Origin of the sequence: Streptomyces sp. NPDC052023 (assembly GCF_044548465.1) — a bacterium.
In the GTDB taxonomy this organism is placed as follows: domain Bacteria; phylum Actinomycetota; class Actinomycetes; order Streptomycetales; family Streptomycetaceae; genus Streptomyces.
Genome location: NZ_JBIUBW010000006.1, coordinates 1 through 55,782 on the forward strand (window position 1 = coordinate 1; position 55,782 = coordinate 55,782).

The 55,782-nt window shown below is 71.3% G+C and carries 54 protein-coding genes and 1 pseudogene (1 of these 55 only partly in view); 21 read left to right on the plus strand and 34 right to left on the minus strand.

Annotated elements, in window-relative coordinates:
- Positions 1-482 (plus strand): acetyl-CoA carboxylase biotin carboxyl carrier protein subunit (locus ACIHCM_RS14820; protein ID WP_399894669.1); only part of this gene is annotated, 482 nt, incomplete at its 5' end.
- A gap of 226 nt (positions 483-708) precedes the next feature.
- On the opposite strand, the gene ACIHCM_RS14825 is transcribed toward ACIHCM_RS14820, so the two are convergent.
- Together ACIHCM_RS14825 and ACIHCM_RS14830 are read right to left on the minus strand one after the other, a co-directional pair.
- The gene (locus tag ACIHCM_RS14825; RefSeq protein ID WP_399894671.1) at positions 709-1,677 is read right to left on the minus strand and encodes a DeoR/GlpR family DNA-binding transcription regulator; all 969 of its coding nucleotides are present in this window, start codon (positions 1,675-1,677) and stop codon (positions 709-711) included.
- Between the two features lie 176 nt (positions 1,678-1,853).
- Positions 1,854-3,302 carry an NAD(P)H-quinone dehydrogenase gene (locus tag ACIHCM_RS14830; protein ID WP_399894674.1) on the minus strand — a complete coding sequence of 483 codons (1,449 nt, stop codon included), beginning with the start codon at positions 3,300-3,302 and terminating at the stop codon, positions 1,854-1,856.
- A 106-nt stretch (positions 3,303-3,408) separates the two neighbouring features.
- On the opposite strand from ACIHCM_RS14830, the gene ACIHCM_RS14835 reads away from it, so the two are divergent.
- From ACIHCM_RS14835 to ACIHCM_RS14850, 4 genes are all read left to right on the plus strand, one after another.
- A complete protein-coding gene (locus tag ACIHCM_RS14835; RefSeq protein ID WP_399894677.1) occupies positions 3,409-3,846 on the plus strand; it encodes a gamma-glutamylcyclotransferase in 438 nt (145 codons plus the stop codon).
- 49 nt (positions 3,847-3,895) lie between these two features.
- Entirely contained in the window at positions 3,896-4,174 is a 279-nt protein-coding gene (locus tag ACIHCM_RS14840) for a type II toxin-antitoxin system RelE/ParE family toxin (RefSeq protein WP_399894680.1), read from the plus strand.
- 100 nt (positions 4,175-4,274) lie between these two features.
- A complete protein-coding gene (locus ACIHCM_RS14845) occupies positions 4,275-5,099 on the plus strand; it encodes a purine-nucleoside phosphorylase (RefSeq protein ID WP_399894683.1) in 825 nt (274 codons plus the stop codon).
- Positions 5,100-5,585: 486 nt separating this feature from the next.
- Positions 5,586-7,217, plus strand: a complete 1,632-nt coding sequence (locus ACIHCM_RS14850; RefSeq protein WP_399894687.1) for a phospho-sugar mutase — start codon at positions 5,586-5,588, stop codon at positions 7,215-7,217.
- 330 nt (positions 7,218-7,547) lie between these two features.
- Here ACIHCM_RS14850 and ACIHCM_RS14855 read toward each other — a convergent pair whose 3' ends face one another.
- From ACIHCM_RS14855 to ACIHCM_RS14905, 11 genes are all read right to left on the minus strand, one after another.
- Positions 7,548-8,873: a lytic murein transglycosylase gene (locus ACIHCM_RS14855; protein WP_399894690.1), complete on the minus strand. Its 1,326-nt coding sequence runs from the start codon at positions 8,871-8,873 to the stop codon at positions 7,548-7,550.
- A gap of 159 nt (positions 8,874-9,032) precedes the next feature.
- Entirely contained in the window at positions 9,033-9,869 is an 837-nt protein-coding gene (locus ACIHCM_RS14860; protein WP_399894694.1) for a hypothetical protein, read from the minus strand.
- Between the two features lie 20 nt (positions 9,870-9,889).
- On the minus strand, positions 9,890-10,777 hold the full coding sequence (locus ACIHCM_RS14865; protein ID WP_399894697.1) for a phosphate ABC transporter ATP-binding protein: 888 nt from the start codon (positions 10,775-10,777) through the stop codon (positions 9,890-9,892).
- Positions 10,778-10,797: 20 nt separating this feature from the next.
- Positions 10,798-11,745, minus strand: a complete 948-nt coding sequence (locus ACIHCM_RS14870; RefSeq protein ID WP_399894700.1) for a sortase — start codon at positions 11,743-11,745, stop codon at positions 10,798-10,800.
- Between the two features lie 88 nt (positions 11,746-11,833).
- Entirely contained in the window at positions 11,834-13,288 is a 1,455-nt protein-coding gene (locus ACIHCM_RS14875) for an Ig-like domain-containing protein (RefSeq protein ID WP_399894703.1), read from the minus strand.
- A gap of 112 nt (positions 13,289-13,400) precedes the next feature.
- Positions 13,401-14,441 carry a hypothetical protein gene (locus tag ACIHCM_RS14880; RefSeq protein WP_399894706.1) on the minus strand — a complete coding sequence of 347 codons (1,041 nt, stop codon included), beginning with the start codon at positions 14,439-14,441 and terminating at the stop codon, positions 13,401-13,403.
- A 167-nt stretch (positions 14,442-14,608) separates the two neighbouring features.
- Complete coding sequence (locus ACIHCM_RS14885) at positions 14,609-17,035, minus strand: hypothetical protein (RefSeq protein ID WP_399894709.1); 2,427 nt, start codon at positions 17,033-17,035, stop codon at positions 14,609-14,611.
- Positions 17,032-18,768 carry a phosphate ABC transporter substrate-binding protein PstS gene (locus tag ACIHCM_RS14890; RefSeq protein ID WP_399894712.1) on the minus strand — a complete coding sequence of 579 codons (1,737 nt, stop codon included), beginning with the start codon at positions 18,766-18,768 and terminating at the stop codon, positions 17,032-17,034. The genes ACIHCM_RS14885 and ACIHCM_RS14890 overlap by 4 nt, the downstream gene beginning before the upstream one ends.
- On the minus strand, positions 18,765-20,066 hold the full coding sequence (gene pstA, locus ACIHCM_RS14895; RefSeq protein ID WP_399894715.1) for a phosphate ABC transporter permease PstA: 1,302 nt from the start codon (positions 20,064-20,066) through the stop codon (positions 18,765-18,767). Before pstA ends, ACIHCM_RS14890 begins: the two co-directional genes overlap by 4 nt.
- 14 nt (positions 20,067-20,080) lie before the next feature.
- Positions 20,081-21,070, minus strand: a complete 990-nt coding sequence (gene pstC, locus ACIHCM_RS14900) for a phosphate ABC transporter permease subunit PstC (protein WP_399894718.1) — start codon at positions 21,068-21,070, stop codon at positions 20,081-20,083.
- 260 nt (positions 21,071-21,330) lie between these two features.
- On the minus strand, positions 21,331-21,717 hold the full coding sequence (locus ACIHCM_RS14905; protein WP_399894721.1) for a hypothetical protein: 387 nt from the start codon (positions 21,715-21,717) through the stop codon (positions 21,331-21,333).
- Between the two features lie 500 nt (positions 21,718-22,217).
- Here ACIHCM_RS14905 and ACIHCM_RS14910 point away from each other — a divergent pair, with 500 nt between their 5' ends.
- Positions 22,218-22,976, plus strand: a complete 759-nt coding sequence (locus tag ACIHCM_RS14910; RefSeq protein WP_399894724.1) for a DUF5707 domain-containing protein — start codon at positions 22,218-22,220, stop codon at positions 22,974-22,976.
- A gap of 85 nt (positions 22,977-23,061) precedes the next feature.
- Here the strand turns inward: ACIHCM_RS14910 and ACIHCM_RS14915 are convergent, their stop codons facing one another.
- From ACIHCM_RS14915 to deoC, 3 genes are read right to left on the minus strand one after another with little or no spacing between them, the layout of a single operon-like run.
- Positions 23,062-23,949: an aldehyde dehydrogenase family protein gene (locus ACIHCM_RS14915; protein ID WP_399894727.1), complete on the minus strand. Its 888-nt coding sequence runs from the start codon at positions 23,947-23,949 to the stop codon at positions 23,062-23,064.
- Entirely contained in the window at positions 23,942-25,378 is a 1,437-nt protein-coding gene (locus ACIHCM_RS14920) for an aldehyde dehydrogenase family protein (RefSeq protein ID WP_399894730.1), read from the minus strand. The genes ACIHCM_RS14915 and ACIHCM_RS14920 overlap by 8 nt, the downstream gene beginning before the upstream one ends.
- A 5-nt stretch (positions 25,379-25,383) precedes the next feature.
- Complete coding sequence (gene deoC, locus ACIHCM_RS14925) at positions 25,384-26,331, minus strand: deoxyribose-phosphate aldolase (RefSeq protein WP_399894733.1); 948 nt, start codon at positions 26,329-26,331, stop codon at positions 25,384-25,386.
- Between the two features lie 156 nt (positions 26,332-26,487).
- On the opposite strand from deoC, the gene ACIHCM_RS14930 reads away from it, so the two are divergent.
- Together ACIHCM_RS14930 and ACIHCM_RS14935 are read left to right on the plus strand one after the other, a co-directional pair.
- Entirely contained in the window at positions 26,488-27,159 is a 672-nt protein-coding gene (locus ACIHCM_RS14930; RefSeq protein ID WP_399894735.1) for a PH domain-containing protein, read from the plus strand.
- Positions 27,160-27,505: 346 nt separating this feature from the next.
- Positions 27,506-27,931 carry a hypothetical protein gene (locus tag ACIHCM_RS14935; protein ID WP_399894738.1) on the plus strand — a complete coding sequence of 142 codons (426 nt, stop codon included), beginning with the start codon at positions 27,506-27,508 and terminating at the stop codon, positions 27,929-27,931.
- A 78-nt stretch (positions 27,932-28,009) separates the two neighbouring features.
- Here ACIHCM_RS14935 and ACIHCM_RS14940 read toward each other — a convergent pair whose 3' ends face one another.
- Positions 28,010-28,633, minus strand: coding sequence for a class I SAM-dependent methyltransferase (locus tag ACIHCM_RS14940; protein WP_399894741.1), 624 nt, complete (start codon positions 28,631-28,633; stop codon positions 28,010-28,012).
- 132 nt (positions 28,634-28,765) lie between these two features.
- On the opposite strand from ACIHCM_RS14940, the gene ACIHCM_RS14945 reads away from it, so the two are divergent.
- Both ACIHCM_RS14945 and ACIHCM_RS14950 read left to right on the plus strand, forming a co-directional pair.
- Complete coding sequence (locus ACIHCM_RS14945; RefSeq protein ID WP_399894744.1) at positions 28,766-29,263, plus strand: DUF2975 domain-containing protein; 498 nt, start codon at positions 28,766-28,768, stop codon at positions 29,261-29,263.
- Positions 29,263-29,544, plus strand: a complete 282-nt coding sequence (locus ACIHCM_RS14950) for a helix-turn-helix domain-containing protein (protein WP_399894747.1) — start codon at positions 29,263-29,265, stop codon at positions 29,542-29,544. The genes ACIHCM_RS14945 and ACIHCM_RS14950 overlap by 1 nt, the downstream gene beginning before the upstream one ends.
- 185 nt (positions 29,545-29,729) lie before the next feature.
- Here ACIHCM_RS14950 and ACIHCM_RS14955 read toward each other — a convergent pair whose 3' ends face one another.
- On the minus strand, positions 29,730-30,128 hold the full coding sequence (locus ACIHCM_RS14955; protein ID WP_399894750.1) for a hypothetical protein: 399 nt from the start codon (positions 30,126-30,128) through the stop codon (positions 29,730-29,732).
- Between the two features lie 76 nt (positions 30,129-30,204).
- Positions 30,205-31,608, minus strand: a complete 1,404-nt coding sequence (locus ACIHCM_RS14960) for an FAD-binding oxidoreductase (protein ID WP_399894753.1) — start codon at positions 31,606-31,608, stop codon at positions 30,205-30,207.
- A 208-nt stretch (positions 31,609-31,816) separates the two neighbouring features.
- Here ACIHCM_RS14960 and ACIHCM_RS14965 point away from each other — a divergent pair, with 208 nt between their 5' ends.
- Positions 31,817-32,509: a uridine kinase gene (locus ACIHCM_RS14965; protein WP_399894756.1), complete on the plus strand. Its 693-nt coding sequence runs from the start codon at positions 31,817-31,819 to the stop codon at positions 32,507-32,509.
- A gap of 126 nt (positions 32,510-32,635) precedes the next feature.
- On the opposite strand, the gene ACIHCM_RS14970 is transcribed toward ACIHCM_RS14965, so the two are convergent.
- Positions 32,636-33,379, minus strand: coding sequence for a SigE family RNA polymerase sigma factor (locus ACIHCM_RS14970; RefSeq protein WP_399894759.1), 744 nt, complete (start codon positions 33,377-33,379; stop codon positions 32,636-32,638).
- A gap of 243 nt (positions 33,380-33,622) precedes the next feature.
- Here ACIHCM_RS14970 and afsQ1 point away from each other — a divergent pair, with 243 nt between their 5' ends.
- From afsQ1 to ACIHCM_RS14995, 5 genes are all read left to right on the plus strand, one after another.
- Positions 33,623-34,300 (plus strand): two-component system response regulator AfsQ1, encoded by a 678-nt coding sequence (afsQ1, locus tag ACIHCM_RS14975; RefSeq protein ID WP_393106665.1) that lies wholly within the window; start codon positions 33,623-33,625, stop codon positions 34,298-34,300.
- On the plus strand, positions 34,297-35,862 hold the full coding sequence (locus ACIHCM_RS14980; RefSeq protein ID WP_399894763.1) for an ATP-binding protein: 1,566 nt from the start codon (positions 34,297-34,299) through the stop codon (positions 35,860-35,862). Before afsQ1 ends, ACIHCM_RS14980 begins: the two co-directional genes overlap by 4 nt.
- A 14-nt stretch (positions 35,863-35,876) precedes the next feature.
- A complete protein-coding gene (locus tag ACIHCM_RS14985) occupies positions 35,877-36,479 on the plus strand; it encodes a hypothetical protein (protein WP_399894765.1) in 603 nt (200 codons plus the stop codon).
- A 127-nt stretch (positions 36,480-36,606) separates the two neighbouring features.
- The gene (locus tag ACIHCM_RS14990) at positions 36,607-37,197 is read left to right on the plus strand and encodes a VanZ family protein (RefSeq protein WP_399894767.1); all 591 of its coding nucleotides are present in this window, start codon (positions 36,607-36,609) and stop codon (positions 37,195-37,197) included.
- A gap of 76 nt (positions 37,198-37,273) precedes the next feature.
- On the plus strand, positions 37,274-37,477 hold the full coding sequence (locus tag ACIHCM_RS14995) for a PspC domain-containing protein (RefSeq protein WP_399894770.1): 204 nt from the start codon (positions 37,274-37,276) through the stop codon (positions 37,475-37,477).
- 93 nt (positions 37,478-37,570) lie between these two features.
- On the opposite strand, the gene ACIHCM_RS15000 is transcribed toward ACIHCM_RS14995, so the two are convergent.
- The gene (locus tag ACIHCM_RS15000; protein WP_399894773.1) at positions 37,571-37,927 is read right to left on the minus strand and encodes an ATP-binding protein; all 357 of its coding nucleotides are present in this window, start codon (positions 37,925-37,927) and stop codon (positions 37,571-37,573) included.
- A 154-nt stretch (positions 37,928-38,081) separates the two neighbouring features.
- On the minus strand, positions 38,082-39,245 hold the full coding sequence (locus ACIHCM_RS15005; RefSeq protein WP_399894776.1) for an adenosine deaminase: 1,164 nt from the start codon (positions 39,243-39,245) through the stop codon (positions 38,082-38,084).
- A gap of 113 nt (positions 39,246-39,358) precedes the next feature.
- Between ACIHCM_RS15005 and ACIHCM_RS15010 the strand changes: the two genes are divergently transcribed.
- A complete protein-coding gene (locus ACIHCM_RS15010) occupies positions 39,359-40,120 on the plus strand; it encodes an alpha/beta hydrolase (RefSeq protein WP_399894779.1) in 762 nt (253 codons plus the stop codon).
- A 61-nt stretch (positions 40,121-40,181) separates the two neighbouring features.
- On the opposite strand, the gene ACIHCM_RS15015 is transcribed toward ACIHCM_RS15010, so the two are convergent.
- Positions 40,182-41,135, minus strand: coding sequence for a LysR substrate-binding domain-containing protein (locus ACIHCM_RS15015; protein WP_399894782.1), 954 nt, complete (start codon positions 41,133-41,135; stop codon positions 40,182-40,184).
- A gap of 63 nt (positions 41,136-41,198) precedes the next feature.
- Between ACIHCM_RS15015 and ACIHCM_RS15020 the strand changes: the two genes are divergently transcribed.
- Together ACIHCM_RS15020 and ACIHCM_RS15025 are read left to right on the plus strand one after the other, a co-directional pair.
- Positions 41,199-42,476, plus strand: coding sequence for an MFS transporter (locus tag ACIHCM_RS15020; RefSeq protein WP_399894784.1), 1,278 nt, complete (start codon positions 41,199-41,201; stop codon positions 42,474-42,476).
- Positions 42,477-42,716: 240 nt separating this feature from the next.
- A complete protein-coding gene (locus tag ACIHCM_RS15025; RefSeq protein WP_399894786.1) occupies positions 42,717-43,733 on the plus strand; it encodes a sigma-70 family RNA polymerase sigma factor in 1,017 nt (338 codons plus the stop codon).
- Here the strand turns inward: ACIHCM_RS15025 and ACIHCM_RS15030 are convergent.
- Positions 43,617-43,961 (minus strand): STAS domain-containing protein, encoded by a 345-nt coding sequence (locus ACIHCM_RS15030; protein WP_399894788.1) that lies wholly within the window; start codon positions 43,959-43,961, stop codon positions 43,617-43,619. The two genes, ACIHCM_RS15025 and ACIHCM_RS15030, sit on opposite strands and share 117 nt — an antisense overlap.
- 203 nt (positions 43,962-44,164) lie before the next feature.
- Here ACIHCM_RS15030 and ACIHCM_RS15035 point away from each other — a divergent pair, with 203 nt between their 5' ends.
- The gene (locus tag ACIHCM_RS15035; protein WP_399894791.1) at positions 44,165-44,290 is read left to right on the plus strand and encodes a hypothetical protein; all 126 of its coding nucleotides are present in this window, start codon (positions 44,165-44,167) and stop codon (positions 44,288-44,290) included.
- A 93-nt stretch (positions 44,291-44,383) separates the two neighbouring features.
- Here the strand turns inward: ACIHCM_RS15035 and ACIHCM_RS15040 are convergent, their stop codons facing one another.
- From ACIHCM_RS15040 to ACIHCM_RS15085, 10 genes and pseudogenes are all read right to left on the minus strand, one after another.
- Positions 44,384-44,977, minus strand: coding sequence for a hypothetical protein (locus ACIHCM_RS15040; RefSeq protein ID WP_399894794.1), 594 nt, complete (start codon positions 44,975-44,977; stop codon positions 44,384-44,386).
- A 17-nt stretch (positions 44,978-44,994) separates the two neighbouring features.
- Positions 44,995-45,078 (minus strand): annotated as a pseudogene (locus ACIHCM_RS15045) (Uma2 family endonuclease); the annotation flags it as partial.
- Between the two features lie 144 nt (positions 45,079-45,222).
- Complete coding sequence (locus tag ACIHCM_RS15050) at positions 45,223-46,506, minus strand: thymidine phosphorylase (protein ID WP_399894797.1); 1,284 nt, start codon at positions 46,504-46,506, stop codon at positions 45,223-45,225.
- Between the two features lie 70 nt (positions 46,507-46,576).
- Complete coding sequence (locus ACIHCM_RS15055) at positions 46,577-46,978, minus strand: cytidine deaminase (protein WP_399894799.1); 402 nt, start codon at positions 46,976-46,978, stop codon at positions 46,577-46,579.
- Positions 46,975-48,240 (minus strand): ABC transporter permease, encoded by a 1,266-nt coding sequence (locus tag ACIHCM_RS15060; RefSeq protein WP_399894802.1) that lies wholly within the window; start codon positions 48,238-48,240, stop codon positions 46,975-46,977. The genes ACIHCM_RS15055 and ACIHCM_RS15060 overlap by 4 nt, the downstream gene beginning before the upstream one ends.
- Positions 48,237-49,355, minus strand: coding sequence for an ABC transporter permease (locus ACIHCM_RS15065; protein WP_399894805.1), 1,119 nt, complete (start codon positions 49,353-49,355; stop codon positions 48,237-48,239). Before ACIHCM_RS15065 ends, ACIHCM_RS15060 begins: the two co-directional genes overlap by 4 nt.
- Positions 49,355-50,998 carry an ABC transporter ATP-binding protein gene (locus ACIHCM_RS15070; RefSeq protein ID WP_399895551.1) on the minus strand — a complete coding sequence of 548 codons (1,644 nt, stop codon included), beginning with the start codon at positions 50,996-50,998 and terminating at the stop codon, positions 49,355-49,357. The genes ACIHCM_RS15065 and ACIHCM_RS15070 overlap by 1 nt, the downstream gene beginning before the upstream one ends.
- Before the next feature lie 161 nt (positions 50,999-51,159).
- Positions 51,160-52,209: a BMP family protein gene (locus ACIHCM_RS15075; RefSeq protein WP_399894808.1), complete on the minus strand. Its 1,050-nt coding sequence runs from the start codon at positions 52,207-52,209 to the stop codon at positions 51,160-51,162.
- A gap of 330 nt (positions 52,210-52,539) precedes the next feature.
- Positions 52,540-53,592, minus strand: a complete 1,053-nt coding sequence (locus ACIHCM_RS15080) for a BMP family protein (RefSeq protein WP_399894811.1) — start codon at positions 53,590-53,592, stop codon at positions 52,540-52,542.
- 256 nt (positions 53,593-53,848) lie between these two features.
- Positions 53,849-55,096: an amidohydrolase gene (locus ACIHCM_RS15085; RefSeq protein WP_399895553.1), complete on the minus strand. Its 1,248-nt coding sequence runs from the start codon at positions 55,094-55,096 to the stop codon at positions 53,849-53,851.
- Between the two features lie 266 nt (positions 55,097-55,362).
- Between ACIHCM_RS15085 and ACIHCM_RS15090 the strand changes: the two genes are divergently transcribed.
- A protein-coding gene (locus tag ACIHCM_RS15090; RefSeq protein ID WP_399894814.1) for a class I SAM-dependent methyltransferase crosses the window boundary here: on the plus strand, positions 55,363-55,782 show its 5' portion. It continues 243 nt past the right edge of the window; only the first 420 of its 663 coding nucleotides appear in the window; its start codon is at positions 55,363-55,365; the stop codon falls past the right edge of the window.

A 55,782-nucleotide genomic window follows, 5' to 3' on the forward strand; every position in this document is an offset into this window, starting at 1 on the left:
AACTCACCGGCTCCACCGACCCCTTCACGGTCCACACCCGCTGGATCGAGACCGAGTTCGTCAACGACATCAAACCCTTCACCGCCCCCGCCGACACGGAGACCGAGGACGAACTGGACCGCGAGACCGTCGTCGTGGAGGTCGGCGGCAAGCGGCTGGAGGTCTCCCTCCCGTCCTCCCTCGGCATGTCGCTGGCCCGCACCGGCCTCGCCGCCGGCGCCAAGCCCAAGCGCCGCGCCGCGAAGAAGTCGGGCCCGGTCGCGTCCGGCGACAGCCTCGCATCGCCGATGCAGGGCACCATCGTCAAGATCGCCGTGGAGGAGGGTCAGGCCGTCAAGGAGGGCGACCTGATCGTCGTACTCGAGGCGATGAAGATGGAGCAGCCCCTCAACGCCCACAAGGCCGGGACCATCAAGGGCCTGACCGCGGACGTGGGCGCGTCGATCACCTCGGGCGCGCTGATCTGCGAGATCAAGGACTGAGTGGTCGTACGGCACCCTGAGCGCCCGGCGGACCGGCTTCCGACGTCCGCCGGGCGCTTCGTTTCCCGTGGGGGGGCGTGAGGGAGCCGGTGCCGTCGTCCGGGCGCACCAGGGCGAGGAGGCGGCGGGGGTTCGGCGCCGTCCTCCTGGCAGCCGCTCGTGGCGGCGCCGAGAAGGCCTGACGGCCTGCCTCAGGCCAGGCCGACCCGGGGCGAAGTGCGACCCGTCACCGGCGCCGCAGATCGGCCACCCTGGCCCGCTCCCCGCCCGGTGACTGCTCGCCGAGCACGGCCGCCGTGCGCAGGGGCGACCCCGGCACCTGGCCACGGCGGGGGCCCGGGAGAGGTACGTCCCGGCGCTGCTGGCGTGCCGAGGTGCCCTCGCCGCCCGCGCTACCGGAGTTTCCCGGGGCTCCCGTGCCGGCCACCGCGATCTGGACGCCCTGGTCGGCCAGCGCCTGCAGCTCGGTGGCGGCACGGTCGTCGTGGACCGGCGGTTCGTCCGTCACGAGGCGGGTGATCACATCGGTCGGGACGGTCTGGAACATCGTGTCCGTACCGAGTTTGGTGTGGTCCGCGAGGACCACGACCTCGGCGGCGGCCTGGACGAGGGCCCGGTCCACGGACGCGGAGAGCATGTTGGACGTGGACAGACCGCGTTCGGCGGTCAGGCCGCTACCGGAGAGGAAGGCCCGGGACACCCGCAGCCCCTGGAGGGACTGTTCGGCGCCCGACCCCACGAGGGCGTAGTTGGAGCCGCGGAGCGTACCGCCGGTCATCACGACCTCCACCCGGTTGGCGTGGGCCAGGGCCTGCGCCACGAGCAGGGAGTTGGTGACGACGGTCAGGCCGGGGACCCGGGCGAGCCGGCGGGCCAGCTCCTGAGTCGTCGTACCGGCCCCGACCACGATCGCCTCGCCCTCCTGCACGAAGTTCGCGGCGAGGTCGGCGATGGCGGTCTTCTCGGCGGTCGCGAGATGCGACTTCTGCGGAAAGCCGGATTCCCGCGTGAATCCGCCCGGCAATACCGCACCGCCGTGCCGGCGGTCTAGGAGTCCTTCTGCCTCCAGTGCGCGCACGTCCCGCCGTACGGTCACTTCGGAGGTCTGGACGACGCGGGCGAGCTCACGGAGCGACACGGCCCCGTTGGCGCGCACCATTTCGAGGATCAACTGGCGACGTTCTGCAGCGAACACGAAACTGACAGTAACCCCAACGACCGTCTGCTTTCAGCAGTTTGCGCCGAATAACAGAAGTTGTTCGCACACGTCATCGGGAAGTGGTATAGGGGCCTACTCGCGCCGCCTATGCCGAACGCATGGTCGGCAACTCCCCGTGACCAGCGAGGAGTCACTTTCGGCCGCCCGGACGGTCAGCCCTCGCCGGTCGCCTTCCGGGTGTGGAGCTGGCGGGCCACCTCCGCGATCGACCCCGAAAGGGAGGGGTAGACGGTGAACGCGTTCGCGATCTGTTCGACCGTCAGATTGTTGTCGACGGCGATCGAGATCGGATGGATGAGTTCGGACGCGCGCGGCGCCACCACCACACCGCCGACCACGATCCCCGTACCCGGACGGCAGAAGATCTTGACGAAGCCGTCCCGGATGCCCTGCATCTTGGCGCGCGGGTTGCGCAGCAGCGGCAGCTTCACCACCCGGGCGTCGATGACACCGCCGTCGACGTCGGCCTGGGTGTAGCCGACGGTGGCGATCTCGGGGTCGGTGAAGACGTTGGACGAGACGGTCTTGAGGTTCAGCGGGGCCACCGCGTCGCCAAGGAAGTGGTACATGGCGATACGGCCCTGCATGGCGGCGACCGACGCCAGGGCGAAGATCCCCGTGACGTCACCGGCGGCGTACACACCGGGGGCGCTCGTGCGCGAGACCTTGTCGGTCCAGATGTGCCCGGAGTCCTTGAGCCGGACCCCGGCCTCCTCCAGCCCCATGCCCTCGGTGTTCGGGATGGCGCCGACGGCCATCAGGCAGTGCGACCCGGTGATGACCCGGCCGTCGGAGAGGGTGACCTCGACCCGGTCACCGACCCGCTTGGCGGAGGCGGCACGGGAGCGCGCCATCACGTTCATGCCGCGCCGCCGGAAGACGTCCTCCAGCACGGCGGCCGCGTCCGGGTCCTCGCCCGGCAGCACCCGGTCCCGGGACGAGACCAGCGTGACCTTGGACCCGAGCGCCTGGTAGGCACCGGCGAACTCGGCACCGGTCACACCCGACCCGACCACGATCAGCTCCTCGGGGAGCTCGTCGAGGTCGTAGACCTGGGTCCAGTTCAGGATCCGCTCACCGTCGGGCCTGGCGTCGGGCAGCTCACGGGGGTGCCCGCCGGTGGCGATGAGCACGGCGTCCGCGGCGAGCGTCTCCTCACTGCCGTCCGCGGCCCGTACGACCACCTTGCGCGACCCGTCGAGCGCCTGCATGCCCTCCAGCCGCCCACGCCCGCGCATCACCCGCGCGCCGGCCCGCGTCACCGCGGCGGTGATGTCGTGCGACTGGGCGAGCGCGAGCCGCTTCACCCGCCGGTTGACCTTTCCGAGGTCGACGCCGACCACGCGGGCGGCCTGCTCGATGTGCGGCGTGTCGTCGGCGACGATGATGCCCAGCTCCTCGTACGAGGAGTCGAAGGTGGTCATCACCTCGGCCGTGGCGATCAGGGTCTTCGACGGCACGCAGTCGGTCAGCACCGACGCTCCGCCCAGACCGTCGCAGTCGACGACGGTCACCTCCGCCCCGAGCTGGGCGGCGACCAGCGCCGCCTCGTATCCGCCGGGTCCGCCACCGATGATCACGATCCGAGTCACGTACTCCATTGTCCCGCACCCTTCAATGTGCGACTGCCCCGGGGGGCTGCCCGAGCTACCACAGGTACCCCTGGCACGGAAGTGACGCGCCGGTCGTCTGCCGTACCCTCGACCCATGTCGCTCTACGCCGCCTACGCCGGCAACCTCGACGCGCGGCTGATGTCCCGCCGCGCCCCCCACTCGCCGATGCGGGCCACGGGGTGGATGAACGGCTGGCGGCTGACGTTCGGCGGCGAGCACATGGGCTGGGAGGGGGCGCTCTCGACAATCGTCGAGTCCCCCGGTTCCCAGGTCTTCGTCGCCCTCTACGACATCGCACCCCTGGACGAGGACTCACTCGACCGATGGGTCGGCGTCGGCCTCGGCGTCTACCGCCGCATGCGCGTGCGCGTCCACACCCTCGAAGGCGAGGAGGGCGCCTGGGCCTACGTACTCAACGGCTACGAGGGCGGCCTCCCCTCCGCCCGCTACCTGGGCGAGATCGCGGACGCCGCCGAATCGGCGGGCGCCCCGCACGACTACGTGATGGAGCTCCGCAAGAGGCCCTGCTGACCCCGGCCCCGGCTCTAGACTGGGAGGACCGACGCCCACGGGAGATCACATGTCCCCCACCACGTACGACGTCTACTTCACGGTGCAGGCGGCCGAGGCCCGTGACCGGCTCGACGACCGGCAGCGCGGCGCCTTCGACAAGGGCATCGCCCTGCTGGCCCGCGACCCCTTCCTGCCGGTGTCGCGCCCCATAAGCTCGACCGGGGACGACCGTACGATCCGGCTCACGCAGAACATCATCGTGGAGTACACGGTCAGCCGTGGCCGGCTGCTGATCTTCGTCGTCGAGGTCTTCAACGACAAGGACGTCCTCGTCACCGACGAATGACCGGGCCGACCCCTGTCGTCGGAAACGACAAGACAACGATCGCAATCCCGTGACCTCCGTCATCTACGCGCGTAGGACCAGACCGGCTACCCTCTTCCGCGTGAACGCATCTCTTCTTCCGGACGACATCCAGGGCGACCCGTACGCCGCCGCCGGCGCCGCCGCCGCCCGCCTGCGCGAGCTCACCGGCACCGAGTCCCACGACGTCGCCCTCGTGATGGGCTCCGGCTGGGCACCGGCCGTGGACGCGCTGGGCGCCCCCGAGGCCGAGTTGCAGGTCACCGACCTGCCCGGGTTCCCGCCGCCGGCGGTCGCCGGGCACGGCGGCAAGATCCGCTCGTACCGGATCGGCGACAAGCGCGCCCTGGTCTTCCTCGGTCGCACGCACTTCTACGAGGGCCGCGGCGTCGCCGCCGTCGCGCACGGCGTCCGCACCGCCGTCGCCGCCGGCTGCAAGACCGTCGTCCTCACCAACGGCTGCGGCGGCCTGCGCGAGGGCATGCGCCCCGGCCAGCCGGTGCTGATCAGCGACCACATCAACCTCACCGCCACCTCCCCCATCGTCGGCGCCAACTTCGTCGACCTCACCGACCTGTACTCCCCGCGCCTGCGGGCCCTGTGCAAGGAGGTCGACCCCACCCTGGAGGAGGGCGTCTACGCCCAGTTCCCCGGCCCGCACTACGAGACGCCGGCCGAGATCCGGATGGCCCGCGTGATCGGCGCGGACCTGGTGGGCATGTCGACGGTCCTGGAGGCCATCGCGGCACGCGAGGCGGGCGCGGAGGTCCTCGGCATCTCCCTGGTCACGAACCTCGCCGCCGGGATGACCGGAGAACCCCTCAACCACGAGGAGGTCCTCCAGGCGGGCCGCGACTCCGCCACCCGCATGGGCTCCCTCCTGACCCAGGTCCTCGACCGCCTGTAATACCCAGCCGCCCCCGGCGGGAAGGCCTTCCGCCGGGACGCACGACGGGAACGCCGCCCGCGGCGCGCAGCTTTCCGCCTTGGCGCGCGCCGGGAAAGCCGCCCACGGCGGGAAGGGGCCGTGCCGGGGGGTGTCCGCCCGCAGCGGTTGGGGCGTCAACCCGGGCGAGTCGGTAAGTGACCGATTCCGCGCCGTTCCGAGGACGGACACCCCCCGGCGCGGCCCCGACACGACACGCACCGAAGGCGCTACAACAAGCCCCACAACCCGCACAGGCCGCCGCAGGCACACCGGCACCACCGGCCCCACCGCTACAGGCACGACACCCACACCACCCCCACAGGCCAACCGCAGAGACCCCGCCGCAGACCGCCGGACACCCCACACCGCCACCCGCACAGCCCGCCACGGACAGCGCACCGGCACAATCCCCTGCACAGCCGCCGCAGGCACCCCGCACCACCCACGACGAGAGGCTGACCGACCGTGCAAGACGACCTCCTCGCACAGGCTCAGGCATGGCTCACCGAGGACCCCGACCCGGAGACCCGCGCCGAACTCGCCCGCCTGATCGACACCAAGGACGTCACCGAGCTCGCCACCCGCTTCGGCGGCACCCTGCAGTTCGGCACCGCCGGCCTCCGCGGCGAACTCGGCGCCGGCCCCCTGCGCATGAACCGCACGGTCGTCATCCGCGCCGCCGCCGGCCTCGCCGCGTACCTCAAGAAGCAGGGCCACGAGGGCGGCCTGGTCGTCATCGGCTACGACGCCCGCCACAAGTCCGCCGACTTCGCCCGCGACACCGCCTCCGTGATGACCGGCGCCGGGCTCCGCGCGGCCGTTCTCCCCCGCCCCCTCCCCACCCCCGTCCTCGCCTTCGCCATAAGGCACCTCGGCGCGGTCGCCGGCGTGGAGGTCACCGCCAGCCACAACCCGCCCCGCGACAACGGCTACAAGGTCTACCTCGGCGACGGCTCCCAGATCGTCCCGCCCGCCGACACGGACATCGCCGCGGAGATCGCCGCGATCCCCTCCCTCACCACGGTCTCCCGCCCCACCGAAGGCTGGGAGACCCTCGACGACACCGTCCTGCACGCCTACCTGGCCCGCACGGACGCCGTCCTCGCCGCCGGCTCCCCCCGCACCGCCCGCACCGTCTACACGGCCATGCACGGCGTCGGCAAGGAAACCCTCCTCGCGGCTTTCGACCGCGCCGGCTTCCCGGCCCCCGCCCTCGTCACCGAGCAGGCCGAGCCCGACCCGGACTTCCCCACGGTCGCCTTCCCCAACCCGGAGGAACCCGGCGCGATGGACCTGGCGTTCGCCAGGGCCCGGGAGACCGACCCCGACCTGATCATCGCCAACGACCCGGACGCGGACCGCTGCGCGGTCGCCGTCAAGGAGAACGACGACTGGCGGATGCTGCGCGGCGACGAGGTCGGCGCCCTCCTCGCCGCCCACCTGGTGAACCGCGGAGCACAGGGCACGTTCGCCGAGTCGATCGTCTCCTCCTCCCTCCTCGGCCGCATCGCCGCGAAGGCCGGCCTGGCCCACGAGGAGACCCTCACCGGCTTCAAGTGGATCGCCCGCGTCGAGAACCTGCGCTACGGCTACGAGGAGGCCCTCGGCTACTGCGTGGACCCGGACGGCGTACGCGACAAGGACGGCATCACGGCGGCGCTGCTGATCACGGAACTGGCCTCCGTCCTCAAGGCGGACAACCGCACCCTCCCCGACCTCCTCGACGACCTCGCCGTGGAGCACGGCCTGCACGCCACCGACCAGCTCTCGGTACGCGTGCAGGACCTCTCGGTGATCGCCGACGCCATGCGCCGCCTGCGCGAGCAGCCGCCCACGCACCTCGCGGGCCTGAGGATCACGAAGGCGGAGGACCTCACCCGGGGCACGGACAAGCTCCCGCCCACGGACGGCCTGCGCTACACCCTCGACGGCGCCCGCGTCATCGTCCGCCCCAGCGGCACGGAACCGAAGCTGAAGTGCTACCTGGAGGTCGTGGTGCCCGTCACCGGCCACGCCGACCTCCCGGCGGCCCGCGCCAAGGCGACGGACCTGCTGGCGGCGATCAAGCGGGACCTGTCCGAGGCGGCCGGCATCTGAGGCACCATGGCGCTGCGCCGGGCAGTTCAGCGCAGCGCCGACGGCACAGCCACCCCAAGTGCCCCAGGACCCCCGATTCACCGGGAGTTGGGCTGTAGCACTCCCCCCGGCTGTCCGCTCCGCCCCGGCACGTCCCACGCTAAGGGGAGTGCGGATGCGCTCCTCACCCCCCCTTGGACGTATCCGCCCGCAGGTGTCCCGCACCCGAACACCACCCCCCGCGGGACGCCGAGCGCAGGCCCGGCACGGGACTTCGGCGGCGGATCAGCCGGCTGAACCGTGCCGGGCCCCGTGTGCCCCGTCCGCCCCGTCCGCTCCGTCCCGGTCCGCTCAGCCGGAGACCGGTGCGGTGGTGCCGGACGAGGTGGGCTCAGGGCTCCCGGTGGTCCCGCCGGGTGAGGGGGACGCCGGGGTCTCGGTGGAGGGCTCGGGGTCCGGGGTGGTCTCCGTCGGGACGGACGGCTCGGCGGGGTCCGAAGGGGTCTGCGACGGGCTCTCGCCGGGAGTCGGCGCGACGGTGTCGCTCGGCGTCCCGGTAGGCGTCGGCTCCTCACCCGGGCCGTCGCCCGGGCCGTCGCTCGGTTCAGGCTTGGAGGTGGGGCTCGCGCTCGCGGACGGCGTGGACGGCGGCTTGGGGGACCCGGGCCGGGTGGGCCCTCCGGGCCCCGGCGTGACACCGCCACCGGACCCGCCGCCGGAACCGCCGTTCCCGTTCCCCACCTCGACCACAGGCCTGGTCGCGAGGGCCCCGCTGCCCGCCCCCGGGCTGTCCGGGACGACGCCCGTGCCGTCGGGAACGGTGTGCACGCCGCGCAGATAGAACTCCATCCAGCCCAGGACGAGGTTCAGGTAGTCGCGGGAGTAGTTGTAGCTGAGGATCGCCCGCTCCAGGCCGGCGGCCGTGCCGAGGTCCCGCTCGCCGGCGCACAGGTAGTGGCCCGCGGCCAGAGCGGCGTCGTAGATGTTGTTCGGATCCGCGGTGCCGTCGCCGTTGCCGTCGGCGCCCCAGGTCTTCCAGGTGGTCGGCAGGAACTGCATGGGCCCGACGGCCCGGTCGTACACGGCGTCCCCGTCCCACTGCCCGCCCTCGCTGTCGAGGATCAGCGCGAAGCCGTTGCCGTCGAGGGCCGGCCCGGTGATACGGGTGAGGGTGTCGCCGTCGGCGGCGACGGCGCCGCCGCTCGCGTGCCCGGACTCGACCTTGCCGATGGCGGCGAGCAGTTCCCACTTCAGCCCGCACGAGGGATCGCTGCGCCCGACCGACGTGGCGGCCCGCTGATAGGCGGCGAACACGGTGGACGGCAGCCCGGCCTCGGTCGCGGTGCGCCGGGGAGCCGGTTTCGAGGCCTCCTTGCCCCACACCTTCTCGACGGCCTTCACGCCCTTCAGGGGCGGGAGTTCGACGTGGTAGGAATCGTCGCCCTGCGAGGGAACCTCCGGCAGTGCGGCGTCCGGCGGCACGAATCCGCCGGGCACGCTCGTCCCGTCGTCCTGCGCCACCGGCTGCGCACCGACGTGCCCCGGCGCCTGGGAACCCGCGGTGAGCAGGGCCGTGGCCACGGTGGCCACCGTCGCGACGACGGAGCCGCGCAGTCCACGCCGGCCGCGCAGCCGCGCGCCCACCTCGCGGAAGGGTCTCGTGAGCGGACGGGACATCAGAACACTCCTGCCGGTCGGGAGTTCGTTCGGGCGGCACCGGGATCCGAGGTGACGGTTCCGGTTTCCGCGACCGACGCTAGGCAGCGGCGGGCGGCACGGGGGCGCCGGGCCGACTCCGAGGGGAAAAGGGGAGATGAACAACTCCCTTTCCTCAGGTCACTCGCGCACGAGATAGCTGAAGCCCGTGTCGTCGCCGACGCAGGACTGGAGGGTGAGGTCGCCCCAGTAGAGGCCGTGGGAGGGCGTGCCGCGGCCCGGTGACACGTGGTGGGCGTAGACGCGGTACGTGAACGTGCCGCGCGGCGTCGTGGCGGTGACGGTGGTCCCCACGGTCAGCCGGGCGAACCGGTCGAAGCCCCCGCAGTACTCGTGGCCCACGACGACGGCGGTCCGCAGCGCGTACCCGTCCTCGGACCCGAGATCCGGCCCCGTCCACTGCACGGCGTCCTGACACGCGTCGACGGCGTCCTGGCCACCGCGCACGACCTTGGCCGACCAGTCGCCGATCCGCAGGGTGGTCGAACCGTCCTTGCTGCGCGCGGGGCCCTCCCGGGTCGCAGGCGCCGTCCAGGGCTTCCTGGAGGGCGTGGCGCGGGGACCCGGGGACGCGGAGGGGGACGGAGACGGGGACGGCGCCGGATCAGGAGCCTCGGCCTCGGGCGAGGCGGCGGTCGCGGTCGCTGGGGGTGAAGGGGTCGGCGTGGGCCCCGAGCCCTGGCCCACCGGCGGGGGCGACCCGGCGCCGTCCGTCGGGGACTCCACCGGACGGGACGCGGCGGGAGGCTCGGACACGACGGGCACCCCGTGCCCGCCCTGGACGGCCTGTCCGGCCGCCGGGGCGGATGCGGGCGGGTTCGCGAGCGGCTCGTCCGGGACGCCCGGGACGGCACAGCCGGCGAGGGCCACGGCGGCGGTGACGGTCAGGAGTGCCGCCGTGACGGGCACCGTGCGGCCCGCTCGTCCCGGGGGCAGTGCGCGGAGGGTGCCATGCATCGCCTGGATCCGTTCGGTGGTCAGCCGAATCGCCCGTTCACGTAATCCGTGGTCCGGGGGTCCTGCGGGGTGCTGAACATCGCGTCCGTGGCGCCGTGTTCGACGATCACGCCCGGGGTGCCCTGTTCGGCGAGGAAGAAGGCGCACTGGTCGGATACGCGGGCCGCCTGCTGCATGTTGTGGGTGACGATCACGATCGTCACCTCTTCCTTCAGCTCGTGGATCGTCTCCTCGATGCGACGCGTCGACGTCGGGTCGAGGGCCGAGCAGGGTTCGTCCATCAGCAGGACGCGCGGGCGTACCGCCAGCGAGCGCGCGATGCACAGGCGCTGCTGCTGGCCGCCCGACAGCGCGCCGCCGGGCTGGCGGAGGCGGTCACGGACCTCCTTCCACAGGCCCGCCTTGGTCAGGCACTCCTCGACCAGCCGGTCCTTGTCGTCGCGGCCGGCCCTGATGCCGCCGAGCTTGAGGCCCGCGGTGACGTTGTCGTAGATCGACATCGCCGGGAAGGGGTTCGGCTTCTGGAAGACCATGCCGATGTGCCGGCGGGCGTGGGTGATGCGGCGGCCGCGGTCGTAGATGTCGTCGCCGTCGAGGAGCACCCGGCCGGACAGGGAGGCGGAGCCGACCAGTTCGTGCATGCGGTTCAGGATCCGCAGGAACGTCGACTTGCCGCAGCCGGACGGGCCGATGAGCGCCGTCACCCTGCGCGCCGGCATCGTCAGCGAGACGCGTTCCAGGACCTTGTGGGTGCCGAACCACGCCGAGATGGCGTCGGCCTCCAGGGTGGCGGGGTCGCTCTCCGCCGTCGCCGCGCCCAGCTTGCGCGGCTTCACCGCCGTCAGCTTCTGCGTCGGGTCGAGGATCTCGTCGACGAGGGTGCTGGTGGTGTCGGTCGTATCGGTCATGGGGCTGAACTCCTCGTCGGTCAGAGCAGGTTGGGCAGCAGACGCGCGGCGGCGCCGGAGACTGCGAGGCCGAAGGCGGCCAGCACGGGCACGCCGACGATCCACGTCTGCCAGCGGCCCCAGGCGCGGTAGGCGGCCATGGTGAGCAGTGCGGCCAGCAGCAGACCCTGCGACCACAGGAAGACCGACAGCCAGGCCGCCCCTTCCGTGCCCATGGCCTGCTCGGATGTGTCGATCCAGCCGGGCGCCAGTGGGCGCGGCGGGGCGGGCATCACGTCGCTGGTCAGCTCCGCGTCGACGCGGAGGGTGCCGGACGGGGTGTAGGGCCCGCCCTCGGCGGTGATCAGGGTGAGCCTGCCCTCGCCCTCCTCGAGGGTGGGTGGCAGCGGGTCGCCCTCACGGCGGACGGCCGAGACCTCGTAGGTGGCCGTGCCCTGCCCCGTGGTCACACGGATCTCCGTGCCGGGCGGCAGCTGGTGCAGGTCGTTGAACGGGCTGCCGTACGCCCACTGGCGGCCCATGATCACGCTGGTGCCGGCCTGTCCCGGCAGCGGGGTGTCCCGGCGGTGGCCGGGGCCCGACATCAGCACGCCGGAGGTGGTTCCCTCGGCGACGACCTCCTTCAGGCCCAGCGTCGGGATACGCAGCAGCGCCACCGGCGCGCCGGGCTCCAGCAGCTTGCCCTCGTAGGTCTGCTGGCCCACCGGGGCGACGCCGAGCGCGAGTTGGCGGCGGAGTTCGTCGTACGCCGTCTGCTGGTCGCGGGCGTGCTGAAGGTGGCCGACGATCGTCAGGTTGGCGGCGAAGCCGAGCAGCAGCGCGGCGAGCAGGCACAGCGCGACCCCGGCGAACGCGAAGCCGGCGCGTTCGGCCCGCGGCGGCCCGGCGGCGGGCTCGGGCTCGGGCTCGGGTGAGGACGCCGCTGCCGGCGGCGCCACGGCCGGCGGGGGCGGGGACAGCACGGTCACGGGGTGCGCTCCTGTGGAGAGGTCTCGAAGGGGGACAAGGAGGCGCGGACGGCGGCGCTGTGGCCCGCCGCCCGTGCTCCTGGTGCCGTCAGGCCCGGGGCTCGCCGAAGCTCAGCAGCCCGCCCCGGCGGCCGGAGCGCACGGCGAAGATGCCGGCCGCGACCAGGACGACCGCTCCGATGCCGGAGAACAGCGCGATCTGGCTGCCGGTGGAGGCGAGGCCGCCCTGCGGGGAGTTGCCGCCGGTGGAACCGCCGCTGGTACCGCCGCTGTCACCGCCGGTCGTGCCGGACGTGGTCCCGGACGTCGTGCCGGAGGTGTCGCCCGACGGGTCGTCGGTCGGGTCGTCCGTCGGGTCGTCGGTCGGGTCGTCCGTGGGGTCGTCGGTCGGGTCGTCCGAGGGCCCGCCGCTGGGGTCGCCGGAGGGCTCGGCGAGGGTGAAGGACGCCTGGGCGTTCGCTCCCCCGTCGCACGCCGGGGTCCACTTCCAGGCGTTGTCACCGGCGACCGCGTCCTCGGGCACGGTGAGGGATGCCCAGGTCACCGTCCCGTTCGGGTCGGCTGTGGCCTTGGGGAAGTCGGCCTCGTGCTTGTCGAGGGCCAGCGTGTACTCCTCGCCGGCCGTGCAGCGCCGGACGATGAGCTTCACCTGCTGACCTCGCTCCAGCTGCGGGACATCCGGCAGCCGCTCGCCCTGCGCGTTGTGGAGCTCTACCCGGGGCAGCTGGACGACCAGCCTGACGGGCTCGGACTCGGAGGCGCCCCACTCGGCGGTGTTCGCCGGGTCGAAGCGGGCGGTGAAGTCGTGCGGCCCTTCGTCCAGAGCGGGAGTGGTGAGTTCGGCCTTGCCGTTCGCGACGGCGGCCTGATCGAGCGGGGTGCCGCCGTCCAGGAAGGTCACGGTCCCGGTCGCCTCGGACGGGGTGACGGTCGCGGTGAGTTTCACCGTCTGGCCGGGCTCGACCTGGGAGGGGCTGTACGTCAGCTCGGTGCTGGTCGCCTCCGCGCCCTCGCCCTGCGCCCAGGTGTCACCGGTGACGGTGATCTTCTGGGTCCAGTACGGGTTGCCGGGGACGATCTCCTCCGAGGGCTTGGCGAAGTCGTAGTTGTCCACGCAGAAGGCACGCAACTCGTAGGTGCCGTCACTGGTGACGATGTCGGCGAGGCTGTTCACCTCCATGCCGGGGTTGTCCGCCGCGGCCAGCGAGATCGACGGGGTCGCCTGGGTGTACGGCCCGCCGTCGCTCACGCCCCTCAACACCGTGGACTCGGTGCCGTCAGCCTTGACGAGGTAGAGGTTGAGATGGCTGTTCCAGTTGATGTCCTCGATCGTGACGTCGGGGCACGCGGCGGGAAGCCCCAGTGTCGGGCCGAGCGGCTCGGGATCGTCGAGCTTGCCGCCGGGCGCCATGGTGAATTCCCCGATGGACGCCGCCCGGGCAGGCTGGGACTGGGACGCGACCAGAGCTACGACACCTGCGGCGAGCACGACGCAGGCGGCCAGTATCGCGGCCGCTCTTCGGAAGGGTTGGAGCACTGTCATTGCGGAGGCCCCCCGGGGGACTGTTGGCTGCACGGACTCATGGACAGCGCGTGGGGCCGGGCACCTGGTCGGTGCCCGGCCGTCACGCGGTGGTTCGGATGACGATCAGCGCTTACCGGTTGCCGGTGGTGCTGGTGTCACCGCAGTTGGACGGCGCGGAGTCGGCGCTCAGGTCACCGAAGCCGTAGTTCTTGATCGTGGCGATGTTCTGGCAGACCTGGGAGTTGGCGCCGACGAAGGCGCGCGCGATGTTCGCGTCACCGAGCTTGGCGGTCGGGACGACGTTGTAGACGTCGCGGGCGAAGGTGAAGTTCGGGTTCAGGGCCAGCGTGCTGCCCGAACCGGTGGTCGGAGCCACACCCGCGATGCTGCGCAGACGCGACTCACCGCGGCGGTTCGGAACGTCGGCGAAGCCCTTGCCCTGGGCGATCCACTGGGCGACCGAGTACGGCATGATCTGGGTGCCGCTCGCGAGCGCGACGCCGTCGTGCTCCTGGATGGTGTCGTCGACGCAGCCGGCCTGCTTGGCCGCGGTGATCTCCGCCTCGGTGACGTTGATGGACGACAGCCAGTACGTCCGGGTGCCGGAGCCGGCCTGCGGCAGCAGAGCCTTGGAGACCGTCTTGGTGACGCCGCCGTCCACGAAGGTGCAGTTCCGGTAGATGGACTGCAGCTGCGAGACGGACAGGTTGGTCGGCAGGGTGCTGCCCAGGTCGGTCGCGTAGGTGACCGCGTCCTTGCCGAACGGGATGAAGGTCAGGGTCGAGCCCACGGTCGACGGACCCCGCGAGGAACGGGCGAAGTCGACACAGTCGGACTGGGCCGTGTTGTTGATGTCGGCGAGCAGTCTGTCGATACCGGCCGAAGAGCCGTTCGGGCGGGCGATGTTCGCGCAGTGCGCGTCGGCCTTCGGGGTGATCGTGGCGGAACCGGTGGCGTTCCAGGAACCGACGATCTTGTTGCCGCCGGCGTCCACCACGACGTCGCCAAGGCCGTTCACCACGTACTGCGTGGTGTCGGAACCGACACCGGCCAGCGGACGGAACGGCGGGGTGGGGTAGTCCGCCGACGCCGGGGTGGACATGATGCCGACACCGAGAACCGCGGCACCGAGAACCGCGGCGCCGACCTTGGCGCGAGACTTGACGTTCACTTCTGATCTCCTTGTTTCGGATTTCGAAGGCTGGACGTTCAAGCTGAATCCGGATTGCTGTGCTGCCGACCCGTCGATCGGCCACCGCATACATTTCCAACATTTCCTGGCAGTGGCCACCAATTCCCAGCGAGGGAAAGGTTACGAGCAGGCTTACTAGGTGTCTCCTAGGGAGTCCGCCGATGGGCGAGGCGCAGCATTACCGGACCCGAAAGCCCGGCCGCTCCACCGAGGATGAGAACGCCGACAAGAACCCATCGAATGACTCCCATAATCTCCCCGGGAGTGAATCCGCCCTTGGCTTCCGCGACATTTTGCTGAGGCCCCGCGGAGGGTGCCCCCGAAGCGTTCGCGGCGGCCGGCCCCGACGCTGACGGCTCCGCACTGCCGCCGGCTGCGCCACCTGCTCCCGATGCCGCTCCTCCGGTACCGGCACCGGAGGAGTCCCCTCCGGCACCGCCGGCGGGCCCCGGCCCCGCGGCGCCGGGGTCGTCCGGGTCCGGCCCGCCCGTGGGGCCGTCGGGGACGGCTCCGCGCTCCAGGTCGTCCGCGGCGTTCTCGGCCTGGGTGCGCAACCTGCCCGGCAGCGGTGCGTAGCCGGGGGGAAGTTCACCCGCCGACAGGCCCTGCGTCTGACCCGGACCCGCGGCGAACCTGATGAACTCCGCGTAGGCCTTGCGGGCCGCGGTGTCCTGGTTCACGGAGGCGGCGGCGTAGGTCACCGCCGTGAGGGGGTAGGCCTGGCCCTTCGCGCGCGCCGGGTCGGGCTTGAGCACCGCGGGGTTGCCGGACGACGGCCGCATCGCGTCGACGCCGGCCAGCAGTGTGGTGTTCGAGGGCTTCACGAAACCGCCGTCCGCGTTGCGCAGGGCCGCGGTCGGCAACCCGTACCGCTCCGCCGAGGGGACGTCCACGATCGCCATCACGGCTCGTTGACCAGGCGGGTAGGGGTCGTTGACGAGTTTGTCCGGTGTTCCGTTGCCGGCCTGGTACTGGATGGTCCTGTTGTTGTTGCCGCGCCGGGCACGCAAAGCCCCGTCATGCAGATCGAGTGCGTACGGGGCCAGGTCGAGAATCGTGTACGTGAGGGGGTTGGTCTGCGAATTCTGAAGGGCGTCCCCCCGCGACGGATCAACCTTGGGGTACTCGTTGATCGTGGTGTTCCTGTCCAGCTCGAGTTCCTCGAAATGGGGGTTGATCTTCATCCCGTCAGGATCCGGCTGACCGGCAAGGAACTCGCGGGCCTCACGGTCCGACTGCAGCCAGCTCCACATCAGTCGCGCCGTGTCCGAATTCCCGATGGGGACCATGAGGCTCATGGGCGAGACCGGAGTGTCGGGGAATTGCGGATTGAGCTTCTTGAACTCCGGATCCTCGGTGAAGTCGATCGGATTGTCTTTCAGGTATTCCGGGGTGGGGCTCAGGGAGACGTCGTTCCTGTACGAGTGGGTGAGTATCTTCGCCACCAGCCGCGGGGTCAGTTTCATGTCCTGCACCACGCCGTCCGGCCCTTCGATGAAGAACGCGAAGGCCAGGCCGGACACCGCCGTCGGCGCGTGCACGACAGCCGGCCCGCCCTCCGGCTGAGCCACCGGATCGACGGTGAAGCCCAGGGTCGGGGTTTCGCCGGACGTGCTGAGCACCTGGTTCCTGACCAGCTCCTCGCCCGCCGAGGTGAAGCCGAACGTGCTGTCCGTGGAGGTGCACAGCTTCGGCTGCCACGACGTGGCCGCGTCCGTCATCAGCTCGGTGCCGATCGTCGGCCGCTCCGGCTGCCCCTCGGGGCAGAACTGGTCCACCTGGAGGAATTCCAGCGGGAAGACGATCCGCTGGGCCCAGTTCGTGGCGGAGAGCGGAGAGGTCCCGAGGCTGCCGAAGCCGACGTCGTTGCCGTTGGTCTCATGGAGGCCACGCGGCACGACGACCAGCCAGCAGGGGCGCGGCGCAGCAGGCTTTCCCTCGGGGGCCGTGTTCACGCCGCACCCGAGGTAGTCGGCCTGGATGCCGTCCTGCATCTCGAACACCGTCTCGCCGGTGCCGTTCGCGAACGTCAGGTTCGCCTGCTGTTCGTTGGTGTCCAGCGGGCCGAAGTACGTGTAGTCGAAGGCCTGCGTCGTGGCCGGTTCACCGTTGGCCGGGCGGAACGGCACGAAGCTCCGGGCTGCCTCGTCCGGGTCGAGTGAGGGGTTGAGCACCCGGCCCTGGCCGTCCGCGACCACGGCCGCGGACCCGCCGTACACGCACTGCTCGGGATCCGGGCCGCCGGGGTCGTCGCCCCAGCACTGCATGATCTGGAGGTAGTTGGCGCTGAACTGGCCGGGGCCCGGCCGGGTCGGCGCACCGCCCTCCCACGTGACCCGCACCCCCTGGGACCGAAGCCCCTCGGTCTGATGAACCGTCACTTCGAGGTCGGAGAAGTCGTCGTACTTCCCCTTCTTCCCCGACTTGGTGACCGCCGAGGACTCCGTCCCCTCCGCCGCCACGGCCTGCGCCGTGCCCGGCGGCACCGGCAGCAAGGCCACCACCAGCGCGGCCAGCAGACACCCCACCGCGATCAGAATCCGCGGCCGACGCCGCGTCAGTACGGCGGTCATGCCGACCCCCCCTTCCGGCGCGCCCTGCCGCCCATCACCCGCGCGAGCACCGGGGGCCCGACCACCACACCGATCAGCAGCGCCGCGGACAGTGCCATCAGAGCCGTCCGCAGGCCCAGGGAGTCCCCGGTGCCCAGGGACACCGGGCTGGCCGCCACGGAGCTGTCTCCGGCTGTCCGGTCGGCGCCGAGGACCTCGCCGGTGTCCGGGTCGACGACCGTGCCGCCGGTCGTCCCGGCCGTGCCGCCGGTGCCGCCGCCGTCAGTGCCGCCGTCCGAGCCGCCCGTGGCACCGCCCGAGCCCGTCGAGCCGGACCCGCCGGTCGAGCCGGAGCCGCCCGTCGCGCCGCTGCCGCCGGTCGAGCCCCCGCTGCCGCCCGTGCTGGAGCCACCGCCGGAGGTGCCGCCGGTCTGCGTGGTGGGCTGCGTGGCGCCGCCGGTACCGGTGGCGCACTGGTCCGAGCCCTTCTTGTCACAGGCCTTCGGATAGGGCGCGTTCTCGATCAGCGTGTTACGTCCGCCGGAGAACGTCGGGTTGTTGCACTTGTTGATGTCGATGTTGCCGGTCTCGGCGCCGGGGATCTTCCGCGTCTGCTCCATACCGGCCTCGACGAGGTTCTTCGGCAGTGGTGAGTAGCCGAGGCGGTCGGCCTGCTGCTGGCCCTCGCAGAGGAAGTAGTTGTTGAAGGCGCTGAGCGTCCGGCCCTTGGCCTTGGTGAAGCCCGCCTCCTCCTTGGTGGGGATGATCATGTAGCTGTAGCTGGAGAGCGGGTACGTGCGGCGGTCGCCGAAGGTGTAGACGCTGTCCAGGTTCTGGGTGAGGTAGGTCGCCGAGCGCGGGTCGTTGTTGATCCTCGCCTTGGTCAGCGCCACCGCGACGCTGGACGCGGTCGGCTCGACGTAGTAGCCCGACTTGTTCAGGACCTTGACCACGGGGAAGCCGGCGTTGCGCGCGTAGGAGTACTCGACGTACGTGATCGCGCCCTCGGCCTGCGGCTGACGGGTGTAGCCCGCGACGCCGAGCGAGGTGGACTGGGAGACGAATCCGGAGCCCGGGATGTTCGGGAAGTACGAGGTCAGGCCGCAGGGAGTCTGCTTGCCGGCGCGGCGGCAGTAGTCGTTCCACAGGGAGCCGTACTGCTTCGACATCCACAGCGTGAACTGCGCGGTCGTGCCCGAGCCGTCGGAGCGGACCACCGGGACGATCCGGCGGGCCGGCAGGTTCAGCTTGGGGTTGTCGGCCTTGATCTCGGCCGCGTTCCACATGGTGATCCTGCCGGTGAAGATCTTCGTGATGACGTCGCCCGAGAGCCGGAGGTTGGTGACCCGCTGGCCGCCGATCCTCAGGTTGTACATGAACGACGTACCACCGGCGACGATCGGCATGTACGCGTACTTGCGCGACGGCGGGGAGTCGACGTTGCCGAGGTCGTTGAGGCCGTAGGGGATCTCGGAGACGCCGAAGTCCGAGGTGCCGTCACGGAACTGGTTGCGGCCGATCGTCGAGCCGACCGACGCGTAGTTCACCGTCATGCCCTGCTGGCGGACGTTGCGGCGCCACTGCTCGATGGCGTTGGCGCTCCACGTCGAGCCGGAGCCGCTGATCTTGGTGTAGGTGGCGGCCTCCGCCTTCGGCGGGTCGAGGGCCGGCAGCGCGCAGACCAAGGCGACGAACAGCGCCAGCGCCTGGTACACGCGCAGGGCGCGTGGACGTCGGACAGGTGCGGATTTCACGGGGTGCTCCTCGTCGGTGCGTTACCGGCTGACGGCTGGACGGACGTGGTGTGGGCGTACGAGGCGAAGCGCTTGGCGTCGCGGCGGGAGGCCCGGACGCGGCGGTGTTCCTGGCGGCGGGTCAGCTGGCCCGGTCCGCGCCCGCCGAAGAAGCGGGCGAGGACGAACAGGATCAGCACCAGCACCAGCAGGACCGCCGCGGTGCCGAAGCCACGGGCGATGTAGCTGGCCTCGGGGGACTTGACGAGCTCGAAGGCCGCGAGCGGCAGCGAGACCATCGGGTCCTGGAGCGGGTTGGTGTTCAGCTCCGCGGTGTAGCCGGCCGTCAGCAGCACCGGCGAGGTCTCGCCCACGCCGCGCGCCGTGCCGAGGATGACCGCCGTCGTCAGACCGGAGCGGGAGGTCGGCAGCACCACGTGCCAGACCGTGCGCCAGCGGGAGGTGCCGAGGGCGTACGACGCCTCCCGCAGCGTGCCGGGGACCAGCCGGATCACCACGTCGGCGGCGCGGATGATGATCGGCAGCATCATCACGGAGATGGCGAGCGCGGCGGCGAGGCCGGAGCGGTCGAAGCCGAGGGCCAGGATGAAGGTCGCGTAGATGAACAGGCCGGCCACGATGGAGGGCAGCGCGGTCATCGCCTCGACGATGGTGCGCACGAACCGGCTGAAGCGGCCCGGGATCTCGTTCAGGAAGACCGCGCAGACGAGCCCGGCCGGGATGCAGATCACCAGCGCGATGCCGATCTGCCACAGCGTGCCGACGATGGCGTGCAGGATGCCGCCCACGCCGAGCGGTTCCAGCGGGCCCGCGGCGGCCATCGACTCCGTGTAGAAGTTCAGGTGCGGCAGCGCCTCGCGGCCCTCGTAGAGCGTGTAGACGACGACGAAGGCGAGCGCGGCCAGCATCACGACGCCGAGGCTCTGGACGACGGCGGCGGCCACCCGGTCCCGTACGGCCGGGCCGTCCTCGTCGAAGGAGACCACCAGCGCATAGAGGCCGATGAACAGCACGTAGGCGATGACGAGGAAGCCGAGCGCGCCGTTGAAGGGCAGCAGCCGGTCGAACATCAGCCAGGTCAAGGAGAGCGACGCGGCGCCGGCGCCCAGCATCGCGTACACGTCCGTGGCGCGCAGCGTGGACAGGTTCCTGCGGGACTCGGAGACGGTCGTACGGCCGCCCGTGCGGCGTCCCGGCAGGATCGTGCCCGGCCCGGTGGGCTGCTGCGGCGCCGCCGGGCTCGGCCCGCCCTGCGGCTCCTGGTCGCTCGGCGGGCTCTGTGGCGTGGTGACGGTCATCAGGCTCGGTCTCCTCAGGAGTCGCTCGTCGCGCCGGAACGGCTGCGGGCGACGATCGAGGACGCGGCGAAGTTCACGACGAGGGTCATCAGGAAGAGCGCGAGGCCGGCGGCCATCAGCGCGGACATGCCGAACTCGGTCGCCTCGCCGTAGCGCAGGGCGATGAGCGAGGAGACGGAGTTGGTGCCGTTCTGCAGGATGTGCGGCTGGATCTCGAAGACCGGCGAGATGATCAGGTAGACGGCGATGGTCTCGCCGAGCGCCCGGCCGAGGCCCAGCATGGTGCCGCCGATCATGCCGCCCTTGCCGAAGGGCAGCACGACGGTGCGGATCATGCCCCAGCGGTTGGCGCCGAGCGCGTAGGCGCCTTCCCGTTCGCCCACGGGGGCCTGCGAGAACACCTCGCGCATCACCGAGCAGATGATCGGCGCGACCATCAGGGACACCACCATGCCCGCGATGAACGTGGACGACGTGAAGACCGTCGCGGTGGCGAGCGGGTCCGTCGGGTCGGCGCCGTCGACCTTGAAGACCGGGATCCAGCCGAAGTACGTGGAGATCCAGCGGGACACCGTGACGACGTGTCCCTGGAAGAAGAACAGGCCCCACAGGCCGTAGACCACCGACGGCACGGCGGCCATCAGGTCGACGACGCTGATGAGCGTCTGTCTGATCCGGGCGGGGGCGTACTCGGAGATGTACAGCGCCGTGCCGAGCGCCAGCGGGACCGCGAAGACGATGGCGACGAGGGCGATCAGGATCGTGCCGACCAGCACCGCGGCGATACCGAAGTTACGGCCTTCCGGCTCCCACGCCTCGGTGGTGACGAAGTCCCACTGCGCGACCTCCAGCGCCTGCCAGGCCCGGTAGGTGAGGAAGCCGCCGACGAGCAGCATGATCGCGAGCACCAGCGAGCCGCCGCCGCGCAGCACGCCCCGGAAGATCCGGTCGGGCACGCCGGGGTCGACGTGGAGGCGTCTCGGGGGGTCGTCCGCCGGGACCACTGGCCGCTCATCTATTCGCGTCGTCACATGTGTTGACGCTCCAGAGAAACGGTGGACGCACGCGCACACGAATGTGAACTAGGCACCCCCGAGGGGCAACTTCGGGGGTTGACGTGAACGCGGCGATGACAGAGGCCGTACGGGGTACGGGCCCGGAGAACGCGTCGGGGCCCGGACCCGCCGGTGCGGCGGGTCCGGGCCCCGTTGCCTCACATGCCGGGCCGCCGGCCCGGCGCCGTCGTCAGCCGCTCAGCCGGCGCTCACTCCGTGTCGTCCCACGGGATCGCTCCGCCCGCGCCGAGTTCGGCGAGCAGCGACCGGAAGCGCTCATAGGCGGCCTGGCACGTGGAGTGCCGCTCGTAGGCCCGCGACGACACGGCGACGGCGCCACCGGCGCGGTCCCGCAGCCGCCAGACCCAGCCGCTCCCCTCGGACGTGTGGTGCACGGCACCCGGTAAATGCGCGACGTCGGCGCACAACCGCTCGAACGCCGCACGGCATTCGTCGTACCCCTGGTACGTCACGGCGGCCATGGCGATCACCCGGCCGTTCGTGGCGGTCAGCCGCCACGAGTAGGTTCCGTCCGCCCCTATGTCTATGTGACAGCGCGTGCCGGGCACTGCAGCGCCGCCCTTTCTTCTCGCCATCCATCCCCACCCCTGCGTTTCCCCTGTTCCCGACATCAGGAAGCCGCACGAGCCGACGCTGGTTCGCCGACGGCGCGGCACAGGCAGGTTAGTGAGGCGCGAGTGATACGCGATCGTCGGCGGTAACTGCATTCGACATGCTTCATGCGAACGTTGCCCCTCGTTCATGAGTGCGCCCGATGGCCCCGTCAGCCGGGATCGGGGCCCCACCGGGTGGCCGGAACCCGGCGCGGGCGGTCGCCGGCCCGGACCCGCGGTACGCGTAGGTGGGCGCCAGGTCCGCTGAAATTCGGACCGAATTTCCCCGTCGGCTTTCCATGGAATCAACGCGGCGGATATTCCGCGCGCATTCTTTCGCCCGGAAATCCGCACCGCGGTGGACGTGCTCCACGGAAACGTTCCGAAATCTCCACGGGATGAGTACGCTGCACACGTCAATTCGGGCCCGCCGGGGGATTATGGACGGGCCGCGGCATTTACATTGGGGAATTCGCATGCGCATGAGCTCAGCTGTCGCCGCTGCGTGCGGCGCCGTCGCCCTGTCCGCCCTCGCCGTTCCGGCCGCGCACGCGGACGAGCAGTTCGGCGACACCGAGGTCACCGGCGTCGTCGTCAACGACGGCAACCCCGTCGTCGTCGGTACGGCCGCGAGAACCGTGACCGTGAAGGTCACCGCCACCGACCCGTCCGGTCTGGAGCAGATCAACGCCACCCTCTACCACGGCCCGATCGACGCCCCGGACGCCGCGGTGTCCTCGACCGCGGCCTGCGGTCCGACCGCCGACACGACCAGCACCTGCACCCTGACCTTCGATCTCACCCCGGGCACGGCCCCGGCGGACGACGCGCAGGCCGGCACCTGGAAGGTCAGCGCCTTCGCGATCGCCCCGGACAGCGACGCCCACTTCCTCGACACCGCCGCCACCTTCACCATGCTGCGCCAGACCCACGTCACCGCCGACGCCACCCCCGAGCCTGTGAAGCGGGGCAAGAACCTCACCGTCATGGGCGGTGTGCAGCACGCCGGCTGGGCGACCGGGACGAACGTGGCCGCCGAGGCCGGTCAGGCGGTGAAGCTGCAGTTCCGCCCGGAGGGCTGCAAGGAGTTCAAGACCGTGAAGACGGTCCTGACGGGCGCCGAGGGCTCGCTGTCCACCACCGTCCGCGCGTACCACGACGGGACCTACCGCTGGTCCTATGCCGGTTCGTCCGGCACGGCGGCCGCGGTGTCCGCGGGCGACTTCGTCGACGTGCGCTGACCCTGCGCAACGGCACCCTGGAACAACGGCGCCGGGCCGCCCACAGGGGCGGCCCGGCGCCGTCAGGCTCATGCGCCGCGCAGGCTCAGTACGACGACCCCGACGCCCCGAGCGAACCCGTCGGGTGCCACACCGTCTTGGTCTCCAAAAAGGCCGTCATCCGGTCGGTCCCCGGAGTCGCGGACCAGTCGTCCACAGGCTGTGGACGCAGCACCCGCTTGAGATTGTCCGCCGCGGCGATCTCGAGCTCCTTCGCCAGCACCTCGTCGGCGCCCGCCAGGTCGATCGCGTTGACGTCCTGGTGCGCGGCCAGCGGCGCGGCGATCTCCGCCGTACGGCCGGACAGGACGTTGACCACGCCGCCGGGGACGTCGGAGGTCGCCAGCACCTCGCCCAGGGACAGGGCGGGCAGCGGGGCCTTCTCGGAGGCCACCACGACCGCCGTGTTGCCCGTCGCGATCACCGGGGCGAGCACCGAGACCAGGCCCAGGAAGGACGACTCCTGGGGGGCGACCACTGCCACCACGCCCGTCGGCTCGGGTGAGGACAGGTTGAAGAACGGGCCCGCGACCGGGTTCCCGCCGCCCACCACCTGAGCGATCTTGTCGGTCCAGCCCGCGTACCAGACCCAGCGGTCGATCGTCGCGTCGACCTGCTCGCCGGCCTTGGACTTCGACAGCCCCTCGGCGTCCGCGACCTCGTGGACGAACTGGCTCCTGCGGCCCTCCAGCATCTCCGCCACGCGGTAGAGGACCTGGCCCCGGTTGTACGCCGTCGCGCCGGACCAGCCGCCGAACGCCTTGCGGGCGGCGACGACCGCGTCACGGGCGTCCTTGCGGGAGGACTGCGGCGCGTTGGCCAGCCACTTGCCCTTGGAGTCCGACACCTCGTACACCCGGCCGCTCTCGGAACGCGGGAACTTCCCGCCGACGTACAGCTTGTAGGTCTTGAACACACTGAGTCGGTCAGACATCGAGGTACGCCTCCAGGCCGTGGCGACCGCCCTCGCGGCCGAAGCCCGACTCCTTGTAGCCGCCGAACGGCGAGGCCGGGTCGAACTTGTTGAACGTGTTGGACCAGACGACGCCCGCGCGCAGCTTGTTCGCGACCGCCAGGATCCGGGAGCCCTTCTCCGTCCAGATGCCCGCCGAGAGGCCGTACGGGGTGTTGTTGGCCTTGGCGACGGCCTCGTCCGGCGTACGGAACGTGAGGACCGACAGGACCGGGCCGAAGATCTCGTCGCGGGCGACCGTGTGCGCCTGGGTGACGTTCGTGAAGAGCGTCGGGGCGAACCAGTAGCCGGACGACGGCAGCTCGCAGGCCGGCGACCAGCGCTCGGCGCCCTCCGCCTCGCCCTGTTCGGCGAGCGCGGTGATCCGGGCCAGCTGCTCGGCGGAGTTGATCGCGCCGATGTCCGTGTTCTTGTCGAGCGGGTCGCCCAGGCGCAGCGTCGACAGGCGGCGCTTCAGCGCGTCCAGCAGCTCGTCCTGGATCGACTCCTGCACCAGCAGCCGGCTGCCCGCGCAGCAGACCTGGCCCTGGTTGAAGAAGATGCCGGTGACGATCCCCTCGACGGCCTGGTCGATCGGGGCGTCGTCGAAGACGATGTTGGCGCCCTTGCCGCCCAGTTCGAGGGTGAGCTTCTTGCTCGTCCCCGCGACGGTGCGCGCGATCTCCTTGCCGACGGCGGTCGAGCCGGTGAAGGCGACCTTGTTCACGTCCGGGTGGGCGACGAGCGCGGCGCCCGCGTCGCCGTACCCAGGAAGGATGTTGACGACGCCCTTGGGCAGGCCCGCCTGGCGGCAGATGTCCGCGAAGAACAGGGCCGACAGCGGGGTCGTCTCGGCGGGCTTGAGCACGACCGTGTTGCCGGTCGCCAGCGCCGGGGCGATCTTCCACGCCAGCATCAGCAGCGGGAAGTTCCACGGGATGACCTGGCCGGCCACGCCCAGCGGCTTCGGGGAAGGCCCGAAGCCGGCGTGGCCGAGCTTGTCGGCCCAGCCCGCGTAGTAGAAGAAGTGCGCCGCCACCAGGGGCAGGTCGGCGTCCCGCGTCTCCTTGATGGGCTTGCCGTTGTCCAGCGTCTCGAGGACCGCGAGCTCGCGGGAGCGCTCCTGGATGATGCGGGCGATGCGGAACAGGTACTTGGCGCGCTCGGAGCCGGGCAGCGCCGACCACTTCTCGAAGGCCTTGCGCGCGGCCTTCACGGCACGGTCGACGTCCGCCTCGCCCGCCTGGGCGACCTCGGAGAGGACCTCCTCGGTGGCCGGGGAGACCGTCTTGAACACCTTGCCGTCGGCCGCCTCGGCGAACTCGCCGTCGACGAACAGGCCGTAGGACGGGGCGATGTCGACGACCGAGCGGGACTCGGGCGCCGGCGCGTACTCGAATACGGAAGCCATGATGATCAGTCCACCGTCACGTAGTCGGGGCCGGAGTAGCGGCCGGTGGCCAGCTTCTGGCGCTGCATCAGCAGATCGTTGAGCAGCGAGGAGGCGCCGAAGCGGAACCAGTGGTTGTCCAGCCAGTCCGCACCGGCGGTCTCGTTGACCAGGACGAGGAACTTGACGGCGTCCTTGGTGGTGCGGATGCCGCCGGCCGGCTTCACACCGACCTGGACCCCGGTCTGGGCGCGGAAGTCCCGCACCGCCTCCAGCATCAGAAGGGTGTTCGCGGGCGTCGCGTTCACCGCCACCTTGCCGGTCGAGGTCTTGATGAAGTCGGCCCCGGCCAGCATGCCGAGCCAGCTGGCGCGGCGGATGTTGTCGTACGTCGACAGCTCACCGGTCTCGAAGATGACCTTGAGGCGGGCCGCCCCGCAGGCCTCCTTCACGGCGACGATCTCCTCGTACACCTTCATGTACCGGCCGGCCAGGAAGGCCCCGCGGTCGATGACCATGTCGATCTCGTCCGCACCGGCGGCGACCGCCTCACGCACGTCCGCCAGCTTCACGGAGAGCGGGGCGCGGCCGGCCGGGAAGGCGGTGGCGACGGAGGCGACCTTGACGGCGGAACCGGCGACGGCCTCCTTGGCGGTGGCCACCATGTCGGGGTAGACGCAGACCGCGGCGGTGGCCGGAGTCGCCCGATCCGTCGGGTCCGGATGGACCGCCTTGGCGCCGAGCGCCCGGACCTTGCCCGGGGTGTCCGCGCCTTCCAGCGTCGTCAGGTCGACCATCGAGATCGCGAGGTCGATGGCGTACGCCTTCGCCGTGGTCTTGATGGAACGGGTGCCGAGGGAGGCGGCGCGCGCCTCCAGGCCGACCGCGTCGACGCCGGGCAGCCCGTGCAGGAAGCGGCGCAGCGTCGCGTCGGAGGCCGCCACGTCCGTGAGCGTGTGTGCAGTGGTGGGCATGGTCACCAGACGAGCATATCTACGCGCGTAGCGGCTGTACAGCCCCCGTGTTCTTCGCGGAGACGCCCTCCCGGCGGTCGGCGCGGTGCCGGTCCGCCGGGCGGCGGTGACCCACCGCGCATGGGCGCCGTCGGTGGCGTCGGGCAGAATCGAGGCATGACGACCCCGGACCAGCAGTCACCAGCGCCGCAGCCTTCGCGCCCCACGACCCGGGACCGGATCTACCGGTCGCCCATGGGTCTCGTCGGCGGCGTCCTGCTGCTCGCCCTCGCCGGCTGGCTCGGCATCGACGCGATCGTCGCGGGCGAAGGCAGCACACCGTGGCTGGCACTCGCCTCGCTCCTGCTCGTGGTGCCCCTGGTCGTCGCCTTCACCGTGCGGCCCGCCGTGTACGCCGGGGAGGACCGCCTGCGCGTGCGCAACCCGTTCCGCGTGATCGTGCTGCCCTGGGGCGAGGTCGCCTCCCTGCGCTCCGGGTACACCAACGAGGTCGTCAGCAAGGCCGGCGACAAGTACCAGCTCTGGGCCATACCCGTCTCCCTGCGCGCCCGTAAGCGGGCCGCACGCAAGGAGGCGCGGCGCACGCAGTCCGCCGGGGGCGGCAGGTCCCGCTTCCGTGGCGCCGGCGGACTCATGGACGCCGGCGTCCACGACGGCCCCGTCCGCGCCGAGAGCGACCAGATCATCCACGACCTGCGCCAGACGCTGGAGGCCCGGGAGAAGGCGAAGACGGCGCAGGGCGAGGTGACCGTGCGCTGGGCGTACGAGATCGCGGCACCGGCAGTGGCCGGAGCGGTGCTGCTGGCGATCCTGCTCGCACTGGGATAGCGGTGGCGCCGGGCCGGACCCGGCTCCGCGATTCTCCTGCGCCGCCGATGCAGCCCGCGCCCCCGCACCCGGCTGTCAGGGCCGCCCGACGACCGGGAAGTCATGCCTGCGATCCCTGCCCCCGGGCTGCCGCTGCCCACGACCTCGATACCTGAGGGCTGCCGCTCCTGGAACACCGAGGACGCCCGCCGCTGGACGCGGGCCCTGCCGCCGAGATGGGTGCCGCTGCGGAGGCGGGCGGCGCACGTGTGGCAGGCGCCGTGGTGGCCGCGCGTTCCTGGCGCAGTGGGGGCTGTGGGCGTGCTGGGGCTGGTTCACCGAGGCGGACGGAAGCCTCTGGGAGCCGGTGCTCATCGAGTTGCTCGGGGTCCTCGGCGTGTGCCGCCTGGTGGTGAAGGCGCGCTGGCGCCTCACCGCCGATCGCGACGGGCTGTGGCTGAACGGTCTGCGCGCACCGCGCCACATCCCCTGGGATGACCCCCGCTCCGCCCACCGCGAGTCCTTCCAGCTGAAACTGCGCTGGCGGGACGGTGGCTGGTCGGTGTCGGCACCGTACTGGGACCGTGTGCAGCGCCGATGGGGCCGACCGCATCCGTACGACGCCCTGGCCGGCGAACTCACCGCGATGCACGCCGACCCGGGGCTGCGCCCGACGGGGGCGAGTGAGGCTCGGGAGCGTGGCCGCCCGCTGTGGCCGTGGGCCGCCGTGCTCGCGGTGGCGTGGACGACGGCGGTGCTGTGGGTGTGGGCCGGAACCGTGGGGTGGCGGTAGGCGGCACCGCCCTGACGGCCCGTTCTCCCCGCCACGCATGGCTCGTGCCGCAAGCCCCTGCGGCCTCCTTGGCTCCGGCTACTCCGTCGCGCCCCGCGGCGGACGCCCCGCGCGCACCGCGCTCAGCTGTGCCGCGGTCGGCGCCATACGGGTCGGGGGGTCCCAGGTCCAGGTGCGCACGGAGTCGAAGCCCGCTGCCCCGACCAGGGCCGCGAGGGCGGGCAGGCCGGCGGGAAGCCACTTGTGGTGGGTGGACAGCAGGAGTCGGCCGCCGGGGCGCAGCACGCGATGCAGCTCGGCGAGGGCGGCGGGCACGTCGGGCCAGAGCTGAAGGTTGTTGACGGAGATCACGACGTCCACGGAGGCGTCCGGCTGGCCGGTACGGGCGGCGGTGCCGGGGCTGAGCCGTAGGCGGCCTCGCCTGATCAGCGGTGCGCAGCGACGGCGTGCCATGGCGAGCATGACGTCGGAGGGGTCGACGCCGACGACGTGGGCCGAGCGTTGCGCGGCGGCCCCGAGGCCGACACCGGGGCCGGGACCGATGACGAGGACGACGTCCTGTTCGGCGGGAGCGGCGAGAGCGACGGCGTGGCGTTCGGCGGCCGCGTTGCCCCGGGCCATGAGCCGGCCGCCGATCCGGCCGAGCGGGCCGCTGGGCCGGCCGAAGCACCTGGTCAGGAGCCGCCCGGTGATGCTCTCCACGTCTGTATCCGAACACGGGGCCGTGGCGGGCGCATGCGGGAGGCGGGATGAGCCGGGGGCCTCGAGAACGCCACTTGCCCAATCTATCGACTATCGATAGATTCCTATCGTGGGTCGATCGAGGGAGAGGCGATGGGACAGATGACGACGCTCGCTCTGCGGGGCGTGCTGGTGGTGCTGCTGGCCGGGTCCGTGTTCGTGCAGGCCGTGATGGTGCCGTTGATCGGGGCAGACCTGGAGGAAGGAGCCTCCGAACTGGCCTATCCACGGGCCGCGTTCCTCGTCGTGCTGGTGCTCGGTGTGGTCACCGTCCAGGTCGTACTCGTCTGCGTGTGGCGATTGGTGACCATGGTCCGCAGGGGCACGGTGTTCTCGCACGCCGCCTTCCGGTACGTCGACGTCGTGCTCTGGGCGATCGCCGCGGCCGCCGTCCTCCTGAGCGCGTTCGGGTACATGCTCGCGCCGGGCGAGGCCGTCGCACCGGGTGTCGTTCTGCTGATCGGCGGCGTGGTCGTGGCCGCGCTGGGCGTCGCCCTCATCGTGCTGGTACTGCGGATGCTGCTCGCGCAGGCCGTCGCGCGCGACGTGGAGGCGGCACGGCTGGAGGCCGAGTTGCAGGGGGTGATCTGATGCCGATCGCCGTCGACATCGACGTGATGCTGGCCAGGCGGAAGCTGTCCGTGGGCGAACTCGCCGAACGCGTCGGGATCACGCCCGCCAACCTGGCGGTACTCAAGAACGGTCGCGCGAAGGCCGTACGGTTCTCGACGCTCGCCGCACTGTGCGAGGTGCTGGAGTGCCAGCCGGGAGACCTGCTTCGATGGGAGCCCGAGGAGGACGCGCGGCACGAGGAGCGGGAGCCTGCGGCGACGGGCGCGGGGGCGGAGAAGGACGGCACTCCCGCACCCTGAGCTGGTTGCCGACCTGCGAGCTGCGCGGCGCTGTCCGTATGGCATCCGCCCCACATCCGCACCCCGTGCGCACCTCCTGCGCACCTGCCCGTGGGTGAAAGACCAGAGCCGCGCCCCCCCATCGGGAAGCGCGGCCCTCAGCCGTCCGGAGCCTCGGCCGCACTCGGCGGGACCCGAACGAGGGCTCAGATCAGCAAGCCCGTCACCGTCCCCACCCCGGGCACGCTGCCGATCGACTCCGCCTGCGCCACCGGGCGCGTGACCGCCTGGGACGTCAGGGGCTTGAAGTCGGCGAGCTGGGTGCCGACGCCGTTGTCGAGCGGGTCCACGCCCGTGCCCGCGAGGGGGTTCGGCTTGAGGCCGGCGACAGGGCCCGCGACGTAGCGGACGGAACCGGTGAGGGCCGCCGTCCCCGCCTCCGGGTCGATGTTGCCGAGGGAGGTCGGCCGGGTGTGGACCATGCCCAGGAACGACTCGGTGTCCGCGGCGGCCGGCACGACGGACGCGCTCAGGGCCGCTCCCGCCGTTGCGAGCACGGCGAGGGCACGCCGGGTGGGCTGGAGGGAGGAGTCATGTCGGGCCATCGCTGATGCCACCTTGTGAATGCGCTGAGTAATCAGGTCAGCACTCAGGGTAGTTGAGAGGGGGCGTGGGCTTCAATCAGCGACCCGGGCCGGGCATCCCTCCCGTCCCCTCCCCCGGCAGTACCGCCCCGGGATTGAGCACCCCGCCCGGATCCAGCGCCGCCTTCACCGACCGCATCACCGCGATCTCCGCCTCCGACCGGCTCAGGTGCAGATGGCGGGCCTTGGCCCGGCCCACTCCGTGTTCCGCGCTGATGCTCCCGCCCACGGCCGCGACCCGCTCCAGCACCGCGCCGGTGACCGCGTCCTCGTCCTCCGCCGCCACCTCCAGCAGATTGACGTGCAGGTTGCCCTCGGCCAGATGCCCGAAGAGATACGGCCGCCCGCGCCCCGCCAGCACGCCGGGCAGGTCCGCGACGAAGCCCGCCAGTTCTCCGTGCGGGACCGTCACGTCCAGCTTCAGCGGAACGCCCACCGCGTTGACCGACTCGGTGTGCCGTTCCCGGTAGGCGGCCAGCCGCCGCCGGTCCGCGTCCGCCGACGCCACCGCCGTCTCCCCCAGCTCTCCCGCCTGCTCCGCCGCGTGGAGCACCTCGGCCAGTTCCTCGGCCGGATCCCGCCTGCCCGCGCACTCCACCAGCAGATACACCGGATACGACGTCCGGAACGGAGCGGGCAGCCCGCTCGTGCGCAGCACCAGCGCCAGCCCCTCGGCCATGAAGAACTCGGCCAGCTCCAGCGAGTCCAGCACCCGCAGCCGAGCCACCAGGCCGAGCGCCGCCTCCAGGGAGCCGAGCCCCACCAGGACGGTCACCCGCTCCGGCAGCAGCGGCACCAGACGCAACCGGGCCCGCGTCACGACCGCCAGCGTCCCCTCGCTGCCGATCAGCAGGTTGGTCAGGTCGTACCCGGTGTTGTCCTTGGGCAGCCCGGCCAGCCGGTCCAGTACGGTCCCGTCGGCCAGCACGGCCTCCAGCCCGGTCACGTTGGCCCGCGTGGTGCCGTACCGCACGACCCGCTCACCACCCGCGTTGGTCGCGATCATGCCGCCCAGGGTCGCGGAGTCCCGGGCGGCCAGGTCGACGCCGAACTGGAGCCCGTACGAGGCGACATGGCGGTGCAGGCCGGACAGCACCACACCGGCGCCCACGGTCACCTGCCCCACGGCCGGGTCGACCTCCCCGACGCCGTCCAGCCGCCGCAGCGACAGCACGACCTCGTCGCCGTCCGGCGTGGGCACCGACGCGCCGACCAGGCCCGTGTTGCCGCCCTGCGGCACGACCGGCACCCCGGCCGCACGGCACAGCCGCAGCACCTCGGCCACCTGGGCGGTGTCCGCGGGCCGCACCACCAGCCGGGCCCGGCCACGGTAGCGGCCGGTGAAGTCGGTCTCGTACGAGGCGCACAGCGCGGGGTCGGTCAGCACATGGGCGGGGCCGGCCACGGCGGACAGTTGCCGGGCGAGACGATCGGTATCCACGGTGCGGCCACTCCTCGTCGTACGTCGGGAAGACCGGCCGGGGAACGCGGGCGCGCACGCCGGCCGACCGCCCCGAATCCTACGAAGCCCCGGGCAGGACTCGGCGACCGCCGTCCGCGCGTACGGCACGAACCGCCCGGCCCGCTGAGCTCCGGTCGCGTCCTGACGGCGGGCTCCCGGGCCGGGCGGCGGCAGGGATAATGACGGGATGCGCGCGGACGGAAGCCTCGCCCGCGCGGCCCCGAGACCGCCGGAGGACAACACATTGGGTTCCCATCCGCCCATACCCACCCGGGTCGTGCTGCTGTGCGGCCCGTCCGGCTCCGGCAAGTCCCTGCTCTCCGCCCGCTCCGGCCTGCCGGTCCTGCGGCTCGACGACTTCTACAAGGAAGGCACCGACCCGACGTTGCCGCTGGTCGACGGCAGCTCCGACATCGACTGGGACCACCCGGCCTCGTGGGACGCGGACGCTGCCGTCGCCGCCATCGAGGACCTGTGCCGCGCGGGCCGCACGGACCTCCCCGTCTACGACATCTCGCTCAGCGCCCGCACCGGCGCCGAGACGCTCGACATCGGGCGGACCCCGCTGTTCATCGCGGAGGGCATCTTCGCCGCCGAGATCGTCACCCGCTGCCGTGAGCTGGGTCTGCTGGCCGACGCGCTGTGCCTGAGCCGCGGCCCGGTGCGCACCTTCCGCCGTCGCTTCGTGCGCGATCTGAAGGAAGGCCGCAAGTCGGTGCCGTTCCTGCTGCGCCGCGGCTGGCGTCTGATGCGCGCAGAGCGTTCCATCGTCGCCCGCCAGACCGCGCTCGGCGCGTTCGCCTGCGACCGGGACGAGGCGATGGGCCGCCTGGCCGCCGCGGCGGCGGGACGCTGCACGACGGCACGTACGGCCGCGTAGCACACACGAAGGCGGGACTGGACGGACCCCCCGGCCCTCCAGCCCCGCTCCCCCGTGCTCCCCCGTCGTGCTTCCCCCGTTCCCCCCGGCCCCGTATTCCCCCGTACTCCCCCTGGGGCCGAACCTTCAGGCGACAAGCTCCCCGAAGGCGTGCTGCTCGTCACGGCCGAAGCTCAGGACCTCGTCCTCGCGCAGCCGGCGCAGGGAGCGCCAGATGCTCGACTTCACCGTGCCGACACTGATGTCGAGTATCTCCGCGATCTCCGGGTCGGTGCGGCCCTCGTAGTAGCGCAGGACCAGCATGGTGCGCTGGAGTTCGGGCAGCCGGGCCAGCGCCTGCCACAGGACCGCGCGCAGTTCGGTGCCACGCATCGCGTCCGTGTCGCCGGCCGTCTCCGGCAGCTCCTCGGTCGGGTACTCGTTGAGTTTACGGCGCCGCCAGGCGCTGATGTGCAGGTTGGTCATGGTCCGGCGCAGATAGCCGCCGACCGCCGCCTTGTCACTGATCCGGTCCCACGCCCGGTACGTCGAGAACAGCGCGCTCTGCAGCAGGTCCTCGGCCTCGAAGCGGTCACCGGTGAGGTGGTAGGCGGTTGCGTACAGGGAGGCGCGGCGTTCCTGTACGTAGGCGGTGAACTCCGCCTCCGTCAGTGAGCGACGCTCCCCCGGTTCCTCCCCGTACGCGGCTCCCCCGTGCGTTTCCCCCGTGAAACCGTCAACCACCGTCATGTAGGCGGTGTGCTGACGCCCGGCGCCGCGAGCGCACCCCCGCCCGCTCACAACGCCGGACTTCTCGGAACCCCGGCCCGCGTGCACGTCGTGCAGACGCGTGACCACTGCGCTGGTGCTGGTGCCGTGCAGCGTGTTCATCTCGCGCCCCCCGTCGTGGACTTACCGGTGTTCGGCCCTGCTCGTTCCTGCTTCCTTGCCTGTGCCGAAAAGCTTGCCGAGCCGACTTCATCGGTGTGTCCGCCGACTGTCACAGACGTGTCACAGGGGCGGGTCCGTACGTCCTTCGCGGAACACCGCGGCCACGGTCACGCAGAAGAGCGGTACGGCTACGCAGCCGCCCGAGTGTCGAAACGCCGGCCCACCATGGGCCAGAATGAGCCCGTGCCTTCCCTGTTGCTGATCGAGGACGACGACGCCATCCGCACGGCCCTGGAGCTCTCACTGACGCGCCAGGGACACCGCGTGGCGACCGCTGCCAGCGGTGAGGACGGTCTGAAGCTGCTGCGCGAGCAGCGGCCGGATCTGATCGTGCTGGATGTGATGCTGCCCGGTATCGACGGGTTCGAGGTGTGCCGGCGCATCCGGCGCACCGACCAGCTGCCGATCATCCTGCTGACCGCCCGCAACGACGACATCGACGTGGTGGTCGGGCTGGAGTCCGGTGCCGACGACTATGTCGTCAAACCGGTACAGGGCCGCGTGCTGGACGCACGCATCCGGGCCGTGCTGCGGCGCGGCGAGCGGGAGGCGAACGACGCGGCGGCCTTCGGCAGCCTCGTCATCGACCGCGCGGCGATGACCGTGACGAAGAACGGCGAGGACCTCCAGCTCACCCCGACCGAGCTGCGGCTGCTGCTCGAGCTGAGCCGGCGGCCCGGTCAGGCGCTGTCCCGGCAGCAGTTGCTGCGGCTGGTGTGGGAACACGACTACCTCGGTGACTCCCGGCTGGTGGACGCGTGTGTCCAGCGGCTGCGCGCGAAGGTCGAGGACGTGCCGTCGTCCCCGACCCTGATCCGTACCGTGCGCGGTGTCGGTTACCGGCTGGATCCGCCTCAGTGACCGACGCGCAAGAGGGTCTCCGCGGCTGGGCCGCGGCACGCAAGGGAGCTCTGTCGACGCTGCGCTTCACCAGTCTGCGGCTGCGGCTGGTCGTCGTGTTCGGGCTGGTGGCGCTGACCGCCGCGGTGTCCGCGTCCGGGATCGCGTACTGGCTCAACCGCGAGGCCGTGCTGACCCGCGCCCAGGACGCGGTGCTGCGCGACTTCGAGCAGGAGATGCAGAACCGCGCCGGCGCCCTGCCCGCCCACCCCACCCAGGACGAACTCCAGCGCACCGCCGGTCAGATGGCCGGCAGCAGCCAGCGTTTCAGTGTGCTCCTGGTCGCCGAGGACGCGTCGGGCAAGGCGGTCCACGGCAGTTCCGGCGGCCTGAACGACGGCTTCGCGCTGACCGACGTACCGAAGTCGCTGCGGGCGGCCGTGAACAAGGAGCAGCCGCTCACCTCCAACAACAGATCCCCGTACCACCTGTACTGGCAGCGGATCGTCGACGGCGGCACGCCGTACCTGGTGGCCGGCACACGGGTGATCGGCGGTGGGCCGACCGGCTACATGGTCAAGTCGCTGGAGCCGGAGGCCAAGGACCTCAACTCGCTGGCCTGGTCGCTCGGTATCGCCACCGGCCTCGCGCTGATCGGCTCGGCGCTGCTCGCGCAGGCCGCCGCCACGACGGTGCTGAAGCCCGTGCACCGGCTCGGTGTCGCCGCGCGGCGGCTCGGGGAGGGCAAGCTGGACACCCGGCTCAGGGAGTCCGGCACCGATGAACTGGCCGATCTGTCACGGACGTTCAACAGGACCGCGGAGGCGCTGGAGAAGCGCGTCGCGGACATGGCCGCGCGGGACGAGGCGTCCCGGCGGTTCGTCGCGGACATGAGCCACGAGCTGCGCACACCGCTCACCGCGATCACGGCCGTGACGGAGGTGCTGGAGGAGGAGCTGGACTCCGAGAGCGGCGGCCTCGACCCGATGATCGAGCCCGCGGTACGGCTGGTCGTGAGCGAGACGCGGCGGCTGAACGACCTGGTCGAGAACCTGATGGAGGTCACCCGCTTCGACGCGGGCACCGCCCGGCTGGTCCTCGACGACGTCGACGTCGCCGACCAGATCACCGCCTGCATCGACGCCCGCGCCTGGCTGGACGCGGTCGAGCTGGACGCGGCGCGCGGCATCCACGCCCGCCTCGACCCCCGCCGCCTGGACGTCATACTCGCCAACCTCATCGGCAACGCCCTCAAGCACGGCGGTTCGCCGGTGCGGGTGGCCGTGCGCGAGGAGGACAGCGAAGTCGTCATCCAGGTGCGGGACCACGGCCCCGGCATTCCCGAGGACGTCCTGCCGCACGTGTTCGACCGCTTCTACAAGGCCAGCGCCTCCCGGCCGCGCTCCGAGGGAAGCGGCCTCGGCCTGTCCATCGCCCTGGAGAACGCCCACATCCACGGCGGCGACATCACCGCCACCAACTCCCCCGAAGGCGGCGCGGTGTTCACGCTGCGGCTGCCGCGGGACGCGTCGGACGTGGTCCGGGCGGCACAGGAGCAGGGCTCGGAGAAGGAAGACACGTGAGGAAGGGCCGACGCGTGCGGAACGCTCGTCTCCTGGTGGTGCCGGTGTTCGCCGCGCTGCTCGCCGGCTGCGGCATCCGGGCCACCGAGGTGCCGACGGACTTCGGCCCGGCGCCCTCGCGGGCGCACTGCTCCCTTGCCGGGTCCCCGGTCACCACGCAGTCCGCGGCGGGGATGCCGGTGCAGGTGTTCCTGCTCTGCGGTTCGTCGCTGGTCACCGTCGACCGGGCCGTGCGGGTGCCCGAGGGCGCGGAGGACGCCGAGCGCCGGGTGCTGGTGGCGCAGGGCCTGCTGGACGAGCTCGCCGGAACGCCCTCGGCGGCCGAGAAGCAGGCCGGGTACTCCACGGATGTACGCGCGGGTACGACGGTGAGCGGGCCCGGGCCGCGGGACCCGGAGGACACCCTGCGGCTGACGACCGCCCCCGAATCGCTGACCTCCTACGCCCTCGCCCAGATCGTCTGTACGTTCTCCGACTCGGCGGCGGCCGAGGGGGACGGCTCGGTGATCCTCGGCGGCCCCGGAACCGCGCCGCCCCGCCGCTACGAGTGCACGGACGACGTCCGCGCCCGTCCGGGCGCGGTGGAGCCGCCGTCGGCCGAGGTCAGGGGCGGCTGACGGCCGGTTCGGCGGAGCGGCCGACGGCCGTTCCACGGGCGGCCGGCGGGGGGTGTGGCGCAGGCCTCACCGGGGTAGGGGGTCCCGGCCCGGAACCGATCGTGCCGAAGCCCGCGTCTTGGGGGGCGTGCAGCGTCAAGGCTCCAGGGGCGGCAGCGCCGCGATCCACATGCGCGTGACGGGGGGTGTCCTCCTCGCCGCGTACCTCGCCCTCGTCGCCTGGTACACGCTGCGTCCGCTGGACGTGCCCTGGGTGTTGCCCGCCAACCTGCGTCCGCTTGCCGGTATCCGCGCCGACCTCGCGCTGGGCTGGCCGGAGGCGGCGCGCGGTATCGGGGGCGGCCTCGGGCTCCTCGCGCCGCTGGGCGTGCTGCTGCCGCTGGCCGGTGGCAGACTGCGGGTCCCGCCGCTCGGCTCCCTGGTCCGCACGGTCACCGCCGGGGCGCTGATCTCGCTCGGCATAGAGCTGCTCCAGACCGGCGTGCCCGGGCAGATCGTGGACGTCGACTCCTTGCTGCTGAACACCACGGGGGTCGCCCTCACCCATGCCGCCCTCGTCCCGGCCGGCCGCCACTGGCTGCGCCGCAGGGCACAGGACCGGCGCCGGACGCCGCTGCCGGCGCCGCCGAGGGAGGACACCTCTCAGGGTCGGACCCCGACGATTCCCAGGGTCGGGATCGCCCCGTGGAGCGACGCTTTGCCCCCTTCGTCGCCGTAGCGTTGTTGTCAGACGGGGCCGGAAGAAGCCCCGGAAAGACGCACCGCGAACGAGCCGCAGAGACGAAGGAGTCCCGATGAGCCGCCTTGCCCGCCCCACCAGTGGTCGGATGATCGGCGGAGTGTGTGCAGCGCTGGCACGGCGCTTCGGCACCTCCGCGACCACGATGCGAGTGATCTTCCTTGTCTCCTGCCTGCTGCCCGGCCCCCAGTTCCTGCTCTACATAGCGCTGTGGATCCTGCTGCCGACGGACGGCAAGGCCGCCCGCACGGCCTGGTGACAGCCACCTGATCTGCCCTCCCTCAGGGGCCACACGCCGATGGGGCGCAACCCTTCCCAGGTGCGCCCCATCGGCACGTCCACAGCCGGTGGCTCAGCCCAGCGGGATGCCGTTCACCGGGGTGCCGTGGGTGGGCAGGCCCTGCACCGGCAGTCCGCCGAGCAGGCCGGCGGCCGGTCCGCTGGGACCCTTGGCGAGCACCGACTCAGCGGCCGGCTGGGCCGCCCGCAGGCCCGCGCCGAGCGCCGTCTGCCCCTGGGCCAGCGCCTCGGCGGAACCGGGCACCGCCTGGTTGAGGTTCTCCGCCGGCAGCGTCATCGCGACCGTGTCCAGCGTCTGGGCGGCGTCGGGGAGGGCGGCCGGAGCGGCCTCGGCGGCACCCGCACCGGCGGCGGCGAAGGCGGCACCGAGAGCGGCGACACCGAGGGTCTTGGCAGCAGACTGCTTCATGGTGAATTGCGTCCTTGACTGGCTTGAAATGGGATAACGGGAATTGACGGCTCAGGAGAGGAGCGGTTCAAGAACGTAGACACGCCGGAGCACCCTCCGCAAACATCGAGATGCGGACGGATTGTGAATGGCCGCCCGCATCCCGCTGTCCCGCTCAGCCCTGAGAACCCGCGGAATCCCTGGTGGAAGCGGTCTGCTGGAACAGCCATTCGGACTTCAGCTCGGCATAGCCGGGCTTGATCACGTCATTGATCATGGCCAGTCGTTCATCGAAAGGAATGAATGCTGACTTCATAGCATTGACTGAGAACCACTGCATGTCGTCGAACGTATAACCGAACGCCTCGACAAGATGCTCGAATTCCCGGCTCATGCTGGTGTGCGACATCAGCCGGTTGTCGGTGTTCACCGTGGCCCGGAAGTACAGCCTTCGCAGCAGACCGATGGGGTGGTCGGCGTACGAGGAGGCCGCGCCGGTCTGGAGGTTGGAGCTGGGGCACAGCTCCAGCGGGATGCGCTTGTCCCGGACGTAGGAGGCGAGCCGGCCGAGCTTCACACTGCCGTCCTCGGCGACCTCGATGTCGTCGATGATCCGCACCCCGTGCCCGAGCCGGTCGGCGCCGCACCACTGCAGGGCCTGCCAGATGGACGGCAGACCGAAGGCCTCACCGGCGTGGATGGTGAAGTGGTTGTTCTCGCGCTTGAGGTACTCGAACGCGTCGAGGTGCCGGGTGGGCGGGTAGCCGGCCTCGGCGCCCGCGATGTCGAAGCCGACGACACCCATGTCCCGGTAGCGGTTGGCCAGTTCGGCGATCTCCAGGGCGCGGGCCGCGTGCCGCATGGCGGTGAGCAGGGCACCCACGCGGATGCGGTGGCCGCCTTCACGAGCGATCCGCTCGCCTTCGCGGAAGCCCTCGTTGACGGCCTCGACCACCTCTTCGAGGGTGAGGCCGCCCTCCAGATGCTGTTCGGGGGCGTAGCGCACCTCGGCGTAGACGACGCCGTCCTCGGCGAGGTCCTCGGCACACTCGGCGGCGACCCGGACCAGGGCCTCACGGGTCTGCATGACGCCGACGGTGTGCGAGAAGGTCTCCAGATACCGCTCCAGGGATCCGGAGTCGGCGGCCTCGCGGAACCACAGGCCGAGCTTGCCGGGGTCCGTGTCGGGGAGCTGGTCGTAGCCGCTGTCGCGGGCGAGGTCGACGACGGTGCCGGGACGCAGCCCGCCGTCGAGGTGGTCGTGCAGCAGAACCTTGGGTGCCCGGCGGATCTGGTCCGGGCTCGGGGTGTGCCCCATCCGGTCAGTCTGGCTCGTCATTTTCGCACTCTAACTCCTACGCGCGTAGATCGCCGGGTGTACGTTTTCGTCGATACGTAACGGTGACCGTGCGGACGGGTCGCGTACACCGGTGCTTCTGACACTGTTCTGTCATGGGACAGCAAGCGACGCCGGTTCGCACGGCACGGCTGGGACGGGCGTTCGGTCCGGAACCGACGGCGGTGAGCGGAGTGGTGCTGCTGCTCCCCGGCGGCGAGGCGAGCTCCGCCCGCAGACCCTCCCCTCTGCTCGCGGCCGCGTCCGTACGGGGGTTGGGGCGCCGGCTGGTACGCGCGGGGCGGGCGGAAGGGCTGGCCGCGCACGTCGTGCACTACCGCTGCCGGGGGTGGAACGGCAGCGAGGCACATCTCGCCCGGGACGCCTCCTGGGCAGCCGACGAGGCGGTACGGCGCTACGGCGACGTCCCCGTCTGCCTGGCCGGGATCGACATGGGCGGGCGCGCGGCGCTGCACGCGGGCGGGCACGAGGCCGTCAACTCCGTGCTGTCCCTTGCCCCCTGGCTGCCCGAGGACGACGTGGCGGCCTCACCCGAACCGGTGAAGCAGCTGGTGGGGCGGCGGGTGCTGATCGTGCACGGCACCAACGACGAGCGGACGGATCCTGAGCTGTCGTTCCGGTACGCGGCACGGGCTAAGAAGGTCAACCGGGACGTGTGCCGGTTCGAAGTGCACTCCGATCGGCACGGGTTGCATCAGCACCGGGACGAAGTGCTCGCTCTGGCGGAGGACTTCGTGATGGGCGTGCTCTTCGGGCGGGGGTTCTCACGGCCGGTGGAGGACGCGCTGGCGGCTCCGCCGCCGTTGGGGTTGCGGATGCCGTTGGCTGCGGGGTTCGGGCGGTCGTTGCGGCGGTGAGGTGGGTGCGGCGGTAGTGGAGGCGAGCGCGTGACCCCTGGGACGTCCGGGCGCTTCCGGGTCAGGTGGGGAGCAGGTTTCCTCTCCTGGAGAGCAGGAACTTCTTGAAGGCCGCCACCGGGGGTGTGTCCGGATGGCCCTCCAGCCAGGCCACGCCGATCTCGCGGGCCGCGCGCGGTGCCGTCACCGTCAGTTCCACCACGCCGGGGCGGGCCACCGCCGGGGGTGGCAGGAGCGCCACGCCCAGGCCCGCGGCCACCAGGCCGCGCAGGGTCTCCGCCTCCTCGCCCTCGAAGGCGATACGGGGCTTGAAGCCGGCCTCACGGCAGAGGTCGTCGGTGATACGGCGGAGCCCGTAGCCGGGTTCCAAGGTCACGAAGGTCTCCTCGGCCGCCTCGGCGAGGCGGATGCGCCTGCGGGTGGCCAGGCGGTGGTCGGCAGGGACGACGAGGCGGAGTTTCTGCTCGTCGAGGCGGCGGGCCACCAGGTCGGGGGCGTCCGGGACCGGCGAGGTGAGACAGAGGTCCAGTTCACCGGCGCGGAGGCGTTCGATCATGGCTTCGCCGTAGTTCTGGACCAGGCTGAACCGGACCCGCGGGTGGTCCGCGCGGAACGCGTGCAGGAGGCCCGGGACGGTCTCCGCCCCCATGGTGTGCAGAAAGCCGAACGCCACCTTGCCGGTGGTGGGGTCGGCGTCGGCGCGCACCTCGTCGGCGGCCCGCTCGATCTCCGCGAGGGCGCGGTCCACGGAGGCGAGAAAAGTGCGGCCGGCGGTGGTGAGGGAGACGGTCCGGCCGCGGCGGGCGAACAGGTCCACGCCCAGGTCCTGTTCGAGGCGGACCATGGCACGGGAGAGGGTGGACTGGGGGACGTTCATCTCCTGCGCCGCCCGGGTGACGTGCTCGGTGCGCGCTACGCCGGCGAAGTAGGCCAGGCGTGGGGCGAGGACCGTGACGATGTCTTCTGTGTCACTGGTTGGTGACAGCCGGGGCTGTGAGCTTGGTTGATGCACCATGGGAACGATTATGACGATTCCATGCATTGGACGGATGAGCGACGGCGTACGTAGCTTCGAAGCATGACTCCCGCCAGTACCGGGGCGTCCACCGTCGTGGGCGCCGTTCCTTCCGCTCCCGTCTCCGACTCCCGTATGGCCCCGGGCGGCCCCGGCTACCGCCGGATGAGCTTCGCCCTCTTTCTCGCGGGTGTCGCCACCTTCGCGCTGCTGTACTCCACGCAGGCTCTGCTCCCCCTGATCTCGGGGGACCTCGGGGTGACGGCGAGCGCGGCCAGCTGGACCGTGGCGGCGGCGACGGGTGGTCTGGCGCTGTTCGTGATCCCGATGAGCGCGCTGTCCGAGCGGTTCGGGCGCCGTACGGTCATGACGGTGTCGCTGGCGGTGGCGGTGGCCGTGGCGTTGGTGGTGCCGTTCGCCGGCTCGCTGACCACGCTGGTCGCGCTGCGGGCGGTGCAGGGCGCTGCGCTGGCCGGGCTGCCGGCTTCGGCGACGGCGTATCTGGCGGAGGAGGTCCGGCCCCGGGCGCTGGTGACGGCGATCGGGCTGTTCGTCGCGGGCAACAGCGTCGGGGGGATGAGCGGCCGGGTCATCACCGGGTGGGTCGCGCAGGAGTGGGGCTGGCGGGTGGCCGTCGGCGCGCTGGGCGTGCTCGCCGTGGGGTGCGCGGTCGCGTTCCGGCTGCTGCTGCCGGAACCCCGGCACTTCGTCGCGGGGTCGCTGCGGCCGCGGGTGCTGCTCGGGACGGTGCGTGAGCATCTGGGCAATCCGCTGCTGCGGCGTCTGTACGCGATCGGTGCGCTGTTCATGACGGTGTTCGGCGGGGTGTACACGGTGATCGGGTACCGGCTGACGCAGGAGCCGTTCGGGCTGCCGCAGGGTGTGGTGGGCTCGATCTTCCTCGTCTACCTGGTGGGCACGGTGGCGGCGTCCACCGCCGGCCGGCTGGTGGGGCGGCTGGGGCGCAGGGGTGCGCTGTACCTGGGTGGCGGTACCACGGCGCTGGGGCTGGTGCTGTCGCTGTCCGACTCGCTGGCACTGGTGCTGCTCGGGCTGGTGCTGATCACGGCGGGCTTCTTTGCGGGGCACGCGGTGGCCTCGTCGGCGGTCAGCAAGACGGCGACGCATGGGCGGGCGCAGGCGTCCGCGCTGTACCAGTCGGCGTACTACGTCGGGTCCAGCGCCGGGAGCACGGTGGGGGCCATGGCCTTCCACGCGGGGGGCTGGGGCGGGACCGTGGGGGTCGGGCTGCTGGCGGTGCTGGGGGTTGTGGGGATCACGCTGGTGGGGTCGAGGGCGGCTCGGGTGGCTTCGGCGCGGGCGGCGCGAGCGACTGTGTAGGCGGATGCTGGGGCGGCCTGCTTTCTGTCCGGTGGGGTTGCTGTAGCGCGTTCGGTGGTGGGGTGGGGCGGTGCCGTGGGCGACTGCGGGCCCGCGGGGGCCTGTGGTGGTTTCGGAGCCCCCGTCTGAACAGCGCCTTTTCCGACTCGGGGGGCCATTGTCAGTGGGCTGCGGTAGCTTCCGAAGTGCTGGGCGCAATGGTGCGCGGGCACAGGGAACGGCCACAGGGGTGGGTGGACGATGAGCAACGGCACGGCGACTACGACAGATCTCGACGCCACACTGGAGAAACACCGGGTCGAGCTGACGGGCTACTGCTATCGCATGCTGGGCTCGTCCTTCGAGGCGGAGGACGCGGTCCAGGACACCCTCGTCCGCGCATGGCGCAGCTTCGACAAGTTCGAGGGTCGCTCCAGCATCCGGTCCTGGCTCTACCGCATCGCGACCAACGTCTGCCTGGACATGCTGAACGCGGGCAACAAGCGCGCCAGGCCGATGGACCTGTCGGAGGCCACCCCGCTCGCCCGGGCCGCGCTGTCGCCGCGCCCCGACCACACCTGGCTGGAGCCGATGCCGGACGCGCGTGTGCTGCCTTCGACCGCCGACCCGGCGGAGGCCGCGGTCGCCAAGGAGTCCGTGCGGCTGGCGTTCATGGCCGCCCTTCAGCAGCTGCCGCCCAAGCAGCGCGCCGTGCTGATCCTGCGCGAGGTGCTGGCCTGGAAGGCGAGCGAGGTCGCCGAGCTGCTCGGCACCTCGGTGGCGTCGGTGAACAGCGCGTTGCAGCGCGCCCGCGCGACGCTGGCCGAGCGGGACGACCAGGGAGCCGGGGCGGTGGTGTCGGATCCCCTGGACGCGGAGCAGCAGAAGCTCCTGGAGCGGTATGTCGCGGCCTTCGAGGGCTACGACATGACGGCGCTGACCGCCCTGCTCCACGAGGACGCCGTGATGACGATGCCGCCGTTCGACCTGTGGCTGCGCGGCCCGGCCGACATCACGGGCTTCATGACCACCCTCGGCTCCGCCTGCGCCGGCTCCCGGTTGCGGCCCGTCGAGGTCAACGGCCTGCCGGGCTTCGCGCACTACAAGCCGGACCCGGAGTCGGGCGGCTTCACCCCATGGGCGGTGCAGGTGCTGGAGATCTCAGACGGCCGGATCACCGGTTTCCACTGTTTCCTCGACACCAAGCGGTGGTTCCCGCTGTTCGGGCTGCCCCTCCACCTCGAAGCGGAGGCCGACCAGGTCGAGGAGGGAGTGTAGCGCGGGGTCGGGGTCGCGGAGCCGGATCCCGCTTCCGGCCCGCTTCGCCGTCAGCGCCAGCCGGGCCAGCAGGTCGACGGTCGCGAGACCTGGTGGCCCGAGGCCTCCGACGTCACATACGACCACCGGCGCCCCGGTGTCCTCCAGCAACGCCTGCACGTCATCGCAGAGCCCTGTCACCTCGTCCCGGGTGACGGGGCCGGCCAGCACGATTTCGGCAGGTGTCATGGCATCCACGACCCGGTAGACCGGCGGGGCCGCCCTAACTCATCGCCGAGGGGCTCCTCGTCGCGCCGCGAACCACATTGACCTGGCCGAGGAGCGCCTCCGAGGGTTGGGGGTATGCGCCATGGACCGCCCAACGGGGCTCCGGGTGGACGACGGCGAGGATCCACCGGCGGACATTCCCGAAGCCATAACGCCAGAGATACTTGCCCAGTTGCTGGAAGATCCACTGGACCGGCACCGGCGTTGCCGAGGCACAGGGCCTCCCGGACGGCGTGTTCGGCACCGACCAGGAGGTCGTCGTTCAGGAGATCCAGGCCGTCAACCGATGAGACGCACGCCCCAGGCCGCACGTGCGCAAGGGCCGTACTTCGGCACGCAGGCGCGGTGACGAACTCGGCAAGCTTGCCGACGAGTTGGCGGACTCACTCCGGCTGTGGTGACCCTGACGGACGGGGCGGCGTTCTGCGGTTGCCGATCGGGGCACCCAACCCGAACTTCTCCCAGGGGACCATGGCCAGCGGCATCCAGCTGAAACCGATGGCGAAGACTCCGACAAGGGTGAGGATCCCCTCGGGCAGGATCCACCCCAACTGGGCGACGACCATCGCAACGAGCAGCAGGTAGAGGTCGAAGACGAAGACCGCCAGCACCTTGCGTGCGGCAGCCCCGGGGCCGACGCGCGGGGTCTCCCTGCTTCCCCGCACCATGCCGAAGAGGATCAACGGCAGCATCAGGCCGGTCACCGCGCCGATGGCGATGCCTCCGATCACCAGGGCGTTGTGGCCGTCACCGGGCACCAGCGTCGACAGGGGTGCCGCGTCCACCACCCTGCCGAGGAGCACCACGCCGGCATAGGCGCCGAGCGTCGCCGTGGCCAGAACAAGAAGGATTCCCCCGGCGAAGGCGACACTTCCGGCAAGCGAGCGCTGGCAGCGCTGTTCGGGATCTCCCAGCGCGGGAGCACCCTTCCGCTGCGCCACAGGGAACGGGGGCCGGTGCTGCTCGCGGTGTCTCATAGCAACTCGCCGAACTCGGCCGTGGCGTAGGCGGGAGGCTTGCTGACGCGGTCCTGACGGGCGTTCGACCTCGGGGCCACCTCGACGACCAGTTCGGCGAGGTCGTCCCAGCTCTGCTCGGGATCCTGGCTCACGGTGAGTGCGCTGATGGCGGTCTCCTCTTCGGTGCGTCACCGAAGCCAGCATGCCGAACGGGACCGATGCCGGTCCACCGGTCCCGTTCGCCCGTAGGAGAGAGCCGCAGGTCAGGCGATACGTTCCAGCACCACCGGGGACGGCGTGCAGGGCGTGCCGGGGGCCGCGACGTCGTAGCAGCCGTCGATGGCCTCGAGGGCGTAGTCGAAGCGCTCCGGGGTGTCGGTGTGCAGGGTCAGCAGCGGCTGGCCCTCGGTCACCGGGTCGCCGGGCTTGGCGTGGAGCTCGATGCCCGCGGCGGCCTGCACCGGGTCCTCCTTGCGGGCGCGGCCGGCACCCAGGCGCCAGGCGGCGATGCCGATGTCGTAGGCGTCGAGGCGGGTGAGGACGCCGGAGGACGGGGCCTTGACGACGTGCTGCTCGCGGGAGGTGGGCAGCGGGGCGTCGGGGTCGCCGCCCTGGGCCGCGATCATGCGGCGCCAGACGTCCATCGCCGAGCCGTCGGCCAGCGCCTTCGCGGGGTCGGCGTCGCGGATGCCCGCCGCCTGGAGCATTTCGCGGGCCAGCGCGACCGTCAGTTCGACCACGTCGGCGGGGCCGCCGCCGGCCAGGACCTCCACCGACTCGCGGACCTCCAGCGCGTTGCCTGCCGTCAGGCCCAGCGGCGTCGACATGTCCGTCAGGAGGGCGACGGTCTTCACGCCGTGGTCCGTGCCCAGGCCCACCATGGTGGAGGCCAGTTCGCGGGCGTCGTCCAGGGTCTTCATGAAGGCGCCGGTGCCGACCTTCACGTCCAGGACCAGCGAGCCGGTGCCCTCGGCGATCTTCTTGGACATGATGGAGGAGGCGATCAGAGGGATCGCCTCGACCGTGCCCGTGACGTCCCGCAGTGCGTAGAGCTTCTTGTCGGCGGGGGCGAGGCCGTCGCCCGCCGCGCAGATCACCGCGCCGGTCGTGTCCAGGACGTTCAGCATCTCCTCGTTGGAGAGCAGCGCGCGCCAGCCGGGGATGGACTCCAGCTTGTCCAGCGTGCCGCCGGTGTGGCCGAGGCCGCGGCCCGAGAGCTGGGGGACGGCCGCGCCGCATGCCGCGACCAGGGGTGCCAGCGGAAGGGTGATCTTGTCGCCGACACCGCCCGTGGAGTGCTTGTCCGCCGTGGGCCGGGACAGGGACGAGAAGTCCATGCGCTCGCCGGAGGCGATCATCGCCGCCGTCCAGCGGGCGATCTCGCGGCGGTTCATGCCGTTGAGCAGGATGGCCATGGCGAGCGCCGACATCTGCTCGTCGGCCACCTCGCCACGCGTGTACGCGTCGATGACCCAGTCGATCTGCTCGTCGCTGAGCTCACCGCGGTCCCGCTTGGTGCGGATGACGGAGATGGCGTCCATGGCCATGCTGGCTTTCCTTCCGGGGATTGCGAAAAGTACGGCCCCTGTGGAACAGGTCCCAGGGGCCGTACGGGAGTTACGAGGAGAGGTGCTCCGGCCCGAAGGCGTGGGGCAGCATCTCCGACAGCGGCAGGATGCCCGCCGGGGTGTCCAGCAGCAGGCCGGCGCCGCCGAACTCGTAGAGCAGCTGCCGGCAGCGGCCGCACGGGACGAGCAGCTCGCCCCGGCCGTCGACGCACGTGAAGTGCGTCAGCCGGCCGCCGCCGGTGCGGTGCAGCTCCGAGACCAGCCCGCACTCGGCGCACAGGGAGAGGCCGTACGAGGCGTTCTCGACGTTGCAGCCCGAGATGGTGCGTCCGTCGTCCACCAGGGCGGCGACGCCGACGGCGTAGCCGGAGTAGGGGGCGTACGCGTGGGTCATGGCCTCGCGGGCCACCGTGCGCAGCGCCTCCCAGTCGGCCTCGGCGGGCGGTGTCACTTGCCCTGTCCCTTCCGGTACGGCATACCGTCGGCCTTCGGCGGCCGCAGTCGCTGCGCCGAGAGCGCGAGGACGACCAGCGTGATGACGTACGGGGTGGCGGAGACGACCTGGTTGGGGACCTCGTCGGTGGTGGCGTACCAGGCGAAGACCAGGGCGCCGGCGACGAGGGTGATCACCGCGTTCACGTACTTCTTGCGGATCACCAGCCAGACGGCACCGATGATCAGCAGCAGCGCGCCGAGCAGCAGCAGGGCGTGGACGTTCTCGGAGCCGCCGCGCAGGTTGAGGCTGTCGGTGTAGCCGAACAGGCCCGCGCCGATGGCCAGTCCGCCCGGCATCCAGTTACCGAAGATCATCGCGGCGAGGCCGATGTAACCGCGGCCGCTGACCTGGCCCTCCAGGTAGAAGGGGTTGGCGACGATGGAGAGGAAGACGCCACCGAGGCCGGCCAGGCCGCCGGAGATGATCACGGCGATGTACTTGTACTTGTAGACGTTGACGCCGAGGGACTCGGCCGCCACCGGGTTCTCGCCGCAGGAGCGCAGCCGCAGGCCGAACGCGGTGCGCCACAGGATCCACCAGGTGGCGGGGATCAGCGCGATGGCCACCAGGGTCAGCCAGGAGACGTTGGTGACCAGGCCGCCGAGCAGGCCCGCGATGTCGGAGATCAGGAACCAGCCCTGGTTGTTGATCTCGCGTAGCCCGTCGGAGAGGCCCGGCACCGTGAAGTTGCCGAGGGACTCCACCGCCGGGGACTGCTTGGCGGAGCCGCCCGCGTGGCCCTCGAAGGCGAGCGGTGCCAGGTAGCGGGTGGCGCCGAGGGCGAGGATGTTGATGGCCACACCGGAGACGATGTGGTTGACGTTGAAGGTGACGGTGACGAAGGCGTGCAGCAGGCCGCCGAGGCAGCCGCCGATGATGCCGACCAGGACACCGGTCCAGGGGCCCCACTGGAAGCCGGCCCAGGCACCGAACCAGGTGCCGAGGATCATCATGCCCTCGAGGCCGATGTTGACCACGCCCGCCCGCTCGGCCCACAGGCCGCCGAGGCCGGCGAGGCCGATCGGCACGGCGAGCTGGAGGGCGGTGGACATCTGGCTGACGTTGGTGATGCCGTCCGCGCCGGTGACGATGCGGACGAGCGAGGTCAGCGCCAGGGCTCCGGCGATGATCAGCAGCAGGACGGGCCACGACAGGCGGCGGCCGGTGGGCGCCGCGGGCTGCAGCGTGGGCTGGTTGACGTCGGTCGCGGTGGTCATCGGCCAGCCACCTCCTTCGTGTTGTGGGCGCCGAGGACGTGACCGGCGGCGAGTTCGGCGCCGACGCGGCGCTGCTGGCGGCGCAGACCCCATTCGCGGACGGCCTCGTAGGAGACGACGACCGAGAGCACGATCAGGCCCTGCATGATGACCGCGATCTCCTTGTCGTAGCCGTAGAAGTCCAGCTCCGGCGAGGCCTTGTCGAGCCAGGCCCACAGCAGGGCGGCGAGCGCGATGCCCACCGGGCTGTTACGGCCGAGCAGGGCGATGCCGATGCCCAGGAAGCCGATGCCGGTGGGGAAGTTGAGGCTGTAGGTATGGGTGTCGCCCATCAGGATGGGCAGGCCCGCGAGTCCGGCGAGGGCGCCGGAGATCAGCATGGCGGTGAGCACCATGCGCTTGGGGTCGACACCGCTGGCCGCGGCGGCGGTCTCGGAGGCGCCGGAGGCGCGCAGGTCGAAGCCGAAGCGGGTGCGGTTGAGGACGACCCAGTAGCCGATGCCGAGGAGCACCGCGAGGACGACCAGGCCGTAGATCTCGCCGGCCGCGCCCATGTCGATGCCGGGCACCCAGCCCGAGGAGTGCATCTCGCCGGTGGTGTTGTTGTTGCCGACCTTGACGCCGAAGACGCTCGGCAGCCACAGGTAGCCGATGACGGAGGTGGCGATCGCGTTGAGCATGATCGTCGCGACCACCTCGCTGACGCCCCGGGTGACCTTCAGGACACCGGCGATACCGGCCCAGAAGGCGCCGGTGAACAGCGCGGTGAGGAGCAGCAGCGGGATCTGGATCGCGGCGGGCAGGTTCATGTGGGCGCCGACGATGGCGGCCATCATGGCGGCGAGCTGGTACTGGCCGTCGACACCGATGTTGAACAGGTTCATCCGGAAGCCGATGGCCACGGCGAGCGCCGCGATGTAGTACATCGAGGCCTGGTTGATGATCAGGACCTGGATGTCGGAGAAGCCGAGCTGCTCAAACATCACGGCGAACGGCTCGACCGGGTTCTTGCCCGAGGCGATCAGCACGATCGCGCTGAGCACGAAGGCCACGGCGAGCGCGATGACCGGTCCGGCCACCGCGAGGAGCACGCGCTCCTTGTCGAACTTCTTCATCAGCGGGCCTCGTCTTCCGGAGACTCGGGAGACTTGCGGATCTCGGGGGTCTCGGGGGTGTCTGCCGGGGTCTCGGGGGTCTCGTCGTGCTCCAGGTGGCCGGTCGCGGCACCCGTCATGGCGGAGCCCAGCTCCTCCGGGGTGATGGTGGCGGGGTCGGCGTCGGCGACCAGCCGGCCGTTGTAGATCACCCGGAGCGTGTCGGACAGGCCGATCAGCTCGTCCAGGTCGGCGGAGATCAGCAGCACGGCCAGGCCCTCGCGGCGGGCCTGGCGGATGTGGTCCCAGATCGCGGCCTGCGCGCCGACGTCCACACCGCGGGTGGGGTGGGCGGCGATCAGGAAGCGCGGCTTGTGGCTCATCTCGCGGCCGACGATCAGCTTCTGCTGGTTGCCGCCGGAGAGCGAGGCGGCGGTGACGTCGATGCCGGGGGTGCGGACGTCGTACGCCTCGACGATGCGGCGCGTGTCGTCCTGCGCGGCCTTCGGGTCCAGCCAGACGCCCTTGGCGTTGGGCTTCTCCGTGACGTGGCCGAGGATGCGGTTCTCCCAGAGGGGGGCCTCCAGGAGCAGGCCGTGCCGGTGGCGGTCCTCGGGGATGTAGCCGACGCCCTGCTCCCGGCGCCTGCGGGTGGGCCAGGCGGTGATCTCCTCGTCGGCGAGGCTGATCGTGCCGGAGTCGGCGTGGCGCAGGCCGATCAGCGCGTCGACCAGCTCTGTCTGGCCGTTGCCCTCGACACCGGCGATGCCCAGGACCTCGCCGGCGTGGATGGTGAAGGTGATGTCGTCGAGGAGGGCCTTGCCGCCGGGGGCGGTGAGGCGCAGCGTGTCGACGGTGAGGACCGGGCGGTCGGTGACCGTGGACCCGGCGGTCTCCGGCGTGGGCAGCTCGCTGCCGACCATCATCTCGGCGAGCTGGCGCGGGGTGGTCTCGGCGGGGACGGCCGTGCCGACGGTGGTACCGCGGCGGATCACGGTGATCTCGTCGGCGACGGAGAGGACCTCGCCCAGCTTGTGCGAGATGAAGATGACCGACAGGCCCTCGGACTTGAGCTCGCGCAGGTTGGCGAAGAGCGCGTCCACCTCCTGCGGCACGAGCACGGCGGTCGGCTCGTCGAGGATCAGCGTGGTGGCGCCGCGGTAGAGGACCTTGAGGATCTCCACGCGCTGGCGGGCGGCGACGCCGAGCTCCTCGACCAGGAGGTCGGGGCGGACACCGAGGCCGTAGCGCTCGGAGATCTCCTTGATCTTGCGGCGGGCCTTGGCGCCGATGCCGTACAGCTTCTCGCTGCCGAGGACCACGTTCTCCAGCACGGTGAGGTTGTCGGCCAGCATGAAGTGCTGGTGCACCATGCCGATGCCGCGCGTGATGGCGTCGGCCGGGCTGTGCAGGGTGACCTGTTCACCGTCGATGGTGATGGTGCCCTCGTCCGGCTTCTGCATGCCGTAGAGGATCTTCATCAGCGTCGACTTGCCGGCGCCGTTCTCACCGACGAGGGCGTGCACGGTGCCCTTGCGGACGCTGAGGTGGATGTCGTGGTTGGCCACGACGCCCGGGAAACGCTTGGTGATCCCGGCGAGTTCGACGGCGGTCGCCTGACCGTGGACCGCCGCTCCGGCCGGAGGGCTGCTGGACGCGTTGATGGCGCACTCTCCTGGGGACGGGGGCCGTCTACGCGCGTAGCGCCCCTACGGCATACAAAGCGGGGTGACGTTCCGGGACAACGGGGTACAGGGAGGCCGGCTCCCCATACCCCGTTGAACGGACGTGACCCCGCGGTCACCGACTGCTCGGCAACGGCTTGTCAGCTGCTCTTGACCTTGATCTCGCCGCTGATGATCTTCTCCTTGGCCGCTTCGATGGCTTCCTGGAGCTCGGCGTCGTCCGCGAACTTCGGGTTGGAGTCCGCGAGGCCGACCTCGCCGCTCTTCAGATCGCCCCTGACGATACCGGTCTCGGGCTTGCCGTCCTCAACCGACTTCGCAAGGTTGTAGACGGCCTTGGCGACGTCCTTGGTGGCGGAGGTGAGGATCGAGTCCTTGTACTTCGCGAGGGCTTCCTGCTTGTACTGGTCGGAGTCGACGCCGATCGCCCACACCTTGTTGGCGGCGGCGGCCTCGATCACGCCCTGACCGGACAGACCGGCCGCCGCGTAGACGACGTCGGCCTTCTTCTCGATCTGGCCCTCGGCGGCCGTCTTGCCCTTGTCGGGGCTGGAGAAGCCACCCTCCTCGGCGGTCTGCGTCAGGTACTGGGAGAGGACCTTGACCTTCGGGTTCGTGTCCTTGACGCCCTGCTCGAAGCCCGCCTGGAACTTGTGGATCAGCGGGATGTCCACGCCGCCGACGAAGCCGACCACGTTGTTCTTGGTGCTCTTGGCGGCGGCCACACCGGCCAGGTACGAGGCCTCCTCCTCGGAGAAGACCAGGTCGGCCACGTTGTCCGCCTGGACCTGGGAGTCGTCGACGACACCGAAGGTGGTGTCGGGGTACTTGGCCGCGACCTCCTTCACGGCCGGCGCGTACGCGTAGCCGACGCCGATCACCGGGTTGTAGCCCTGCTTCGCCAGCGACGCGAGACGCTGCGCCTTGTCGGCGTCCGTCTCGCCCTCGGTGGGCTCGATGTCTGCCGTCTCGTACTTGAACTCGCTCTTCGCCTGTTCCAGGCCCGCGTACGCGGCGTCGTTGAAGGACTGGTCGCCCTTGCCGCCGACGTCGTAGGCGATGGCGAGGCCCTTGTCGCCCTTCGGCTCCGAGGACGAGCTCTCGGTCGAGGTACCGCCACAGGCGGAGAGGGCGAGGGCGAGAGAGGCGGTCGCTGCGCCTGCGACCGCGATGCGGGAAACCCGGCGCATGTGTGGTGCTCCTGTCGTACTGGCGGGTCCGGAGTGTGCGGGTGCGTTCCCGCGTTGTTCAGTGCGTGCCCGCACTTCCCCGGGGCACAGCGCCGTACGGTTCAGCTTCGGCGCTGGCTTCGCCGCAGATTAACGCGCGTAGACCAGCCTGAAAACCCCTTCTGTCCACCTTGTTATCCGGCCGTGGCCAACGGCACTCGGGAGGCAGGTCAGAAGCTTGCCACCCGCAAAGGGGGGTGGGGGCCTCGGGGACAGCGGAGCGGGCGGGCACCCATGGCGCCCGCCCGCTCCGTACGGATCTGTACTTTTCGCCTGCTCAGCAGCCGGGTGCTACTCGGTCTTGACCTTGATCGAGCCGTCGATGATGCCCGCCTTGGCCTTCTCCACCGCGTCCTGAAGACCCGCGATCTTCGCGTACTCCGGGTTGCTGTCGGACAGGCCCACGCCGTCGACCTTCAGGTCGAAGGTCTGGACGCCGGTCAGCGGCTTGCCGTCCTCGACGGACTTGGCAAGCTCGTACACCGCACCGCCGACGTCCTTGAGCGCGGAGGTGAGGATGTAGTTCTTGTACGCGGCCAGCGCCTCCTGCTGGTACTGGTCGGAGTCCACGCCGATCGCCCAGACCTTGGCCTTGGCGGCGGCCTCGATCACGCCCTGCCCGGACAGGCCGGCCGCCTGGTAGACGACGTCCGCGTTCTTCTCGATCTGGCCCTCGGCGGCGGCCTTGCCCTTGTCGGGGCTGGAGAAGCCGCCCTCCTCCGCGGTCTGCGTCAGGTACTGCGAGACGACCTTGACCTTGCCGCCGCCGGTCTCCGCGACGCCCTGCTTGAAGCCGGCCTCGAACTTGTGGATGAGCGGGATGTCCACGCCGCCGATGAAGCCGACGGTGTTGGTCTTGGTGGCCTTGGCGGCGGCGACGCCGGCGAGGTAGGAGGCCTGCTCCTCGGCGAAGACGAGCGAGGCGACGTTCTTGCCCTCGACGACGGAGTCGACGATGCCGAAGGTGGTGTCCGGGTACTTCGCGGCGACGGCAGTCATCGCGGGGCCGTAGGCGAAGCCGACGCCGATGACGGGGTTGTAGCCCTGCTTGGCGAGGGAGGCCAGACGCTGTTCCTTGTCGGCGTCGGTCTCGCCCTCGGTGGGCTCGATGTCGGCGGTCTTGTAGCCGTACTCGTCCGCGGCCTTCTTCAGGCCGGCGTACGCGGCGTCGTTGAAGGACTGGTCGCCCTTGCCGCCGATGTCGTACGCGATGGCGAGGCCGAGGTCTTCCTTGGAGCCGCCGTCACCGCCGCTGTCACTGCTGGTCCCGCCGCAGGCTGTGGCGGCGAGAGCGAGCGACGCGACCCCCACCGCGACGCGGGTCAGTTTGGATATCCGACGCATCTGAAGTTCCCCATTCTCCAAAGCCCCGCAGTGGGTGCTCGGTTCGGCGCACATTAACGCGCGTAGACACTCCTGGGAACGGGGTTCTCCGTGGCCGTTATCCATTCGTGCCGGTGGCCGGTTACGTATGTGTGAACCACCGGCACGAACGGGGTGCGCCTGGGGCGATCCCGGCGTGCTTCAGGGCAGGGCCGACCGCTACGGGCAAGGCTGCCCCGGCCACACCGGGGCCGCAACCGGAAAGGTCCGGGCTCGCCTACCGGCCGGCGTCGAGCAGCGCCGCCGCCGTGAACAGCTCCACACCGACCTTGATCGCGGACTCGTCCACGTCGAAGTCGCCCTGGTGGAGGTCTCGGACCGTGCGCTCACCGGGGGTGCGGACGCCGAGGCGGGCCATGGCGCCGGGGACCTGCTCCAGGTACCAGGAGAAGTCCTCGCCTCCGAGGCTCTGGTCGGTGCCCTCGACCGACCCGGGGCCGCGGCGGGCGGTCATGGCGTCGTAGAGGAGTTCGGTGACGCCGGGCTCGTTGACGACGGGCGGCACACCACGGACGTAGTTGATCTCGGACTTGGCGCGGTGCAGGTTGGCCACCTCGTCGATCGCCGCGTGGACGATGTCGGGGGCGTCCCGCCACGCCACCATGTCCAGGCACCGCACGGTCCCGGAGAGCTCGGCGTGCTGCGGGATGACGTTCGGTGCGTGCCCGGACTCGATGCGTCCCCAGGTCACCGCCAGGCCGCTGCGGGTGTCCACGCGTCGGGCGACCAGCGCCGGCACGTCGGTGACCACGCGGGCGACGGCGGTGACGAGGTCGGTGGTCAGATGCGGCCGGGCGGTGTGGCCGCCGGGGCCGTCCAGGGCGATCTCCAGTCGGTCGCAGGCCGAGGTGATGGGGCCCTCGCGCAGACCGATCGTCCCGGCGTCCACCCGGGGGTCGCAGTGCACCGCGATCATCCGCTTGACCCCGTCGAGCACCCCGCAGTCGATGGCCTCGGCGGCACCGCCGGGCAGCACCTCCTCGGCGGGCTGGAAGACGAGCCGCACGGGCTGCGGCAGCAGGCCCTGCCGGTGCAGGTCGGCGAGGATCAGGCCGGCCCCCAGCACGACGGAGGTGTGCACGTCGTGGCCGCAGGCGTGCGCCCGGTCGGGGACGGTCGAGCGGTACGGGCACTCGGTCTTGGCGTCCGGGATGGGCAGGGCGTCGATGTCGGCCCGCATGGCGAGCATCTCGGTCCCGCCTCGCCACTGATCGCCTTCTACGCCGATGTCACAGACGAGCCCGGTGCCGGCGGCGAGTACGCGCGGCCGGAGGCCGGCCTTCTCCAGCCGGGCCTTGATCGCGGCGGTCGTACGGAACTCCTGGTTGCCGAGCTCCGGGTGCATGTGCAAGTCGCGTCGGAACGCGACGAGTTCGGCACGCAGCGGCTCGGGGAGCGTGCCGGGAAGGGCGGCTCCCGCCGCTCCGGGGGCTCCGAGAAGGTCGGCGTCGGACTCCAGTGACATCAGTTGCTTCACCCTCTGAAGGGTAGGACGCCCGGACGGCCAACTGACCCGAGATCAACAAAAGTTCAGCCCGTTAGGGGAAGAAAACCTGGCCGCCGAACGCATAGGTATCGGTTGGGGTGGGTAAACTCGCCCGCTTTCCTCCCGTCGGGCAGATCACGGGTACCACCCTGTCCTCCACGCATACCATGCCCGGCCCCACCCGCGCGCTTCCGTTCACCTGACGGACCACCGCGGCACGCGCCCGCGCGGTAGCGTGCGCGACCGTGACCGAACCGGACCTGGCCTTCCTGGAGGCCACCCGCACCTCGTACGACGCCATCGCCGCCGACTACGCGGCCCGCTTCCCGGACGCGATGGGCGGCGTGCCCTTCGACCGTGCCCTGATCAGCGCGTTCGCGGAGCTGGCCCGCGCCCACTCCCCCGCCCCGGTCGCCGACCTCGGCTCCGGTCCCGGGCATGTCACGGCGCTGCTGCACGACCTGGGCGTTGCGGCATTCGGCGTGGACATCTCGCCCCACATGGTGGCCCTGGCCCGCCGCGCCCATCCCGGGCTGCGCTTCCACGTGGGCACGATGACCCGTCTGGACCTGCCGGACGCGACGCTGGGCGGCATCCTGGCGCTCTTCTCGGTCATCCATGTGCCCGACGACCACCTGCCGGTCGTGTTCGCCGAGTTCCACCGT

What these genes read in the sequence shown, in the direction of transcription:
- ACIHCM_RS14875 (WP_399894703.1), bottom strand. Translation starts at nt 13,288, where the DNA reads ATGACAGTGCTCCAACCCTTCCGAAGAGCGGCCGCGATACTGGCCGCC.
- ACIHCM_RS15030 (WP_399894788.1), bottom strand. Translation starts at nt 43,961, where the DNA reads ATGACACCTGCCGAAATCGTGCTGGCCGGCCCCGTCACCCGGGACGAG.
- ACIHCM_RS15005 (WP_399894776.1), bottom strand. Translation starts at nt 39,245, where the DNA reads ATGACGAGCCAGACTGACCGGATGGGGCACACCCCGAGCCCGGACCAG.
- ACIHCM_RS14855 (WP_399894690.1), bottom strand. Translation starts at nt 8,873, where the DNA reads ATGTCCCGTCCGCTCACGAGACCCTTCCGCGAGGTGGGCGCGCGGCTG.
- ACIHCM_RS14915 (WP_399894727.1), bottom strand. Translation starts at nt 23,949, where the DNA reads ATGTCTGACCGACTCAGTGTGTTCAAGACCTACAAGCTGTACGTCGGC.
- pstA (WP_399894715.1), bottom strand. Translation starts at nt 20,066, where the DNA reads ATGACCGTCACCACGCCACAGAGCCCGCCGAGCGACCAGGAGCCGCAG.
- ACIHCM_RS15075 (WP_399894808.1), bottom strand. Translation starts at nt 52,209, where the DNA reads ATGCGCCGGGTTTCCCGCATCGCGGTCGCAGGCGCAGCGACCGCCTCT.
- ACIHCM_RS14860 (WP_399894694.1), bottom strand. Translation starts at nt 9,869, where the DNA reads ATGCATGGCACCCTCCGCGCACTGCCCCCGGGACGAGCGGGCCGCACG.
- ACIHCM_RS14930 (WP_399894735.1), top strand. Translation starts at nt 26,488, where the DNA reads ATGACGACCCCGGACCAGCAGTCACCAGCGCCGCAGCCTTCGCGCCCC.
- ACIHCM_RS15025 (WP_399894786.1), top strand. Translation starts at nt 42,717, where the DNA reads ATGAGCAACGGCACGGCGACTACGACAGATCTCGACGCCACACTGGAG.
- ACIHCM_RS15050 (WP_399894797.1), bottom strand. Translation starts at nt 46,506, where the DNA reads ATGGCCATGGACGCCATCTCCGTCATCCGCACCAAGCGGGACCGCGGT.
- ACIHCM_RS15020 (WP_399894784.1), top strand. Translation starts at nt 41,199, where the DNA reads ATGACTCCCGCCAGTACCGGGGCGTCCACCGTCGTGGGCGCCGTTCCT.
- ACIHCM_RS14950 (WP_399894747.1), top strand. Translation starts at nt 29,263, where the DNA reads ATGCCGATCGCCGTCGACATCGACGTGATGCTGGCCAGGCGGAAGCTG.
- ACIHCM_RS14835 (WP_399894677.1), top strand. Translation starts at nt 3,409, where the DNA reads ATGTCGCTCTACGCCGCCTACGCCGGCAACCTCGACGCGCGGCTGATG.
- ACIHCM_RS15065 (WP_399894805.1), bottom strand. Translation starts at nt 49,355, where the DNA reads ATGAAGAAGTTCGACAAGGAGCGCGTGCTCCTCGCGGTGGCCGGACCG.
- deoC (WP_399894733.1), bottom strand. Translation starts at nt 26,331, where the DNA reads ATGCCCACCACTGCACACACGCTCACGGACGTGGCGGCCTCCGACGCG.
- ACIHCM_RS15000 (WP_399894773.1), bottom strand. Translation starts at nt 37,927, where the DNA reads ATGAAGCAGTCTGCTGCCAAGACCCTCGGTGTCGCCGCTCTCGGTGCC.
- ACIHCM_RS14970 (WP_399894759.1), bottom strand. Translation starts at nt 33,379, where the DNA reads ATGAACACGCTGCACGGCACCAGCACCAGCGCAGTGGTCACGCGTCTG.
- ACIHCM_RS14965 (WP_399894756.1), top strand. Translation starts at nt 31,817, where the DNA reads ATGCGCGCGGACGGAAGCCTCGCCCGCGCGGCCCCGAGACCGCCGGAG.
- ACIHCM_RS14920 (WP_399894730.1), bottom strand. Translation starts at nt 25,378, where the DNA reads ATGGCTTCCGTATTCGAGTACGCGCCGGCGCCCGAGTCCCGCTCGGTC.
- ACIHCM_RS14905 (WP_399894721.1), bottom strand. Translation starts at nt 21,717, where the DNA reads ATGGCGAGAAGAAAGGGCGGCGCTGCAGTGCCCGGCACGCGCTGTCAC.
- ACIHCM_RS15060 (WP_399894802.1), bottom strand. Translation starts at nt 48,240, where the DNA reads ATGACCACCGCGACCGACGTCAACCAGCCCACGCTGCAGCCCGCGGCG.
- ACIHCM_RS14865 (WP_399894697.1), bottom strand. Translation starts at nt 10,777, where the DNA reads ATGACCGATACGACCGACACCACCAGCACCCTCGTCGACGAGATCCTC.
- ACIHCM_RS14945 (WP_399894744.1), top strand. Translation starts at nt 28,766, where the DNA reads ATGGGACAGATGACGACGCTCGCTCTGCGGGGCGTGCTGGTGGTGCTG.
- ACIHCM_RS15085 (WP_399895553.1), bottom strand. Translation starts at nt 55,096, where the DNA reads ATGTCACTGGAGTCCGACGCCGACCTTCTCGGAGCCCCCGGAGCGGCG.
- ACIHCM_RS15040 (WP_399894794.1), bottom strand. Translation starts at nt 44,977, where the DNA reads ATGAGACACCGCGAGCAGCACCGGCCCCCGTTCCCTGTGGCGCAGCGG.
- ACIHCM_RS15015 (WP_399894782.1), bottom strand. Translation starts at nt 41,135, where the DNA reads ATGGTGCATCAACCAAGCTCACAGCCCCGGCTGTCACCAACCAGTGAC.
- ACIHCM_RS14995 (WP_399894770.1), top strand. Translation starts at nt 37,274, where the DNA reads ATGAGCCGCCTTGCCCGCCCCACCAGTGGTCGGATGATCGGCGGAGTG.
- ACIHCM_RS15010 (WP_399894779.1), top strand. Translation starts at nt 39,359, where the DNA reads ATGGGACAGCAAGCGACGCCGGTTCGCACGGCACGGCTGGGACGGGCG.
- ACIHCM_RS14910 (WP_399894724.1), top strand. Translation starts at nt 22,218, where the DNA reads ATGAGCTCAGCTGTCGCCGCTGCGTGCGGCGCCGTCGCCCTGTCCGCC.
- ACIHCM_RS14840 (WP_399894680.1), top strand. Translation starts at nt 3,896, where the DNA reads ATGTCCCCCACCACGTACGACGTCTACTTCACGGTGCAGGCGGCCGAG.
- ACIHCM_RS14885 (WP_399894709.1), bottom strand. Translation starts at nt 17,035, where the DNA reads ATGACCGCCGTACTGACGCGGCGTCGGCCGCGGATTCTGATCGCGGTG.
- ACIHCM_RS14830 (WP_399894674.1), bottom strand. Translation starts at nt 3,302, where the DNA reads ATGGAGTACGTGACTCGGATCGTGATCATCGGTGGCGGACCCGGCGGA.
- ACIHCM_RS14955 (WP_399894750.1), bottom strand. Translation starts at nt 30,128, where the DNA reads ATGGCCCGACATGACTCCTCCCTCCAGCCCACCCGGCGTGCCCTCGCC.
- ACIHCM_RS15080 (WP_399894811.1), bottom strand. Translation starts at nt 53,592, where the DNA reads ATGCGTCGGATATCCAAACTGACCCGCGTCGCGGTGGGGGTCGCGTCG.